The 57,671-nt window shown below is 27.6% G+C and carries 49 protein-coding genes, 2 tRNA genes, 1 rRNA gene and 1 other RNA gene (2 of these 53 running past the window's edge); 27 read left to right on the forward strand and 26 right to left on the reverse strand.

What is annotated here, in order from left to right; genetic code table 4:
- From NPA07_RS04485 to ssrA, 3 genes are all read right to left on the reverse strand, one after another.
- Nucleotides 1–5,332, reverse strand: partial view of a rhoptry family protein gene (locus tag NPA07_RS04485; protein WP_256553158.1) — the 5' portion only. Its footprint begins 1,127 nt before the window's first position; 5,332 of the gene's 6,459 nt are visible here — the first part of the coding sequence; its start codon is at nt 5,330–5,332; the stop codon falls past the left edge of the window.
- Nucleotides 5,295–8,825: a PDxFFG protein gene (locus NPA07_RS04490; protein WP_256553159.1), complete on the reverse strand. Its 3,531-nt coding sequence runs from the start codon at nt 8,823–8,825 to the stop codon at nt 5,295–5,297. The genes NPA07_RS04485 and NPA07_RS04490 overlap by 38 nt, the downstream gene beginning before the upstream one ends.
- A gap of 617 nt (nt 8,826–9,442) precedes the next feature.
- Nucleotides 9,443–9,818: a transfer-messenger RNA gene (gene ssrA / locus NPA07_RS04495) on the reverse strand.
- Nucleotides 9,819–9,968: 150 nt separating this feature from the next.
- Here ssrA and NPA07_RS04500 point away from each other — a divergent pair.
- The 6 genes from NPA07_RS04500 (at nt 9,969) to NPA07_RS04525 (ending at nt 14,564) form a co-directional block, all read left to right on the forward strand.
- Nucleotides 9,969–10,367 carry a hypothetical protein gene (locus tag NPA07_RS04500; protein WP_256553160.1) on the forward strand — a complete coding sequence of 133 codons (399 nt, stop codon included), beginning with the start codon at nt 9,969–9,971 and terminating at the stop codon, nt 10,365–10,367.
- Nucleotides 10,368–10,426: 59 nt separating this feature from the next.
- Nucleotides 10,427–10,549 carry a hypothetical protein gene (locus NPA07_RS04505; RefSeq protein WP_256553161.1) on the forward strand — a complete coding sequence of 41 codons (123 nt, stop codon included), beginning with the start codon at nt 10,427–10,429 and terminating at the stop codon, nt 10,547–10,549.
- A gap of 123 nt (nt 10,550–10,672) precedes the next feature.
- Nucleotides 10,673–11,125, forward strand: coding sequence for a hypothetical protein (locus NPA07_RS04510; RefSeq protein ID WP_256553162.1), 453 nt, complete (start codon nt 10,673–10,675; stop codon nt 11,123–11,125).
- Nucleotides 11,113–11,373, forward strand: a complete 261-nt coding sequence (locus NPA07_RS04515) for a hypothetical protein (protein ID WP_256553163.1) — start codon at nt 11,113–11,115, stop codon at nt 11,371–11,373. Before NPA07_RS04510 ends, NPA07_RS04515 begins: the two co-directional genes overlap by 13 nt.
- Nucleotides 11,374–11,390: 17 nt before the next feature.
- Entirely contained in the window at nt 11,391–11,582 is a 192-nt protein-coding gene (locus NPA07_RS04520; RefSeq protein WP_256553164.1) for a hypothetical protein, read from the forward strand.
- 504 nt (nt 11,583–12,086) lie between these two features.
- Nucleotides 12,087–14,564, forward strand: a complete 2,478-nt coding sequence (locus tag NPA07_RS04525) for an MAG1360 family OppF-related protein (protein WP_126118354.1) — start codon at nt 12,087–12,089, stop codon at nt 14,562–14,564.
- A 127-nt stretch (nt 14,565–14,691) separates the two neighbouring features.
- Here the strand turns inward: NPA07_RS04525 and NPA07_RS04530 are convergent, their stop codons facing one another.
- Nucleotides 14,692–15,654, reverse strand: a complete 963-nt coding sequence (locus NPA07_RS04530) for a hypothetical protein (protein ID WP_126118353.1) — start codon at nt 15,652–15,654, stop codon at nt 14,692–14,694.
- A gap of 247 nt (nt 15,655–15,901) precedes the next feature.
- Between NPA07_RS04530 and NPA07_RS04535 the strand changes: the two genes are divergently transcribed.
- From NPA07_RS04535 to pyk, 12 genes are all read left to right on the forward strand, one after another.
- Nucleotides 15,902–16,177 carry a hypothetical protein gene (locus tag NPA07_RS04535; RefSeq protein ID WP_235659548.1) on the forward strand — a complete coding sequence of 92 codons (276 nt, stop codon included), beginning with the start codon at nt 15,902–15,904 and terminating at the stop codon, nt 16,175–16,177.
- 44 nt (nt 16,178–16,221) lie between these two features.
- Entirely contained in the window at nt 16,222–16,803 is a 582-nt protein-coding gene (locus tag NPA07_RS04540) for a hypothetical protein (protein WP_235659547.1), read from the forward strand.
- A 183-nt stretch (nt 16,804–16,986) separates the two neighbouring features.
- Nucleotides 16,987–17,895 carry a hypothetical protein gene (locus NPA07_RS04545; RefSeq protein WP_126118352.1) on the forward strand — a complete coding sequence of 303 codons (909 nt, stop codon included), beginning with the start codon at nt 16,987–16,989 and terminating at the stop codon, nt 17,893–17,895.
- 662 nt (nt 17,896–18,557) lie between these two features.
- On the forward strand, nt 18,558–22,400 hold the full coding sequence (locus NPA07_RS04550; RefSeq protein ID WP_126118351.1) for a hypothetical protein: 3,843 nt from the start codon (nt 18,558–18,560) through the stop codon (nt 22,398–22,400).
- Between the two features lie 189 nt (nt 22,401–22,589).
- The gene (locus NPA07_RS04555) at nt 22,590–25,088 is read left to right on the forward strand and encodes a valine--tRNA ligase (RefSeq protein WP_126118350.1); all 2,499 of its coding nucleotides are present in this window, start codon (nt 22,590–22,592) and stop codon (nt 25,086–25,088) included.
- A complete protein-coding gene (locus NPA07_RS04560; RefSeq protein ID WP_126118349.1) occupies nt 25,076–25,930 on the forward strand; it encodes a bifunctional 5,10-methylenetetrahydrofolate dehydrogenase/5,10-methenyltetrahydrofolate cyclohydrolase in 855 nt (284 codons plus the stop codon). The genes NPA07_RS04555 and NPA07_RS04560 overlap by 13 nt, the downstream gene beginning before the upstream one ends.
- A gap of 120 nt (nt 25,931–26,050) precedes the next feature.
- On the forward strand, nt 26,051–27,004 hold the full coding sequence (locus NPA07_RS04565; protein WP_126118348.1) for a phosphotransacetylase: 954 nt from the start codon (nt 26,051–26,053) through the stop codon (nt 27,002–27,004).
- A 9-nt stretch (nt 27,005–27,013) separates the two neighbouring features.
- Nucleotides 27,014–28,207 carry an acetate/propionate family kinase gene (locus NPA07_RS04570; protein ID WP_126118347.1) on the forward strand — a complete coding sequence of 398 codons (1,194 nt, stop codon included), beginning with the start codon at nt 27,014–27,016 and terminating at the stop codon, nt 28,205–28,207.
- 2 nt (nt 28,208–28,209) lie between these two features.
- Complete coding sequence (gene coaD, locus NPA07_RS04575; protein WP_126118346.1) at nt 28,210–28,638, forward strand: pantetheine-phosphate adenylyltransferase; 429 nt, start codon at nt 28,210–28,212, stop codon at nt 28,636–28,638.
- Entirely contained in the window at nt 28,638–29,219 is a 582-nt protein-coding gene (yihA, locus tag NPA07_RS04580; RefSeq protein ID WP_126118345.1) for a ribosome biogenesis GTP-binding protein YihA/YsxC, read from the forward strand. The genes coaD and yihA overlap by 1 nt, the downstream gene beginning before the upstream one ends.
- A gap of 53 nt (nt 29,220–29,272) precedes the next feature.
- Entirely contained in the window at nt 29,273–30,757 is a 1,485-nt protein-coding gene (locus NPA07_RS04585; protein ID WP_126118344.1) for an MAG1430 family protein, read from the forward strand.
- Nucleotides 30,758–30,904: 147 nt separating this feature from the next.
- Nucleotides 30,905–32,338 carry a pyruvate kinase gene (gene pyk, locus NPA07_RS04590; RefSeq protein ID WP_126118343.1) on the forward strand — a complete coding sequence of 478 codons (1,434 nt, stop codon included), beginning with the start codon at nt 30,905–30,907 and terminating at the stop codon, nt 32,336–32,338.
- Nucleotides 32,339–32,370: 32 nt separating this feature from the next.
- Here the strand turns inward: pyk and NPA07_RS04595 are convergent, their stop codons facing one another.
- The 6 genes from NPA07_RS04595 to NPA07_RS04620 form a co-directional block, all read right to left on the reverse strand.
- Entirely contained in the window at nt 32,371–32,952 is a 582-nt protein-coding gene (locus NPA07_RS04595) for a thermonuclease family protein (RefSeq protein ID WP_126118342.1), read from the reverse strand.
- Between the two features lie 82 nt (nt 32,953–33,034).
- Nucleotides 33,035–33,898: a class II fructose-1,6-bisphosphate aldolase gene (fba, locus tag NPA07_RS04600; protein ID WP_126118341.1), complete on the reverse strand. Its 864-nt coding sequence runs from the start codon at nt 33,896–33,898 to the stop codon at nt 33,035–33,037.
- A 16-nt stretch (nt 33,899–33,914) separates the two neighbouring features.
- Nucleotides 33,915–34,184: a DNA-directed RNA polymerase subunit delta gene (gene rpoE / locus NPA07_RS04605; protein WP_126118340.1), complete on the reverse strand. Its 270-nt coding sequence runs from the start codon at nt 34,182–34,184 to the stop codon at nt 33,915–33,917.
- Nucleotides 34,185–34,368: 184 nt separating this feature from the next.
- On the reverse strand, nt 34,369–35,391 hold the full coding sequence (locus tag NPA07_RS04610; protein ID WP_126118339.1) for an ECF transporter S component: 1,023 nt from the start codon (nt 35,389–35,391) through the stop codon (nt 34,369–34,371).
- Between the two features lie 17 nt (nt 35,392–35,408).
- On the reverse strand, nt 35,409–36,179 hold the full coding sequence (locus NPA07_RS04615) for a hypothetical protein (RefSeq protein WP_126118338.1): 771 nt from the start codon (nt 36,177–36,179) through the stop codon (nt 35,409–35,411).
- Between the two features lie 66 nt (nt 36,180–36,245).
- A complete protein-coding gene (locus NPA07_RS04620; RefSeq protein ID WP_126118337.1) occupies nt 36,246–37,043 on the reverse strand; it encodes a hypothetical protein in 798 nt (265 codons plus the stop codon).
- Between the two features lie 286 nt (nt 37,044–37,329).
- Between NPA07_RS04620 and NPA07_RS04625 the strand changes: the two genes are divergently transcribed.
- The gene (locus NPA07_RS04625) at nt 37,330–38,271 is read left to right on the forward strand and encodes a hypothetical protein (RefSeq protein ID WP_256553165.1); all 942 of its coding nucleotides are present in this window, start codon (nt 37,330–37,332) and stop codon (nt 38,269–38,271) included.
- 27 nt (nt 38,272–38,298) lie between these two features.
- Here NPA07_RS04625 and NPA07_RS04630 read toward each other — a convergent pair whose 3' ends face one another.
- From NPA07_RS04630 to NPA07_RS04640, 3 genes are all read right to left on the reverse strand, one after another.
- On the reverse strand, nt 38,299–38,940 hold the full coding sequence (locus tag NPA07_RS04630) for a hypothetical protein (protein ID WP_126118335.1): 642 nt from the start codon (nt 38,938–38,940) through the stop codon (nt 38,299–38,301).
- Between the two features lie 48 nt (nt 38,941–38,988).
- The gene (locus NPA07_RS04635; protein ID WP_126118334.1) at nt 38,989–40,257 is read right to left on the reverse strand and encodes an ATP-binding protein; all 1,269 of its coding nucleotides are present in this window, start codon (nt 40,255–40,257) and stop codon (nt 38,989–38,991) included.
- A 418-nt stretch (nt 40,258–40,675) separates the two neighbouring features.
- On the reverse strand, nt 40,676–41,476 hold the full coding sequence (locus NPA07_RS04640) for a tyrosine-type recombinase/integrase (RefSeq protein WP_126118333.1): 801 nt from the start codon (nt 41,474–41,476) through the stop codon (nt 40,676–40,678).
- A gap of 109 nt (nt 41,477–41,585) precedes the next feature.
- Here NPA07_RS04640 and NPA07_RS04645 point away from each other — a divergent pair, with 109 nt between their 5' ends.
- From NPA07_RS04645 to NPA07_RS04660, 4 genes are all read left to right on the forward strand, one after another.
- On the forward strand, nt 41,586–42,563 hold the full coding sequence (locus NPA07_RS04645) for a hypothetical protein (protein WP_126118332.1): 978 nt from the start codon (nt 41,586–41,588) through the stop codon (nt 42,561–42,563).
- A gap of 41 nt (nt 42,564–42,604) precedes the next feature.
- Nucleotides 42,605–43,549 carry a hypothetical protein gene (locus NPA07_RS04650; RefSeq protein ID WP_126118331.1) on the forward strand — a complete coding sequence of 315 codons (945 nt, stop codon included), beginning with the start codon at nt 42,605–42,607 and terminating at the stop codon, nt 43,547–43,549.
- A gap of 41 nt (nt 43,550–43,590) precedes the next feature.
- Entirely contained in the window at nt 43,591–43,833 is a 243-nt protein-coding gene (locus tag NPA07_RS04655; protein ID WP_126118330.1) for a hypothetical protein, read from the forward strand.
- A gap of 274 nt (nt 43,834–44,107) precedes the next feature.
- The gene (locus NPA07_RS04660) at nt 44,108–44,770 is read left to right on the forward strand and encodes a restriction endonuclease subunit S (protein ID WP_126118329.1); all 663 of its coding nucleotides are present in this window, start codon (nt 44,108–44,110) and stop codon (nt 44,768–44,770) included.
- 179 nt (nt 44,771–44,949) lie between these two features.
- On the opposite strand, the gene NPA07_RS04665 is transcribed toward NPA07_RS04660, so the two are convergent.
- The gene (locus NPA07_RS04665) at nt 44,950–46,002 is read right to left on the reverse strand and encodes a restriction endonuclease subunit S (protein WP_164535719.1); all 1,053 of its coding nucleotides are present in this window, start codon (nt 46,000–46,002) and stop codon (nt 44,950–44,952) included.
- A 63-nt stretch (nt 46,003–46,065) separates the two neighbouring features.
- On the opposite strand from NPA07_RS04665, the gene NPA07_RS04670 reads away from it, so the two are divergent.
- Nucleotides 46,066–46,605, forward strand: a complete 540-nt coding sequence (locus NPA07_RS04670) for a restriction endonuclease subunit S (RefSeq protein WP_126118327.1) — start codon at nt 46,066–46,068, stop codon at nt 46,603–46,605.
- Between the two features lie 8 nt (nt 46,606–46,613).
- Here the strand turns inward: NPA07_RS04670 and NPA07_RS04675 are convergent, their stop codons facing one another.
- Nucleotides 46,614–48,092, reverse strand: coding sequence for a type I restriction-modification system subunit M (locus NPA07_RS04675; RefSeq protein WP_126118326.1), 1,479 nt, complete (start codon nt 48,090–48,092; stop codon nt 46,614–46,616).
- Nucleotides 48,093–48,182: 90 nt separating this feature from the next.
- Here NPA07_RS04675 and NPA07_RS04680 point away from each other — a divergent pair, with 90 nt between their 5' ends.
- Nucleotides 48,183–51,338 (forward strand): type I restriction endonuclease subunit R, encoded by a 3,156-nt coding sequence (locus NPA07_RS04680; RefSeq protein ID WP_126118325.1) that lies wholly within the window; start codon nt 48,183–48,185, stop codon nt 51,336–51,338.
- 77 nt (nt 51,339–51,415) lie between these two features.
- Here NPA07_RS04680 and NPA07_RS04685 read toward each other — a convergent pair whose 3' ends face one another.
- The 3 genes from NPA07_RS04685 to dcm all read right to left on the reverse strand — a co-directional run bounded on the left by NPA07_RS04685 (nt 51,416) and on the right by dcm (nt 54,302).
- Nucleotides 51,416–51,901, reverse strand: a complete 486-nt coding sequence (locus NPA07_RS04685; protein ID WP_126118324.1) for a hypothetical protein — start codon at nt 51,899–51,901, stop codon at nt 51,416–51,418.
- Nucleotides 51,902–52,175: 274 nt separating this feature from the next.
- A complete protein-coding gene (locus tag NPA07_RS04690) occupies nt 52,176–52,862 on the reverse strand; it encodes an NgoBV family restriction endonuclease (RefSeq protein ID WP_235659546.1) in 687 nt (228 codons plus the stop codon).
- A 117-nt stretch (nt 52,863–52,979) separates the two neighbouring features.
- Nucleotides 52,980–54,302, reverse strand: a complete 1,323-nt coding sequence (gene dcm / locus NPA07_RS04695) for a DNA (cytosine-5-)-methyltransferase (protein ID WP_126118323.1) — start codon at nt 54,300–54,302, stop codon at nt 52,980–52,982.
- Between the two features lie 271 nt (nt 54,303–54,573).
- On the opposite strand from dcm, the gene rrf reads away from it, so the two are divergent.
- Nucleotides 54,574–54,680 (forward strand): 5S ribosomal RNA (gene rrf / locus NPA07_RS04700).
- 513 nt (nt 54,681–55,193) lie between these two features.
- Here rrf and NPA07_RS04705 read toward each other — a convergent pair.
- The 6 genes from NPA07_RS04705 to NPA07_RS04730 form a co-directional block, all read right to left on the reverse strand.
- Nucleotides 55,194–55,463: a hypothetical protein gene (locus NPA07_RS04705; RefSeq protein ID WP_256553166.1), complete on the reverse strand. Its 270-nt coding sequence runs from the start codon at nt 55,461–55,463 to the stop codon at nt 55,194–55,196.
- The gene (locus tag NPA07_RS04710; RefSeq protein ID WP_256553071.1) at nt 55,403–55,540 is read right to left on the reverse strand and encodes a hypothetical protein; all 138 of its coding nucleotides are present in this window, start codon (nt 55,538–55,540) and stop codon (nt 55,403–55,405) included. The genes NPA07_RS04705 and NPA07_RS04710 overlap by 61 nt, the downstream gene beginning before the upstream one ends.
- Before the next feature lie 107 nt (nt 55,541–55,647).
- Entirely contained in the window at nt 55,648–55,776 is a 129-nt protein-coding gene (locus NPA07_RS04715; RefSeq protein ID WP_256553167.1) for a hypothetical protein, read from the reverse strand.
- Nucleotides 55,755–55,925, reverse strand: coding sequence for a hypothetical protein (locus tag NPA07_RS04720; protein WP_256553168.1), 171 nt, complete (start codon nt 55,923–55,925; stop codon nt 55,755–55,757). The genes NPA07_RS04715 and NPA07_RS04720 overlap by 22 nt, the downstream gene beginning before the upstream one ends.
- 75 nt (nt 55,926–56,000) lie before the next feature.
- Entirely contained in the window at nt 56,001–56,363 is a 363-nt protein-coding gene (locus NPA07_RS04725) for a hypothetical protein (protein ID WP_256553111.1), read from the reverse strand.
- Nucleotides 56,318–56,656, reverse strand: coding sequence for a hypothetical protein (locus NPA07_RS04730; protein WP_256553169.1), 339 nt, complete (start codon nt 56,654–56,656; stop codon nt 56,318–56,320). The genes NPA07_RS04725 and NPA07_RS04730 overlap by 46 nt, the downstream gene beginning before the upstream one ends.
- A gap of 293 nt (nt 56,657–56,949) precedes the next feature.
- Between NPA07_RS04730 and NPA07_RS04735 the strand changes: the two genes are divergently transcribed.
- Nucleotides 56,950–57,033, forward strand: a tRNA-Leu gene (locus tag NPA07_RS04735).
- 162 nt (nt 57,034–57,195) lie between these two features.
- On the opposite strand, the gene NPA07_RS04740 is transcribed toward NPA07_RS04735, so the two are convergent.
- Nucleotides 57,196–57,272 (reverse strand) — tRNA-Ile (locus NPA07_RS04740).
- Nucleotides 57,273–57,332: 60 nt separating this feature from the next.
- Nucleotides 57,333–57,671, reverse strand: the 3' portion of a protein-coding gene (rpsI, locus tag NPA07_RS04745) for a 30S ribosomal protein S9 (RefSeq protein ID WP_126118322.1). The gene runs 84 nt beyond the window's last position; only the last 339 of its 423 coding nucleotides appear in the window; its start codon lies beyond the right edge, outside the window; the stop codon is at nt 57,333–57,335.

The following is a 57,671-nucleotide window of genomic DNA, read 5'->3' on the forward strand; positions in this document are numbered from 1 at the left end:
TTTTTGAACCATAGTAATCTAAAACATCTTGAGATGGTTTAATTTTCTTAATCATACCTTTTCCAAGTGTAATTAAAATACTATAAACTAAATTGTCATTTTCAAGCATTTTACCAACTGTTTGTGAAGTATATGTTGAAGTTTTACCATCAAAAATTAAAGCATCAAATAAGTTAAATTGATTTAATTGTGCATTTCATTCATTAGCCTTGTCTTCATAGGCTTTAATATATTCTGTCAGCGAAATTTCAAGTTTTTTGGCTTCAGGATTTATTGTGTTAAGTGTTGCACTTCTTAAATCACCATAACCATGAGCTTGGTCAAATACTCAACCATATTCAGGATTCTTTTTAACATCATCAATTGTAATATTTGACATTAACATTGCTAAGTTTGAATTTGAAAATCTAAACATAATTTCATTAGCAATTTCTTGCTCATTATTGTTGTCTACAAGTTTTTGGTAGAAATCTTTGTCCTTTTGTTCTAATAACTTATCCTTAGCAATTGCATCATTAAGACCAGTAATAAATTTGGCAAAATCAACCTTGCCTTTTACATAGTTAACATCTCAATTTACAGTCTTGGTATTTTTGTCTAATTTGGCTTTTTTAAGGTCTACTGAGACAAATTCAAGGAATTTTTTATAGTCTTTGAATTCTACTTGATCTCCAAAACTTTTTTGACTATTTTCCTCAGAATAGAATGAGTTATATAGACTCAAGTTTGGATGTTTTTCAACAACTCTTCCATTAATCTTCATTAATTTAACATTTGGATTACGTTTTCCGTTTGGAAGAATTTGCAATGGAGAATTACTATCATCAATAGCAAATCATAAATGTTTATTTACATCATTACCAATGAAATCACTCGTGTATTGTGAATATCACTTCAACATCTTCTTAAGTTGTAAGAATTCCTCAAGATGTTTCACTTGATCATAGAAGAAAATATTTTGGAAAGCGTTTGCTAATTTAATATTTGGTAAATATTGATGATCTTTGTCAACATGAAGTATGTAACCCTCGCCACTGTTAACAAGGTTATTGAATGAGTTTCCTGCAGTATTCATAGCAAACATTAAACTAGTTAAATTTTCTTGTTGACCAATTACACTAGCATACTTTTTAATATTTACATACATCGAACTTTGTGGTAGTCTTACTCCTGGAGCAACCTTTAAATTACCTTTTTCATCATAGTAAGGTAAAGGTGCATTAGCATCTTTTAAACCACCATTTTCATGATCTCTATTTGTAACAAATGCTTTATAAACTAAATCATTGACCTTGTCAATTCAGAAATCACCACGACCAAACAATGTGTTTAAGTAACTATTTGAAATAATAACTTTCGGTTCTAAACTTAGGTCTGTATCTAAATTATCTCAACCTCTTATGCTGAATTTTTCAACAATTAAACTTTTAACTGTTTCGATGATTGACTTAATTTTGCTGTTTACATATTTTAGAGCATTAGCATCATAATAAGGAGAAGTTTTATCATTGAAGTCAAGATTTAGCGGGACATTAATAACTGGTGTGCCATCAGCATTGAACATCAAGACTTTGTTAATTTTGATGTAATTTCCATTTGCGTCTTTTTCACCTTCAACAACCTTAGGTATTAGTTCGCCATTAACTTCTTCAAATTCAACTTTGTTGCCTTTACCATCTTTTAGAATGCCTTTAAGTATTTCAAGACTACCTGGTTTAAAGACATATCTTTTCTTGGTGCTGTCTCAAACCATATACTTAGCAGTACCACCAGTAAGTGATGGGTTAATTGTACCTGAATGGTGGTCAAGTGAGTTCATTAGCCACAAGTTAAAGACAGTTAGAAGCTTTTGATCATTTGGATCACTTAAGCCATTTGCATCTCTACGAGCTTTAGTGGCTTCCATTAGTCCTTGGAAGTTTTGTAAGAAACGACGTTTGTTGTTTTTTAGTGTAGCAATAACATCATCTTGACTAAGTTTTGTACCTCAAATATCTTCTTCTTTTTCATTTTCGTATTTTAAAACCTTTTTGCCATCTTTATCAATCTCAATCTTAGGAATTCCAAAAGTTATATATTCACCATAATCAATAACAACATTATTACCTTTTAGTAATCTTGTTGTATTTAATTGTAAGTGAGTTCTAGCTTTTAGATAAAGATTAAGAGCATCTTTTGAATAGTAGTTGTCAATACGTGGTGTTGCACCCGGAGTAAGGGCTGAAACATAGATTGGTTTTTCGCCCTTATTACCTAAATCATGTGCACCATTTAATGTAATATGGTGTCCATATTCATGGGCTCCAACAAATTTTAAAAAGTCAGTTGAAATACCTTTGAAGTTTGGATCACTCATCTTAAGAATAGCTCATAAACCAACACGTGTATCTTTGGTAAAACCTAAATATTTGCCATTTTGAACACTAAATTCCATCACACCATCTTCATTAATTTTACTTACAAGGTGTTCACCCTCAAGTCACTCCCCTGCATAAGGTACTTCACGAAGTAGTGTGCTTGTCATATCTTCATAAGCATCAACAAAAACACTGTAACCTTTAACACTCTTGCCAAATCTGTCGCGAATGTTACCTTCTTCTCTTATTAGTGTAGGTGTAATTTGTTTTTTGAAGTTTGAAATATTGAATATTGCATTAACAACTTTAAGTCTCTGGTCTTCAACACTGGCATCAAGATTGAATTTAATATACTTTTCAGTATAAATTTTACTGTAGGCTAAATCTGGATTCTTGGCAATGTTTCTTAATGTAACAACAAGTTTTGATTTATCTTTTTCAACATTACTTAATTTAACATAATAAATATCTTTATTAGCTTCCTTAATTTTGTCTGCTTCAATTAGTTTCTTGCTTGCTAAAATATCAAGCAATTCACTTTTGCTTTTAGCAACAACTAAATCATCAGCATTAACAAGTTCATCGCTGTTGTTAGCATATAATTCTTTTTCACGACCTTCAAGTTGAATTTCTCTAATTCTTGCATCAATTAATTTGCTAATTGAGTCCTTAAGTGCGTTTGTTTTGTGTTCGCTTGCTTTTGAGTATGTATCAATGCTTGGGTTTAGAAGTTTTAAATATTTATCATTAAATGAGACTAAGTAGTCTTTAGCAGGTTTTAGAATAGAATCAACTTTTTCTATTTGCTTAATGTATTTTTTAATATTTTGGTTAAATACATCTTGAAGTCTTTGAGCCACAGCACCTGAAGCACTACTTATATCAAAAAGTAATTCTTTTGTGATATTAACTTCATTTATTCCAAAAGCAACTTTTGCTTTGTTTAATTTTTCAGCCAATGTTGATTCAGAACGACTTGTAAGATATTTAACAGCTAGTTTTAGAGAAGCAAGTTCCTTATGTTTATCATCTCTTTGAGCTAAATAAGGTTTTAGTTCTTGACTAATCTTAATTTTTTCTTCTCTTGAAGAGGCTGTGGCAATCTGATCTGTGTAAGTTTTAATAGTTTGATCAAGTGCTTTGATTTCATTTTCAACTGTTGTAACTTTTGTATTAGTTTCACTTAATTCAGCTTGAATTTTAGTTAAATCTTGGCTTTGGGCTCTTGCTTGTTCAATATTAACTAGTTTCATGAAAGCAATTTTTGCTCACTCTAAACCTTTGTTATTCTTAAATTCGCTATTAGTTAAAATAGCAGAAAAATAAGTTCTTAGTGCAGCAAGTGATTGTTCATTTTCTTTGGTATAAAGCAAGGCATCAATAGTTTTTTTGAAACCTTCACTAATCATTTGCTTGTATTTTTCAAGACTTTCATCCTTACCTGTTGCACTAAATTGGTTCTTAATTGCTTCAAGTTTCTTGGCATTAACTTCTTCCAACAATTTTGAAATTATTGGATCATTAATGTAGTTGCTTGAAAATAGACTTCTGGCTTTTGATACAAATTCAGAAAACATATTTTCAATCATATCTAGATATGGCTTAACATCTTGGTGATCTAAAATATTTTTAGCTTTCTCAACTAAGTCAGTAGTCATTTTTTCAATTTTTCTAATTTGTTCTACTGCTTCAATTAAAGTTTTATCTTGATCTAGTGCAAGTTGGTTTTCGATACCTTCTATGTTGTTGATTATGAATGTAACACCATCTTTTGTGTCTGCTAATGATGTTATTTTTGCAACTAACTCTTCATATTCACTAACTACATTTGTAGCACGCTCAGCTGAAATATAACTCATTACACCTTTAGCATAAATTCTATTTATGTAAGTTTGACTAAATTTATCAACAACTTTTAAATATTCTGCTTTTGCACTATTAAGTGCATCTAATTCGCTTTGTAAACCGCTGCTTACAAGTGCTTGTTTAGATTTTTCTTTCGCTTTGTTGAGTTCGCTGTTGTTGTCTTCAATATCATTTTTAGCCTTATTTAATTTCTTGATTAATTCATCATTAAAATATGAAGACTTAACTTTTTCTTCAAGTTCAATTATCAAATTACCAATGTTTTCATTTTGAGTCTTATCAACTTTATTGATTAATGTATAAGGTGGCATTAACTTTTCAAAGTAAAGATTACTTGAAGATAGTTCTGCAAATTTTGAATTTTTTGCATCTAATAATTTTTGAATTTTTTCAATTGCTTCTTTATGTGGAGATGTTTGAATATTTTGAAGTATATTGTACAATGACTCTTCATTTTTGTATTCAGCATTAAGTTTAGCATAAAGGGCTTTATCTTTTGCAATTTGAGCTCTTAGGTCAGTTAATTTTTCACCTTTTTTCGTGATGCTTAATTGTTGTTCAAATTCGAGATTGAACTCGCTAACATACGAACGTCAAATACTCTTGAATTGGATTAAATATCTTCTTGTTGTATTATCAAGTTTGTAAACGTTGTCTTTTTCAACTGATTGTAATCTCTTTAAGAATGCATCATCAAAGTCAAAAACATCTCTGTACGAGTGGGTATTGCTTTTAATACCTTTTGTAATTTCGTTGTGTCTTGCAACAAGACTTTCAAACTCTAATTGTAATTGAATTAAGTGTCTAATGGTGTTTCTTAATCCATCTGCACTCTGAGTTAGCCTTGAAATAAGAACATGAATTTCAACTTTTCGCTCGTTTGTTGTAGTTGTTTTTTCATATTCTTCTTTAAGATTTTGAGTTGTCTTATTTAATTCTTCAAGTGTTTTGTTATGTTTTTCAATTGTTTCTTTTGCACTTTTTGAAACTAATTCAAGGAATTTTACTTTTTCTTCATAAATATCTTTTAGTCTTTCCTTTGCTTTCTTGGTTACTTGTATACCACTACCACTAGCCCCCCCCCGAGTTATAAGTCATTTCAGCTTCAAAAGCTGCATTATATTCAGTAATTAAGGGAATAATTTCATTTTCAGCAGTTTCATACTTTGTTTTTGTTTCTTCTGCTAATTTCTTAGTATTTTCATATTTCTTTTTGAAATCATTCAATATTTCTGCTCAATCACTAAGTTGCTTCATTTCAGCATCTTTGTAATATTTAGCATTTTTGTAAACGTGATCATAAAATGCGTTAATTTGCTCATATGAGCCGTTTTCTTTAAGAATTGCAAGGTATCATTGACCATGAAGATCTGAGAGTTCAACTTCTGCTTCAACAACTTTTTGCAATTGTTGTGGCATTTTATCCTTTTTGTTTGTTTCATATTCTGCAACAATTTTCTTGTATTGTTCAATGACTTCGGCATTATCAAAATTTGCTACTTGTGTAAAGTAGTGAATCTTGAATTTTAAGAACTCAATTTCTCGCTCAACCATATATGACTTATGTCTATTTTTCTTATATTCTTCAAGTAGAGTTGCTTGTTTTTCTGCTTGTGCTTTTGCAAACTCTAAATTCTTTTTAAATCTGTAAAGAAGAATAATTTGGTTTGGATCAATGTATCAAGTTTTATTAGTATCTTTGTCATATTCTTTTACTCATTTAACTTTAAGTTCATCATACTTGTTGGCAACAATAATAAACTCAGCTTGTAATGGTGCTAAATCACTTTTTTGGATTTTTAACTTATCAAGAATTTCAAATCTTTTAACAACTAATTCTTTCATTTCTTTGTAAAGTTTATCAGCTTCATTGCTGCCAGTTGTAATTTTGCTTTCGATTCTTTGATAGTATTTTATGAAGCCCTCTTTTTGGTGTTCACCTTGAGCATTTGGTAATCCATTGAGCACTAAGTTAATGTATTCAACAAGATGCTTGCCATCTAAACTTTTATGTTTAGATGTTATAGCATCAATAAACTCACCACTAGTAAATGGATTTGAACCATGGTTACCTAAAAGCTTGTAACCTTCTGGTAAATGAGTATTAATATCAGTAAAGCCTTTTAGTAAGTTTTTAATACTGTCTTCATTTTCTTTGCCTGAAACAATGTCATGATAATCATTAATAACCTTGTCAAATTGCCTTTTCTCATCAATTTGCTTATTCAATTCATTAACTGTCTTATCATATTCAACCTTAAGGTTTGAATTTTTAGCATTAAAATCATCTTCAAGAGACTTAATCTTCTTAGTATAAACGTAGAAACCATCATTTTTAACTTCATCAACTGTTGTAGATCTAATAAAACCATCAAGATTGTAGAAGTTTCTTCAGTTGAGTTGTGCACTACGTGAAATATCAAGCAATGAATCTAGTGCAATTAATTGGTTAGGTAAGTATGCAATATCTGTTGTATAGTAAATAAAAGGAGTGAATGTTGTTTTTTTGTATGGTTTATTTTCAAAGAAAGGTGTAGTGATTTCTTTGAGTTTTTCGCTATAGTTAAAACGAATTAGGTCAAAACTTGTTGCTAATTCATTTTTGTATACATAAATTGATTTATTTATTTGTGGTTCTAAATCATCAATATTTTTTTCTAATTTTTTGTGTGTTTGTATGTCTTTTTCTTCACTAAATAACTTGTATAAGTGGATAATGTCTCTTAGTGTCTTTAAGACATTTTGACTTAATCCATTCTCAAGTTTTGAGTGCTTTGTTAGAATTTCATTTCATTGTTGTTCTTTTTCAGCAATTTCTTTTTCAAGTTTTTCAATTTCAGATGCTTTTTTAACTTTTGTATCATCGTCTCAAACTTTAGCCTTAGCCTTTGTTAAGTTATCTTCATTAACTTTTAAGGCAGCAGAAATCCTCTTGTGATCACGTTCTGCTCGTTTTTTATCAACTTCAAGATCATCTAATTCTTGTTTTGCTTTTGCTAATTTAGTTTTGATTGTTTGATCATTTGGATTAGATTTTTCTTGCTCTTCAAGTTGTTTAACTTCTTGCTGTTTTGCAGTAAATTTAGCTGTTGCTTCATCTAATTTAGCTTTATCAGTAACTAATTTAGCCTTTTGTTCATTAACCTTAGTTTCGTATTTGTCTACCTCTTTTTTAAATTCTTCCTGTAAACTTAATAATTCAATTAGTTTCTCTAATTGTTTTTTCATAACTTGAATTTCTTGAGCTAGAACACCTGATTCGTTAATTGCATTAATATAAGTGTCAACATCTTTTTCACTAATATTATTCTTTCCAGTAACTTTTCTAATCGATTCAACAAATTCATCCTTAAGTAAACTAACTCTCTCAATCGAGTCATTAAAACCTTTTGAAATGTTAACCACATTAGGATTCTTAACAAACTTATCTTTGTCCTTATAGGTAATATTTTCAAAACTATTAAAAATGTCCATATTTGTGCCATCATTGAATGTAATGTTTAAATGTGAATCTTTTGTTTCATTTTCACTTAAAAGAGGATTTAGAATTTTACGAACATCAACAATTGTTTTTTGAACAAGTGGTGTTGTTTTAACAATATCGCTTAAAACATTAAATTCATCACTGCCCTTGTATTTTTCAAGTGCTGCCTGTAAATTAGCTCTTGCTGTTGCTTCATCTTTACCATAAATTAAAGTTAAATGAGAATCATTTCATTCAAGTCTGCTTAATTCAACATTATTAAAAGCTTGCTTCTTTATTTTGTTTTTTCATTCTCCACTAATTGTTCAAACCTTTTGATTAATTAATGAACGATAGTCAAGAATATTTCTAAAACCATATGTGCTGATTGTTTTAGCTGAATAATTAGCAACCGCATTATAACTTGAAATGTTGGCTAAAAATTCTTTTAACTCAGTTGATGTTAAAAGTTTGCTGTTAACTTTGTAAACAAGAGAATCTTGTGCATTACCTGATCCACGTAATTCTGAATAAATAGGTAATGTACCAAAGAATGCATCTGGGTAGAATTTAATTGTTGTTAGTTCTTTGTTTTTTGTTGAGTGAGAACCAAGAGTAATATTATTACCATGCATTTCAACACCCTTAACAATCGAGAATGACTTAAGTGTAATGATTTCTGGACCTCAAGAAACATTTGTCATAAATCAATTTGAGAATCTTTGAAATTCTAATGGACTAACTGCTTCAATGTATTCATTATAGAAGTTGAATGAGCCATATTTAATGTTCAAAAATGGCAATGCTTTATGTTCTTTGTAATAGTCGTCCAAAAATTTATCAACCGCAACAGTTGAACCATCTTTATTGATAACTTGATTGTTTTTAAAATCAAATTTTGCAATTTCTCTGCTTTTGTCATTTGAAACAAAACGACTTTCAGCCTTATCAACATCAACAAAAAAGTTTCTAAAATCTTTTTCAGAACCAGGATGAGATTTTCCTTGTTTCTCATCAGAATTTTTCGAACATCCATATAGTGAGCCAAAAGTTATTGCCGTTGCAGCAGCTAACACCCCTGCTGAAATAACATATTTAGGTCACACATGAGTACGAAAATTAAATTTTGGTTTTTTCATGTTTTCCTTTCAAGGATATTGCATTGTTATAGGGCATGCAAAAAAATATTTGTTGCAAATTAATTTAAAGTTTTCGATTATTGTGAATTGAAGTTAAATATTCAAAGTAATTGGAAATTTTAGATAATTTGTGACTTTTATTCTAGTTAAACAAAATTGTTTTTTTACCCTTTATTGTATAACAATAATATTAGTATACTAAATTTTTAATAATATGGACGAAAAATATAAAGCGTACGCTTTAACTAAACTTATAATTTTTACCAAAAAGGCTGTTTTATAGTGAGATTTGTCAATTTTTTGAAGTTTATTTTTTGATTTTTCAGCCTTGAAGATTTTATAGTAAAAAATTTGGCTTTTTTTGACTGAAAACTATTATTTTTGAAGATATTATCTTTTGGTCTTTTCATTTCTTATTTTAGACTACTCACATAATTTTTAAATAAGTTTCAATTATCTGAAAAAGCCTATAAAACAGGTTTATAGTTAAATTATTTTATAATTTTGCTTCTTGAGTAAACAATAACAAATTTAGCAAAAACACCATAAATAATTTAATTTATCATCACTGTGAATTCAACAAAATTGACAATAAAAAAGCTGGATAACCCAGCATTTGGTGGAGATGTCGGGAGTTGAACCCGAGTCCACACACCAAGTCAATACCAATACTTTTTACAGTTTATCATTTCTAAATAATCTATATTGCCGAAATGCAAACAACATAGATTTTTGAAACTCTTGCAAGTTTCCGTCTCCCAAAAAACCGATTTTAAAGCCTAGGGAAATATCAGTTTTAAAACCACTTGATCACTATTAACTAAGCGAAAGCAAGGTTTGATTGTGATTGCATGTTTTGTGCAATCATAAGTGAAGAAATATTAACTTCTTCTGCTTTTTCATCTTTTGCGATTATAAAGCCTAGATGCATTATAGTCTGCCAAACTACTGATATTAGTATCACCCAATGCATGTCGAAGCCATTACACCCCCATGCGAAAATATTATATAATATTTTGTTCATAAAAGTTGTTTTTTTTAATATACTAATGGTTTTATTTTATTTTGTCCACCCTGTTTTTATCTTTTATTTTGTCCATTTTTAGGTTTCAATTATTATTTTAAAAAAGGAGAATTTAAATTATGGAAAATCTTGTAATTAAAACCAGATTTCAAGCAGTTGATACAGGTAAAACAACTGATTATGAAGATAAAAAAAATTTTAGATTTAAAAAAATTCAACAATATTGAAATAGACCAAATGCCGAAATATCAAAAATATTAGGAAAATTGGGTTGTAGAACATCAACAAAAACAATTAAAAGATATAGAAATCAAATATTGATTGCATCTACAAATAACCAAGATGCAATCAGTATATCACATGGTAATAAAAATAAACTTAGGGGTGTGAAAGTAAGTGATTCAGTTATTATTGATTTAACTAATAGATATTATGAATTAGTGGAACATATTGAGAAAATATCAAAGGGTGATCTTAGTGTAGCATTGTTGCATTTTTACAATAATGAGACTTACTAATGATGAAAAAAATTGTTGCCTTTCACTACCTTTTATAAAAGAATGCTTAGACTTGGTTATTGCAGTTCATATGCAACGAGAAAAGTAAAAAATGAGTTAAGAGAAGAAGAATGTTTTTAGAAAACGGTCAAGATATTTCTAAAATCGAGGCACAGTTTATTAAAATTTATGAAAAATTCTAAATAAAAATCCATTAAAAGGTGTTTACCAAAATAAAAGTTCTGACTATGATTTTGGGCAAATTATTGAAATTGATGCAACACCACTTCATCTTTTTGGAGAAAGTAAGAAGTACCATATTTATAATGCTTGTTGATGCGGCAACAAAAAGTTTGTTAGCAATCTGAATTGACATTGAGGAAACAACAATTGGGTATCAAAATCTTCTAACACAATTATTTAGAAGGTATGGCATTCCACAAGTAATAATAACGGATAGAAGAAGAACTTTTTGAGGTTCAGATAGTACAAGAACAAGTATGGAAGAAGCGCTAAATGCAAGAGGAATTGAACTTATAACAAGCGGCAATCCAAAGGCAAAACCAAATGTTGAAAGATCATTTTGAACATTGCAAAGATGAATAGGAACATTCTTTCATACAAACGGAATCAACTGTTTTGAAGACTTTTTGGGAAAAATTGAACTTTTAATTGATGAATACAACAAGCAATTTAAAAAGGACAAGGCAGTAAGTAAAAACCAAATGTTTTTAGAAAGCCAAATACTGAAATTTTTGAAGAAGAAATGAATCTTGTAATTAAAAGAAAAATAGTTAATCATACTGTGAGATATGACAACAAATATCTTGCTCCATTTGATAATAATGGTGCTAGGGTTTCTATGTTTGAAAGTGGAGAGGCAAAACTTATGGTAACTCCTGAAAATAAATTATTCTTTGTTGAGGGAAAAGAAAATATGAAGCCAAAGTACCAAAAGGAAATGAACTGAGCGCAATCGATGTATATGCAATATCAAAAAATCTTGATCCACAACATCAAGGTGTAAGAGTTACAATTAAAACCATGCTTCATAATAGAACATGAACATACAGTACATTTGAAAAACTTGAAAATATATTTAAGAATTCTGCAAAGCCAAACAATAAAGACATTGAATTTATTAAAAAACTATTAAGTGAAAATCTTGAAAAGTTAAAAGATATTACAAAAGAAATGAAGGAATTTATTGACGCTAATTACAAATCATTTAAGTAAGTTTTTCTTGTTTCTTCTTTTTTAAAAAGAAGAAAGCCTATCTTAGCAAGACAAAAGAAGTTTTACTTCTTGAGACCGACATGTCTTAATAAGAGCCAACGGCTCAATACTTATTAAATATGTTATTTTTATTTCAATCAACAATTTGTTTGTTGATTGAAGAATATTTAAAAGAAATTAACAAATGATATCAATCCCCAAAAGTTATGCAAAAAACTTTAGGATTGAAGACAAAATGAATTAATTAAAAGCAACTTCTTAATGATGTTGTATGTTTTAATATGCAAAATTTTAAAAAATGTAATTTAACATTTAAAAAAACGCAGTGAACCTTAATGTTGTACACACAAAAACAAAAAAATAACACATTTTTTGCTGTTTTAGTTAAAAAATAGCCAAACTTTTATGTGTTTTGGCTATAATTTTTACAACCTTAAAAATTGGACAAAATAGAAGAAAATTATCATCATAAAAGTTGTTTTTTTTAATATACTTTTTAATACTATGAAGAAAAATAAGATATTTGGAATCGAGAATTGTTTTAAGCACCTTGAATACAAGGATGATTATATTGATTTGCAAAAAATTGAAATCTATGACAAACACAAAACTGCAATCTTAATTACTGATAAAAATAATGATTTAACTGGTTCAAATTTCTATGACAATGTTCTAAACAACAATTTAAATGTCCTATCTTATTTTTCAAAAAATCTTAAAAAGGACCCTAATTCAACTTACTGAGATATTGAGTTCAATAATAAAGTTAATAAATTTGATGATGTTGCTTTTTTTAATATGGCTGAGCGTGTTGAACAATTCTCACAATATCCGCTTGTTTTTAAGGCTGACGAGTTAGAAGAAAACTACACAAAAAGTAAAGAACGCATTGATGAATTAAACAAAACAATGAGCAAATATCTTTTTCCAATTCGTCATTTAATATTAAATTTGCTAGCAGAAGAAGCTGACTCACTATTAGTAATTTATCAGGACTATGAACGTAATTTTAATAGTATTTTAAATAAAGTAAAAAATAATGCAAGCCAAAAAGTTTTTAGTAAATTACAAGAAGATTTAGAAGAATTAGAATACTATCAAGATTTATTTTTAGAAGAACAATTAAGCATAACATTAAAACTTTGAGACGAAATTTTTAATAAATTTCTTTTTTTCTATAATGCATCAAAGTCAAATATTGATTATTTAGGTGATGAACAAATAATTAATCTCAAAAGAAGGTTAGATTACTTAATTAAGATGAGAAAAACATCAAAGAAAAGTGTTGAAGATACTTTGATAATTAGGGATATAAAAAATGATATTTTAGCTCTTGATGAGATGGTAAAGGAACTAAGTTACAACTCTGAACAAAAGATTAAGTATTTTGCCTTTAGATACAAAATAAGTGCAGAAATTGACTTATCTAAAGCTAATTATTTTACTCGTGAAAGTTCTCAAGTACAAATATTAAACAAAAGATATTATGTAAAAATGTTTGCTTATAAATTATTGAAAAGATATAAAAAATGCTTTAAATATTTAAAAGCAGAGGAAATAGATGAGCTACAAAAAACATTAGATACAACTATTAAATTATTTATAAGCAATAGTCTAGGAAATATAACTTACGGTGCTAAAAACTTTTCAATAAAAAAAATAAAGAAGATTCTAAAAAATGAATTTTATTTTAATGTTGATAGTTACAAGATGAGATCGAAAAATAACTTTAATACAATAAAAGAACTTAAGGATGAGTATCAAAAATATATTGCAATTATAAAAAACAGAATTCATGGACATTACTTCAACACAGTTCCAGAGCGTTCTATAAAAAATACTAAGGAAAAATTAATTAATGCACAAAGTGAGCACAATTGAAAACTAAACAAGATTCAAAATGAATATTATGCAGCACTTAAATCAAATGAAAAATTATTAAATTCATATGATTCAATGTCCCTAATTAGTCAAAATGTCATGAAAAAAAATAAGAAGATTAAAAACAATTTAAAGTTTAAACGTGTTTTTGATAGATCTATTAGTGACAATGACATTAGTAGAATCAAAAATTTTGAATTAGGTTTAAAAAAGTTAATGGATAAATTTAATTTATTTGATTTTGTTTTTAAAAATTTAATTGAACTTAAAAAAATTATCGGTTCAAACAAGAAAATATCATCAAAATTGCTTAATCAATTTGACCGACTAAATAGATTAATTGAAATTTTTGAAAAATCATCAATTAGCGCAAAAAGTTTAATTAAACCTTATGAACATATTTCAAAAATTAATAAATTGAAGATGAATTTTATTTCCTCTATTATTAAAAAACCGACCCTTATTTTTATAGCTGATGATCCAAATATTAAAGATCAAAAGTTAAAATTTGAATTCCTAAGGTCAGCATTTGAACTATGCAAAGAAAGTGAAATTAATGTTGTTTTTGTTACACAAGATAAAAACATAGTCGAAAATAGCGAATTTGATTATGTTTATTTAGTAGCAAATAATAAGGAAGTTGAATTCGGAAATCTTAGTGAAGTGTTAGGTAATACAATTAACCCTGAGGCTAAAAGCAGAATCAATGACCAAGAAATATCTCAGGAAATAATAAGAAACCAAAGAGAATTTGTCTTTAGTGATATTTATGATGTTGATGAAGAGCATTATATAATTACACCACCTAAATACTTTAAGCTATGAATGCAAGGCCATAAAAATGAAAATAAATCACTTTTGGTTAGTGATGAACAAAGCCAGGAAAAAACAATTGAAACACAAATTAATGATTTAAAGAATCCACTTCTTGAAAAGACTGTTTTAATTGCATCGCTTGATCCAAAAGAAGTTAAAAAAAGTAAACATCTTGATCAAACTTTTACTCAAGAATTAAAAATAATTCAAGCAACTTTTGGTGATAATGAATCAACTAATTCAAGATCTTCAATAGATATCGATTCACTTGATGATTTATTTTAGAATTCATATAAATCTATTTTATAGCACTTTTAGTCAAAAGTAAAAAATAAACTTTTGGTTCAAGTGGCAACAAGAGAGTACAAAACTATAAACAAAAATGCCTTGCTTAATTAAGGCATTTTTAAAACTAAATTAATTTAAAGGCAACTAAAACTAAAATTGTAATAGCAGCTGCCATCAATGTCCCCATAACCACTAATGCTGCAATTAGTTCTTTTGAAAATTTCTTTTTAACAACTGGTTTTTCTTCTTTTTTAGCATCTACAATTTCAACCTTTTCAACTGGTTCGCTAACTTTTTCTTCAACAGGTTGCTCTTGAATTAATTCCTCATCATGGCTTTTACTTGTTTCTTCAACAACACTTTCTTGCTCAATAATTGGCTGACTTATTACTTCCTCAACAACTTCATTTGATTTGAAGCCCGAAAGTGTTTTAACATAGTAAGCAGACTGCTCTGATGATCTTTCCAAGACATATTCAATGTCTAATTGATCATCATGAGCCATAATATTAGTAATATTAACTAAATAATCTTGTTCAGGTGTTGAGAAAACTATATCATCTTTTGTAATATCATTTGCATAAATTAATTGTGCATTTGGCACAAAGAATTCAACTTTTGTCGCTTCTTCATTAAGATCACTTTTTGTTACTTCATCAACTATTTCAACTTTTTTAGACTCTGGTTTGTCAACTAGATTTTCTTGTTCAAGATATTCAATAACTTGTTCATTTTCAACTTTGTTTTCACTTAATCTTTCTAAAATAATTTTAGCTTTAGCTCAATCTACTGAACCACGGTAAGCACCATTTCTATGGAATCAAACTCTTGTTTCATTTTTAGATGCTTCACTAACTTTTATAAATTCATTAAGTGCATCAACAAAATCACTGTAGGTTTTGAAATTCTTTTCTTTTGCTTTCTTAAAGTTAAATTCAATGTTGTTAGTTTTCTTAATAAGTTTTTCAGAAATGTAGTATTTTTCTAATGTTGATTTTCTAGTTGTTTTTTTAACTGTTGATTTTGTACTTTTAGCTTTTGTAACTTTTGACTTCTTGGCTGTTGACTTTTTCTTTGTTTCTGCCATTTTTATCTCCTAAAATATTTTGCAATTTATTAAATTAATTATAATACATAATATTATTAAAAGTTACTAAGTGTTGCAAGCTACCTAAAAAACAATTAAGTAAAGAAGCATTTTGTCTTCATTTAAATATCTTTTAAGCTTTTTTAATTGTTACTTTCAGTACAATTTAATCTTATGTACCTTTATCAAATTCAAGATAGCACATTTATTTAACAAACTTTTATTAATTACTAATATAATTAATTAGATGAATTTATTAGCAAAATTTCGCTTATTATTAGAGACAGAATTTGCTAATGGGATGCCACAGCCTTTTGGTGCATTTCATTTGACATTTATGTTTACTTTTCTGATTTTAGGAACTTTTCTTTGTGCTACTCTTTGAAACAAAAAAGAATGAGTTGTTAAATTAACAATTGGATTAATTTTTCTTGTTATGGTGTTTATTGAAATATTGAAACATTTCTATTGATTTGGAACAGTTAAGGAAACAAGTGCTAGTGTTTATAAATATATGTATTAAGGTTTCAAAGTCCTTATTTTCCTGTTGTAATCTGCTCACTGCCATTGTATTTTGTACCACTTTATTTATTAATAAAAAAGAGTGGCAAAATTAAGGATTTAGTAAGTGACTTTACTGCACTTATATCAATTTATGGTGGTACATTCATTACAATATTTTCACCTGATGATGTTTTTGTGGCAAATATTTTTAGGTCAATACACTCAATGATTTATCATGGATGTATGTTACTTATAGGTATGATTTTGATTGTTAACAATTTTACTAGATTCAAAAATGGTGCTTTTATTGCTAATAGTTATTTAATGTACGTGATAGTTTGGTCGGTTGCAATTATTGGTAATGAAATTATGTATCAAGTATTTAAAAACAACAAAGAATTGTGGCTGTCATATTTACCTAATTTCTTATCAATGAGCCACAGACAATTTGTATCAATTACTTATAGGTTTGAACATATTCTTAAAATCAATAGTAGACAAATATATTGAATTGTTCCATTTATTTGTTTGATAGTTAACTTTATTGGTGCTTATTTGATCTATGGGACATGATGGTTTATTGGTTGAATCATTCGCAAAATTGAGAGCAAATATAGAGCACGAAAACAAACTAAGTTGGCATAAATTCGTATAATTCATACAGATTGACTGATGTGTAGTCAATTTGTTTTTTGTTCTTACAATTAGATTATTGTGTACAAAGTTGCTGTACGCTTCTTGTATGAACCTAAAAATTTAAATTCAATATAGTACAGTGTTCCATTTTAATTACATTCTTTTAAAACACTTTTAACTATAATTTATTACATGGATTTTTTATCAAGATATCACTTTGCAATGAATACACAATTTGCAAACGGAACACCAAAGTCATTTGGTCCATTTCATTTAACATTTATGTTTACTTTCTTAATTCTTGGAATTATGCTTTGTGTGGCTTTGTGAAACAAAAAGGAATGAGCAGTTAAGACAACAATAGGCTTTTTATTCTTTGTTATGGTACTTATTGAAATATTAAAACAAATGCTTTGATTTGGTGTACCGAAAGAAATAAATCCTGGAGTATATAAATTTACAATTAGTTATCGAAATTATGTATATCCTGTTGTAATATGTTCGCTGCCTTTATATTTTTTGCCATTTTACTTATTTATAGGAAAACCGAGCAGAATTAAGGATTTAGTTACTGACTTTTGTGCATTTATAACAATTTATGGCGGAAGTTTTATTATGCTTATTCATCCAGAAGATGCCTACGTTCCCACAATGTTTATATCAATTCATACTATGATTTATCATGGTTGTATGCTGGTTATAGGGATGATTTTAATAGTTAATAATTTTGCTAGATTCAAAAATGGTGCTTTTATTGCTAATAGTTATTTTATGTATACAATAATTTGATCAATTGCTATTATTGCTAATGAAATAGTTTATCAAGTATCAAAAAATACCAATTGATGAGCGGCATATGTTCCTAATTTTCTTTTAATGAGTCACAGGCAACATGTTTCTTTTGTTCAAAGATTTGATTATATTTTCAAAATAAATAGTAGAGAAATATACTGAACAGTTCCATTTATTTGTTTAATTCTTAACTTTATATTTGGCTACATAACATACGGATTTTGATGGTCAATCGAGTGAATTAGTCGCTTTGTTGAGAAAAAATATAAAGAAAAAAAGCATTGAAAATCGCAAAATGATTTAGCATAAAAGAATAAAATTTGAAACAAACTGATCTATCAGTTTGTTTTTGTGTAAATATTTTCATAAAACATTTTAATTTTAGACACGGGCTATAAATTACTAATCTGGCTGTTTTATAGTTGTTTTAGTAAAATGTTTCTTTACACCAATAATATAAAGTTACTTTCCAGTGCTTTTTATATATAATAAAATAAAAAAATAGAAAGAATTTTTCTCAATTTGCCTATAAAACAGGCTTTTTAGAAAAAATGGATAAAAAGGATAACTATGAATAAAAAGAACAAGAAAATTGTGACTCTTTCTTTAGGCATCGCAGGGGGGGGATTGCAACTTTATCTTTAGGAGCAATTATAGGGTCTTCAATTGATAAGTCAAATCATTCAAAGCAAATTAATAGTATTAAAAACATAAGAAACGATTTTAAAAATAGTTTTGATTCTCTCCAAATTAAACATGACAGTATAATTGAAATTCTTAGTGGACAAACACTTGAAGAAGATGTTAAAAATGAATTAAATACTCTCTTAGGAAAATATAAGGATCAAATTACAATCAACAAAAAAATTTATAATGAACTAGAAGAAAAATTAAAGAAATATACAAAATATAAAATAGGTCATCATCCAGGAAATATTACATATTTAAGAAATAAATCAAATTACACTGAAATGATCTTCTTTAATAAAACTGTTAAAAACGCTGAAAGAACAACTAATGAACTTCTTTCATCAAATGAATGATTAATTAAGTATTTTGAAGAAGTTGCAAAATTGTCAAGTGAATTAATTTCACTAAAAGATAACAATGATTTACTAATTAATTCAGTTGTTGATAAAGATACAAAATTTAGCGCATTAGAAACTACGCTAAATGAATATAAATCTCAAAAGGCAAATTTAGTTGTAAGAGATGGCAAAAGTGAAATTAACAAACAATATGTTTTAAGCGGACTCAAATTACTTAGTGAAGATAAGAAACTTTTTAATGATGAAGTTTTAGGTAAGTTAACTAAAAAAGATCAAGATTCTTCAGTAGTTGAGTGAATTCTTAAAAGTGAAGAGTTAAAAAATATTGAGAATATATCAACAATATCAAGCACAAATATGCAAGATATTAGAAACATAATTGAAAAATATTTCACTAATGAAGGTATAGTTAAAAGAAATGCGTCTATAACAAGAGCTGAAATTCTAAATCAATTAAATATTGCTAATAATAATATCGGTCTTTTAAGTGCCGAAATCCAAACCACAGTATCCAATTTAATTAATCCACTTAAAGCAAAAATAGACTCGACTAAAATCCTAGAAATTTCAAGCTTTTTAAATGTAAATAATAAAAAAGTTGAATACGAAAATATGTTTGCATTAAATGATGAATGTGAAAATATAATTAAGAATACTGCATTAATAAATTTTGAAAAATTTGGATCTCTAATTTCAAAAGCAACACAAATTTTTGCAAATGATAAAAGTCTTAATATTGAACTTCAAAATTTTGAAAATGTTCAAATCAAAGAAAAAATTAAAACTTTTAATAATACTGATTTAACTATGTTAAATAAGTTTTTTGGTCTTAATAATGATTGGACAAAAATAAATGAATTTGCTTCAAGCGACAAAGTGAATCTCTCTTCACTAAAAATCGGTGATGAATACTTAAATAAAAGACAATTATTTATTAACAAATTCTTTGAAGGTTGAGAAAATGTTTCAACTTTTGCCAAAAAAATTAAAAATGAAGTTGCACCTTTTATAGCAAATTCAATTGAACAATTAAAAAATAAATTTGAAACCAATAATTTTTTAAGTTCTTCAAGTTTACTCGACTTAAGTGCTAAAAGTGAATCTTACAATTCATTATTTAATTCTGCAAATGAATTTAAATCAAAATTGCCTTTAATAACATTTTCAAATATGGATTCACTTTTTGAACTACTTACTCAACTTATTAACCTAAATAATAGTGAAAAATCACTTAATTCACTTTTTGCTTCATTTATTACAAATGAATTAAAATCTAAAATTAAAAGTTTAGATAAAAATGTTAGTGAAACAATGAAGAGTATTAAACTTGAAACACTATGACAAGAAATTGACACTTTTGCAAATACTAATGATTTAAACTTTGACGAATATACAAAAGATGAATATATAAGCCAAAGAAATTCATTAATAGATCAATTTGCCACTGCAAAAAATAACCTTCTTCAATTAAAAACTAAAATTGAAGAAAAATTTGGTTATGGTTTAGAAAGAATTAAAACATATAATGAAATGCTTGGAGTTAGAAAAGCAACATTAACTAACTTTAAATTATTTGGTTTTTCATATTCAAAACTAGAAGACCAAGAAGCACTAAATAAAAACTTAATTGCTAAGGATGACTTGAGCAAACTTAAAGCATCTAAAAATGTGGATGAGTTCTTTACCAATATTTCTTATCTAAATGAGTTGATAACTAGTGATGCAAATAATATCAACATAATTAAAGAAACAATTAATACAAATGTCAATCCTTCACAATTAGCACCAAAATTGGAACTTGACAGTGCAAAACTAGAGAACTTTAGACCTTTTAGTCAATTAAGCGACACAGTTGCAATTAAAGATAATTTAGAAACTATCAATAATAAAATTCAAGCTACTAATTCAATAGAGTGAAATGCTGATATCAACGATGTTAAAAATTCATATATAACTTTATTTAATACAGTTGATGAACTTAATAATAAAGTAACTGAATTATCTACATTACAAATTGAATACAAAAATTATTTAAATAATGCATCTGATCATGTTGAACAATTAAGGGAACTTGGAAGTAAGGAACACCAAAACCAAAGTAAAAATACAGAAGTTCTCAATAAAATACTTAATTATGCAAAAGAAGATTACATTGATGTAAATAGTAAGGCAAACTTTTTGGCAAAAAGCAGTAATGACGCTAAATTATTAAAAGAAACATTCCTAAAGGAGTGAGTTAAAGTATTTAAGTCATATGATGAATATTTAAAGCACAAATCCTCAATTGATGAAGAATTTAAGAAATTTAGACACCCTGATGCTAGACATACATATGATAAAGTAAATGAAATTATTCAGTGGCAACAAAAATTCATTGATGATGAAATGGAATTAATCTACAAAAAAATTGAAGATAAAACTATTTTATGATCTCAGGAATCTTTTGCGAGTGAATATAGTAAATTCGCAAGAGATGAAAAAACATTATTAGTTTCCTTTGTTAAAAACCTTTACAACATTCTTGTAAATCAATTTGGATACAACAAGATGTACAACTTTGAAGCTCCAAAATATAATTGAGATCGTTATAATCAAAAATTTACTTATGATACAGTGAATATTTTATCTCGTGGAGATGTTGAATATGCAAATAAATCTAAAGCAATGGAAGATGCTAAACACGTATTACAAGGTAGTTTAAGACCAGATTTTAAACCAGATTTATATAGACGATACGGATTTGACAATATTTTTTATGGGTTACAAAACAAAAATAAAGACCTTAATTCTTTATTATTAAATGCTGGAGGTAAAAGCACTGATGAAAATTGAGGTCATATAAATACACAAAGCAATTGACTTTTTTCTGATGATGTAAACCTTAATCGTGATGAAATAGGATATAGTGTTGAAAGTTCAATTTTAAAAATGGAAGAAAACAGTAGCTTATTTATCTTAAATGCATTTTTTACACTATTAAGTAAAGAGTATAAATGAACTAGCGAGTGGTTAAATTCACTTAAAGAAATTGACAAATTAATAAATGAAACTGAATACAATAAACGATTTGAATTATTTGTTGATATGTTAGCAAAAATAACATATGCTAATATGCTTATGATATTAAATTCGATGCAAGCCCAAGAATTACAATCAATCAATGTTGATATTCCAACAAGCGGAGATTCAAATCAAGTTTTCTTAAGAAAAATATTCATTAAAAGAGCCGGCGTTGCTAAATATCTGAATGTTGAATATAGCCATGATTTAAGCAATCATATGGAGAAACGTACAAGGAATTTAAGTTTTGAAGATAGAGCAACTCAAATGTGTCGAAGTGTTAATTTTTCAGTTCAGGTCAACACTTCAGGTGATAGAATAATTAGTAATGTAGTTCATGATGAATTAAACCTACCAGTTAAATATAATAGTGGGCACATAATTTCAACATCTGGTCCATTTAATTATGCACTTTTTAGTCAACATAATTTTAGTAATAATTCGAATAATATATATACAGCTTTGTTCAATAAAATAGAAATTACTAATGTTTTAAACTCACAAAAATTAGAAATTAAGTATTATGACTGATATATATTTCTTCAAGCTTTTGAATTCAAGAGACAATATGGAACAATTTGAAGAGAACCAATGGGTGGATACACTCTAATGAACAGTAGTGATATAGAATTCCACAAATGAAACGATTTCTATACACAAGAAAAGATTAATAAGATTAAAACCTATACCCCTGTTACTGAATAATAACAAATCAAAAAGCAATATTAAGCATCATTTTTGCTTAAAATATTGCTTTTTTTGTCTCCAAATTGACTAACTAGCCCAAAATATAGTGCTTTTGTAATATAATTAATATATAAATTGTGCGTATTTAGTACAAAAATCGCATTTTTTTAGTTTGCTCTTAGAGGAAACTAAAAGGATTGGAGTAATATGGAGCTTGAAAAAATTTATGACCACTCACTAATTGAGAGTGATATTGCAAAGAAGTGAAAAGAAAAAAAGATATTTAGCAAGCATGATTTGAGTAAAAAACCATTTACTATACTCTTACCACCACCAAATGTTACAGGTAAACTACACATTGGTCATGCTCTAGACACATATATTCAGGATACAATAATAAGATATAAGAAACTTAGTGGTTTTGATACTTTTTATATTGCAGGAATGGACCATGCAGGTATAGCAACACAAAGTAAAGTTGAAAATATGCTTTATCAGAATGAAGGTATTAATAGACATGATTTAGGTCGCGAAAAATTTTTAAAAAAAGTTTGAGAATGAAAAGAAGAATATGCACAATTGTTTAGAAAACAATGGCAATCACTTGGGCTTGCTCTAGATTATGAAAAAGAACGCTTCACCTTGGATGAACAAAGCAATCAAGCTGTTTTAAAGACATTTATTACACTTTATAAAAAAGGATTAATTTATAAAGGCACTAAAGCAATTAACTGAGATCCTGTTTTAAAGACCGCTTTAAGTAATATTGAAGTTATTAACAAGCTGACTGAGCAAGTTATGTATTATATTAAGTATCCAATTTTAAATTCAGATGAACACTTTGTTGTTGCAACAGTTAGAACTGAGACAATGCTTAGTGATGTTGCTGTTATTTATAATCCAAAAGATAAGAGATATAAGAATTATAAAGATATTAAAATAGTACATCCATTAACAAAACAAATTATTCCATTTATTGCTGATGAATATGCAGATATGAAATTTGGCAGTGGATTGATGAAACTTTCAGCACATGCTGAGGTTGATATAGATATTATCAAAAAACATAATTTAGAAATTATAGAAACAATCGATAAAGATGGTCTAATAAATTGCCCAAAAAGCCAATTTCACAGGCTAAATAGACAAGAAGCACGTGAAAAGATAGCACAATATTTACAAGAGAATAATCTGCTAGTTAAAAGCGAAAAAGTAACTTCAAATGTTGGTTATTCAGAGCGTTCTGGCGCACCTGTAGAAATTCTTGTTATGCCACAATGATTTGTTAAAATGAACAAGTTAGCCCATGATATTCTAAACCACCTTAAATCTAAGGATGCTGTTAATTTCTACCCAAAAAGATTTATTAATGTTATTAAAAAATGAATGGAAAACATTCATGATTGAACAATAAGCCGACAACTTTGATGAGGACACAGAATACCGGCTTGGTATAAAGATGACAAAATAAAAGTTCAAATTGAATCACCTGGAGAGAGTTGAGTTCAGGATGAAGATGTACTTGATACATGGTTTAGCAGTGGTATAGCACCTTTTTCATTTTTAGGTTGGCCAAAACAAAGTGCACTATTAAAAAGATATTATCCAACATCTCTGCTAGTTACCGGTTATGATATTATCTTTTTCTGAGTTGCTAGAATGTACTTTTTTGGACTAGAACTTATGGATATAAAACCTTTTGAAAGAGTACTAATTCATGGTTTAGTTCGAGATGAATTTGGCAAAAAAATGTCTAAGTCTTCAAACAATGGTGTTGACCCAATTCAAGTAATTAGTGAAAATGGTTCAGATGCTCTAAGATGATTTATGATTACTAATACTAGTCCAGGTTTGGACATTCGTTATTCAAGTGAGAAAATTAATTCAGCATGAGCTTTATGTAACAAGTTATGAAATATTGCAAGATATATTCAACTACTGCCAAATGATAAAGAAAATAAGAGAACAAGTGCTGATATTTGAATTCATAATAAATTGGTTGCTCTTAAAAAGAAAGTTGATAAAGCAATGCAAAATTATGAATTTACTATAATCGGCAGTGAACTATCTAAATTTATATACAACGATTTTTCTTCATGGTATGTTGAACTATTAAAAATAATGCCAAGTAAAAATGCAGCTTTGGAAAATCTCAAAAATCTTCTTCTAATTGCTCACCCATTCTTGCCATTTATTACGGACCACTTATATAAAGTTTTATTTAATAAGGAATTATTGGAGCAAGAATATAACAACTTAAAAATTCAGAAAGCAAAAAACCTAGAACAAATCGACCAAATAATTTCAGTAGTTAATATATTGAGAAAATATCGTGAAGAAAACAATATAAGCAAGAAAGAAATTCTTTACTATGATTGCAATATTGAGAAAAATGAATTTATTATAAATTCACTAAAAGCACTATCAAACAGTGAAATTAGTCAAAACAAAGATACTTTATTTGTTGATGGAAACATTAATGTTTATATTAAGGAATCTGCTGAACAAAAAAAATTATATATTGCTAAATTAAATGAGAAAATTGCTCATCTCGAAAATGAAATAAAACGTTCAAATGCTATTTTAAATAACCAAAACTTTATAGCAAAAGCTCCTGCAAATAAAGTGGAAGAAGAAAAGCAAAAATTAGCTAAATATCAAGAAGAATACAACAAATACAAGGAGGAATTAGAATGAAAATCTTAGATGGTAAAAGTCTTGCAAAAAAAAGAACAGAAGAACTTATTGTACAATTCAAAGACATAAGAGAAAAATTGGGGCGTAAACCAATTTTATCTATCATTCAAGTTGGAGATAATCCTGCCTCAACTCAATATATTAAAAACAAAATGAAAAAGGCGGAAGAATTAGGTGTTGAAGCAATTCATCATCATTTTCCAGCAGATATTAGACAAAAAGATCTTCTTAAAAAATTAGATGTTATTAATGAAAAGGCTGATGGTATTATTATTCAACTTCCTTTACCAAAAGAATCTGCTACTCAAGTTATCTTAGACAGTGTCAGAATTGAAAAGGACATTGATGGATTATGTACTAGAAATGCATTTAATTTCTATAATCAAACAGATGATTTTACATTGGTTCCAGCAACTGCTCTTGGGATATTAGACCTTTTACATAGTTACAAGGTTGAACTTTATGAAAAACGTGTTGCAGTTATCGGGCGTTCAATTTTAGTTGGTAAACCAACTGCTTTCTTACTTAAACAAGAAGGTTGCAATGTTTCAACCTACAATAGAAACACAGGTATTAAAGGTGTTGAAAGTGCCGACATTGTTGTTGTTGCCGCAGGTGAAGCTAAACTACTCAAAAAGGCTAATGTTAAAGAGGGGGCAGTAGTAATTGATGTTGGTGCTAACTGAGTTGAGGAAGATGGTCAAAAAGTGCTTTACGGTGATGTTGACATTGAAACAATGCCAAATCATCTCAGTGCATTTGCACCTGTTCCTGGTGGAGTTGGACCAATGACAATTGTGTCGCTATTTAGCAACTTGGCTAAATCAATTATTCATGTTCATAGACTTTAATTCTTAAATTGAACCTAATGGTTCTTTTTTATTTTTAAGGTAAAATTTGCATTTTAAATTATTTAATATTAAATCTAGTAATATTTATTAAATATAAATTAGAGTTTTTGGAGGCAGATTATGAAATTCACATCATTAATTGAAAAGAGAGTTAAAGCAATAAAAACTACAAAAAGGATAATTTTTGTTGATGGTGATGATACTCGTGCACTTGAAGCTGTTAAACAACTTGAAAAATTTAAGAACATTGAAATCACACTTTTAACAGAGAATGATGTTAATCTTCAAACAAGTGCAAAAGTTATAGACATTAACAAAGATAAACAACTTCAAGATCAACTTGCACAAAAATATTTTGAACTGCGAAAAGGTAAGGAGTCTATTGAACAAGCTCAAAAAAGTTTACAAAGTCGACCTTTTTATGCAATGATGCTCTTAGCGACAGGACAAGCAGATGGTGTAGTTGGTGGCCTTAATTATTCAACAGCAGATATATTAAGAGCAGCTTTTAAGGCAATTGGTTCAAAAGAAGGTATAAAAACCATTTCATCAGTTATGGTTCTTCACAATAATAAAAATACTTATTTCTTTAGTGATATATCTGTAAATGTTAAACCTGACCAAAGTTCACTAGTTGAAATTGGTCTTAATGCAGCAGAATTTGCTCAAAGTATGGGTTATGATCCTAAATTGGCATTTTTGAGTTTTTCAACAAACTATTCAGCAAAAACACCAGAAAGCGAATTGGTTCACAAAGCAACAGAAGAATTTAATTCAATTTATAATGGTACAAAAGCTATTGGTGAAATTCAACTTGACGCCGCTCTTGACTTAGAAGTTAGAAAAGCTAAATACAAATTAGAAAATTATAATGAGCCGGCTAATACACTAATTTTCCCTGACTTAGGTGCTGGTAACATAGGATATAAATTAGTTCAAAGGTTAGGTGGTTATGGGGCTATTGGACCAATAGTTGTTGGGACCAAAATGCCAGTTAATGACCTTTCAAGAGGTTCAAGTGTTAGTGATGTAGTCAACACAATATTAATTACAATATTACAATCAGTTAAATAAGGAGTTATTATGAGTAAACAAAAAGTTTTAGTTATTAATGCAGGAAGTAGTTCAATTAAGTTATCACTTTTTGATAAGCGAACACTACAAATTATTGCTAATGGTATTGCTGAAAGAATTACACTTGGTGAAGGTAAAGTAACAATTAAATACAATTCACAAGCATTCAATCGTGATGTGACAATGCCAAATCATACTGTTGCAGTTGAGAACATTTTAGACTTAATGTCGCAAATTGGACTAATTGATAATCCTGAAGAAATTGAGCTTATTGGTTTTAGAGTGGTACATGGTGGCCCTTATTTTACAACAAGTGTTAAATTAAATGCTAATGAAATAGACTTAATTGAAAAAGCAAAAATTTATGCTCCTTTGCACAACCCTGGTGCAGTTCAAGCGATGAAAGCATTTAAAAAGGTTATGCCACATGCAAAAATGAGTGTTGACTTTGATACTGCATTCCATACAAGTATTCCAGATGTCAATGCCATCTATCCAATTCCATATCAATGAAGCGAAGAATTAAAAATTCGTCGTTTTGGTGCTCATGGAATTAGTCATGAATTTATTACACTTAAATTACAAGAAATACTTAAAAAACAAAAAGTTAATTTAGTTAACTTACATATTGGCAATGGTGCTTCTCTTTGTGCAATTAAGGATAACAAATCAATTGATACATCAATGGGCCTTACACCGCTTGCTGGAATTATGATGGGCTCTCGTTCAGGTGATATTGATCCATCAATTCATGAATTCATTAGTGAACAACTTGGTTTAAATATTCATGAAATAACTGAACATTTAAACAAGAAAAGCGGGCTTTTAGGTGTTTCTGGAATCTCAAGTGATGTTCGTGATATAACAAAAGCTATTGAAGAAAAGAATAAAAGAGCTGAATTTGCTTTTGAGCTATATGCACAAAAAATTGCTGATTTTACAGCACTTTATGCAAACAAAATTGGTAGCAAACTTGATGCCATTGTCTTTACTGCTGGCGTAGGAGAAAATACTCCTTCAATGAGACAAAGAGTAATTGATAAGTTGCACTTTGCTAAAATCAAAATTGATGACAAATTAAATAATTCAAAAATTGGTGAATATGCCCTTATCTCAACAAAAGACAGCGATGTTAAGGTTTATGTAATTAGAACTAATGAAGAATTACTAATTGCAAAACATGCAATTGAGTTGTATAAATAATTATGCATAAGGTAGCTATTTATCCAGGTTCTTTTGATCCTTTACATAAAGGACATATTTCAGTAGTTGAGAAAGCACTAAAACTTTTTGACAATCTAATTGTCATTGTTTCAATTAACCCTGATAAAGACAATTTAGAAAATCTTGATATAAGATTTAATAATGTTAAAAATTCCTTAAAAGACTATAAAACAGTCATTGTGGTAAAAAATGAAAACAATTTGATAGCTCAAATTGCTAAGGATTATGGTGCTAATTTCATAGTTAGATCTGCTCGCAATAATTTAGATTACAACTATGAGTTAGTTCTTGCTGCTGCTAATAATTCACTTAATAAGGATCTTGAAACTATTTTAATATTGCCTGATTATGAAAACATAGATTACTCATCAACGCTACTAAGACACAAACAAAAGTTAGGTAAAAAATAATGTGAAAATTTGTAACTTCTGCAATTGATAAGAAACAATGACTTGACTGTAAGAATAGCATTCAAGTTTGTTTTTGAGGTCGATCAAATGTTGGCAAGAGTTCACTATTAAATTCAATTACAAATCAAAATATATCTTTTGTATCAAAACACCCAGGTCGAACTCAATTAATAAATTATTTTGTTGATAACAATAATAAATACATTGTAGACTTACCGGGATATGGCTATGCAGAAATGCCAAAAGATAAAATAGTTAAAATGAATTTAGCTGTTAGAGATTTTTTAAAAAACGATCCATCCCCAAAACACATATTCTTGCTTATTGATAGCCGAACTGGTTTTACAAAGAATGATTTTGAAACTTTAAATTTTATCAACTCACTTAAGTGAAATTACGATATAGTTTACACAAAAGTTGATAAACTAAATCAGAAAGAAAAGTCGGCACTCATTAAAAAACATAATGAATTGGATAATAACTCAATTAGAGAATCAACTAATATATTTTTAATATCAAGTATTAAAATTATAAATTTAAATGACTTAATAACTCACCTAGAGTCTTTGCTTTATGATTAGTCTTATTTCATTATTAATGTATAATTACATATATTAATTTAATAAGGAAGATAATGAAGAAAAAAATGGCTATTGCTTTGAGTTCAATCGCAATTGCTGGAACAATTGCTAATATTGGTGCAGTGATTTATGTATTGAACAAAGTAAATAAATATTCAAATGATATTAGAAAGCAATTAGATGCTTTCAAATTTTCATTAGCAAATCCTGAAGATCCTCAATACAAAATCAACATTGCTGAACATCTAGCAAGTGAATATACTTATGCAAATTATTATTACTATGAAACATATGAGAGTAGTAAGGAACCAACATTAAGAAATACAGATGAAAGTGAAAAAAATTATTGAAGAGCTCAGTTAGAATCAAAAGTTGAAAAAAACTGGTTAAAGAATGATGATTTGTCTCCGCAAGCATTTTTAAGAAATCAATTATTTTCACTTATTAATAATAAGATGCAAAGAATTGACAAATTTTATAATGATTACAATATTTTTTACCACTCTCATGCAAATGATTTTACCGGAACTCTTTATCTAACAGTTTCCCTTGAACACAAAAGCGATGAAAAAAATAAAGATGGAAAAACTAAAAATATTAGTGAGAGAATTAATAAGTGAATTTCAAAAACATATGTTTTAAATGGTTTCAAAAAAATTACTGAAAAAGAAGTATATGAGAGTAGTATAAACCCTGTTAATGTTCCTCATTCATGAAGAATGGAAGTTAATGAAAAATTAAGACAGACTTTTTACAAAAAAGAGAAAAAAACAGTTGATGAATTGTTTAACTCACTTCCAAGAGAAGACCTTTCAAGTGACTTTAATAGTAATAAAGCAAGAATTGCAGAAAATTATGCAGAAATTAAAAAGTTCTTCAATATACCTGAGGAGTTAAACAAAAAAACAAATAATCCGGAATATAAAATTGACACAAAGCGTGGATTGTGATTTACAAAAGGGACTGATACCTCATTAATTTTGAACTTTTATGCCTATAAAATAGTCCCTGAAGCCGAAGCACCAAAAAATGATAATGATAGAACATCACTAATTAAATCAAGAAAAATTGATCTTCAAAAGCCTTTTAAGCAGGAAATTAATATTAAATATTTTGAACTTGAAAAGATAATAAAAGACAATGTTGAAATTAAAGTTATTGGCAATGATCAAATTAACCATATAGATTTCAAAACACCTGCTACATCACTTGAGTGAGTAATTAATAGTTCAGAAAATTCTGGTGTTTATAAAAATGCAAGTAGAGGTTATTACAAGAGAATTCAATTAGACTTTAAGATTAGTTTCAAAGATAGTAGCCTTTATGAATTATTTTATTGTACAAAACAAATAGAAGATTATTCAAAAGAAAAAGATAAATATAAAGGTGAACCATTAGTAAAATTTGATGAATTAACTGGAGAAGCTACTTTCTATGTTGGAATAAAGGCTAAAAGCCCAGATAAAAGATATGAATCGTATAACACAAACCCTGAATTTATTGGCGAAGTAAAACTTACAGGGTTTAAGAAGACATAATCAAAAGAGCAAACGCTCTTTTTTCTTTAAAAAAATGGCTCATATTAGTCTAAAACCCATAATATGTTATTTAATTCGATATTTTAATATAAAATATTAATTAGTATTGTAAATATACATACAAGTTTATTTTAATTAAGGAGAAAAATGAACATTACTGATAAAAGAAGCAAATTGGTTATTACTGTAGGTCCATCAAGTGATAACTACAATATGCTTCGTTCATTAATTGAAGCAGGTGCTACCTGTGTTCGTGCTAACTTTAGTCACGGTGACCATGCAGAACAATTAAACAAATTTGTTCTTGCTCAAAAAATTTCAAAAGACTTACATCTTCCAATTTCTCTAATGTTAGATACAAAAGGTCCAGAAATTCGCTTAGGAAAAATGAAAGATGGTAAACAAGAGATTCCTATTGACAAGGAAATTAAAGTTTGAACAACAAAAGAAAAATATGAAACTGTTGAAGGCACAGAAGATGAATTAACAGTAGCATATGACATGGCACAAGACTTAACTGTTGGAAACCGTGTTTTATTTGATGATGGTAAACTTACAACAGTTGTTACAAAAGTTGACAAAAAGAATGGCTATGTTATTGTTAAAACACTTAATAGACACTTACTAAAAACTAATAAGCGTATTAACTTACCAGGTGTTGACTTCTCACTACCATTTTTAGCAGAAAAAGACATCGAAGATGTTAAATTTGGAATTAAAGTAGGTATTAACTATGTAGCAGCTTCATTTGTTAACTCAGCTAAAAACGTTCAAGAATTACGTAAATTATTAGATGAAAACGGTGGAAAACACGTTAAAATTATTTCAAAAATAGAAAGCCACTTAGGTATCAAGAATATTGATGAAATTATTGAAGCATCAAATGGTATTATGGTTGCTCGTGGTGACTTAGGTCTTGAAATTCCTTACTATGATGTTCCTTACTATGAAAAAATAATGATCAGAAAATGTCGTGAAGCAGGTAAGCCAGTTGTTATTGCTACTCAAATGCTTGACTCAATGGAAAACTCGCCTCATCCAACACGTGCTGAAGTAACCGACGTTTATTATGCAACAGAAATGGGTTCAGACTCAACAATGCTTTCAGGTGAAAGTGCATCAGGTAACTATCCATTAGAAGCTGTTACAGTTATGTCAAAAATTAATAGACGTGCTGAAAGAGAATTCTACAACAAAAATTACTACGACGTTCAATTAGAAGAAGTTAGAAAAAACTCTTCAAGTTCAAAACGTTCAAGAATTGCTTATGATGTTGCTAACAGAACACGTTATGGTGACTACAAATTTGCTGTTGTTCTTTCAAGAACAGGTGAATTATTAAGTGAAGTTGCTAAATTTAGACCAAACACATCAATTATTGGAATTATAAACGATGAAAAATTAATTGGTGGCTTTGGTGTTACATCTAGTGTTTGAGTTTCATTAGACTCAATTGAATTGTTCACAAAAATTAAGAAAGACAAATCAAAAGCTATTGCTGCTCTTAAACCTTATGGTGTTAAAAAAGGTGATCGTTTCTTGGTTGTTGAAAACGAAAGTATTACAGAATTTGTTGCTTAATTTCACTCTTAAATACGCAGAAATGCGTATTTTTAATTTTTGCTAAAAACAAGGTTTATATCCTTCTCATTTCAAAACCCCAGCTTGTTTCTTTGTGCCTCATTTTGAGCCTTATTTAGTTTTCAAAAATACTCCTTTTGTTGTTTATTGTTTACTCAGTAATATTTGTCACGGTGGTCAATTGAAATATAGGAAACACGAGCTAGGCCACGTTCAATTAATTTAAGTGCAAGGTCCTCACCTTTGTCATCATAAACCTTACAAACTCATCGATTATATTTATCTTTTGTGATGTATTGAATCTTAACATTCCTTTGATAAGTCGACTTATTAAGATAAGCTTTTGCTTTTTGACCATAATAATTCTCAAGTTTAGCTAACTTTTGTTTATTATTTTTATATGTTTCAGGAGTATCTACACCAAATAACCTAACCCCTTGTTTTATAGTATCATTGGTAAAATAGAAAGTGTCTCCATCACTAACCTCATAGTATCAATTTATGTTGAATGTTTGATTTAATTGTGGGTCAATAATTGCACTTTGACAACTTAGTAAACTCAAATTTGTTAATGGAATTAAGATAAAAGGAACTAGTTTTAAAATCTTCTTCATATATTAACCTAGCCGTTTTTTTAAAAAAAGTGATCAAAAAAGAAAAATAAAAGAGGTTTTTAAAACCTCTTAATACTAATTATTAAGCTTTATCATTTGAACCAAATTGTCTAATTTTTTCTCTTACTGTTTCACACATTGCTTTATAACCTGATGCATAAAGTTTACGTGGATCAAAGTTTTTTCCCTTAAGATCTTCACCTGATTCAATGTAGGCTCTTAAAGCTTTGTGATTTGCTTGTTGTAATTCAGTATTAACATTAATTTTGGTTACACCTAAACTAATAGCCTTAGAAATTTGGTCGGCTGGAATACCTGAACCACCGTGTAGAACAATCCCGATTTTTGCAGCATTGCTTATTTCAACTAACTTGTCAAAATTAAGTGATTCTCAACTTTCAGGGTAAGGTCCATGAATATTACCAATCCCGGCTGCTAAAACATCAATACCTGTTTGAGCCATTTCTTTTGCTTCTTCTGGATCAGCAAATTCTCCATTGCCAACAATACCATCTTCTTCGCCGCCAATTGTTCCAACTTCTGCTTCCATAGACATATTGGCTTTTTTAGCTAATTTAACTAATTCTTTTGTCTTTTCTAAGTTTTCTTCATATGGTAAGTGTGAACCATCGAACATAATTGATGTGTAACCAGCTTTAATAGCTTTTTTAGCACCTTCATATGTTCCGTGGTCTAAGTGAAGAGCAACAGGAACGCTTATGTTGTAGTCCTTCATCATACCATTAACCATTCCTACAACAATGTTCATACCACCCATATATTTAATTGCGCCTTCACTTGTTGCAATAATAACTGGTGATTTTTCCTCTTGTGCTGTTAATAGAACAGCTTTGGCTCACTCAAGATTATTAATGTTGATGTGAGGAATAGCATATTTGCCTTTTTTTGCTTTCTTAAGCATACTTGATGCATTTGTTAATTTCATTTTCTTCTCCTAAAAATTATTTGTCCATTTCAAAACCGCTTCTTGTTGTTCACTCATTATTACCTTTGTGAACAAAACGAGAATCAACAGTTAGCAAACGATATAATTCGCCCTTTTTTTCTACTTCTAGATCTTTGAAATCAATTTCTTTTGTTGCTGCTTCAACTGATCATTTTTCGCTCAAACTTGTTCTAACTTCTTTAAAAATGTCGTTGAATTTAACAAACTTTCCACCTTGACATTTTTCAGAAGTATATTCAAGCACAATGCTTAACATCGTCTTCATTTAACCTCCAAAGACTTATAAAACTTATTAAAGTAATTATAATTTAAAATAAAGAATTTTTTTATTAATTTATCTTATGCTCCTATATTAAAGTGAAAATGTTTTTAGAATAATTCAATTTGGCTAAATTAGGTATAAAAAAGCCAATAACAAAAAACAACCAACTATATGGTTGCTTAGACTACTAATAAGCTATATTGTTATTTTTGTTAATAAGAGGAGCAATAATGTTATATGTAAAGTAAATTATAAACATATTAAACCAAATTTTAACTGGGCTAAATAAAATATGGTTGAAGACAAATACAAAGATGTTGCTTTCACCTGGTTTTTGTAATGATTGCTGATCAGCAAATGATAATAATGGTACATTAATTAATTCAATTAAAGCTGAAAATATGATAATAGGGACAATAACTAAATAATTTGATGGTTTCATTTTAAACCTTGCAATAATAATAAAGAAAAACATTAATGTATAACCAGAAAGCATTGTTGCTAATAGACCTCACTTATTTGGAATAACGCCTTTTTTAATAATATTTTCTGGTATAACAAAGGCAACAAGTCAGAAGATAAATAATGAAAAAAGTGCTAATAGAACTAATGCTACAAAAAGGTTAATATTTAATAAAATATTTGCTGTCCCGTTGATACGAATACTTTTACGTTTTTCTTGTGCAAGAATAATTTTATTTTCCAATTTTATAATTTTCTTTTCATTGGATAGGTTTAATTTTAACTTATCAATTTGCTTACTAAGTTTTCAAATTTTGCTCTCATAAACATTATCTTGAAACTCACCGCCAAAATAATAACGAAATAATTTAACAAATAAGAAACCAATTAATCCTGCAATAATTCCATCAACCATGGTTGCTAATGTGTAAAGCGGATTATAAAATGATGGCACAAATAAAAATGACAACAAATCGCTTATTAAACCAACAATTCCACCAATTAATGGTCCAAAAATAAAACCACTAATTTTGATAGGAAGACCTATAAAACTTATTTTATATGTTGGTATTGATGCAACAGGAACAAGAGAAGTTGCAATAACCAAAAATACAACCGAGATTGCAATTAATATTCCAACAAAACAAATTTTTCTTATTGTTCATTTTGGAAAAATTGATCATTCTTCTCAAAATTTTTTAAATTTGTTTTCTTTCACTTGTTTATCATTTTTATTACTTTTTCGCATTTCTTCCTTTAATATAACTATATATTTAATTCTCTTTCTAATCTTTTGAATTCTGCTGTTAATCGACCATAAAATTCTAATATTGATCTAATATCATTTAGGTCACGGATTTGCTTATCACGATATAAATCAGTAAAATTATTGCAATAATTATTAATGAGTCTATGTTTTATGGCCAACCTTGTTTTTAATGCATTAAGTATCTTCTCAGCTCTTTGTTTAAATCTCCAATTGTCATTTTTATTTCTACTAGCAAATCATTCAACTATTTTTTTGACTGATACTTTTTTTACGATGTGTGCTTTATCAAGATTATTTAAATTTTTATATGAAGAAAAATCAACATTTTGAAAAACTTTTCATGTTTCACTATTGCCAACATCTAAAACTAAATCAGGATATTTTTTAAGCGAATCTACATAGTATTTAACTAAATCAATGTATTTATCGAAATATGATGAAATATTCTCGTGATTACAACTCTCTTCAACAACATTGTATAATTTTACTAAATATCTTTTACCTTTTTTAGGTGCATGATATGTATCATTAAATTCATTAATTAATTTTTCAATTTTTGCATATCAATCTGTGTAATTGTCATCTGCCATATAAGTTAAAACTTCTTTTAGTGAAGTTCATTTTTCTTCCAATTTTTTCATTTTATTAATTGTGGGTTCTAAATCAATTCTAGAATCAGTACAACTTGTTGCACAAAGAACACTTAAAAGTGAACCTGAAGCAATAGTTAAGTTTGAACCTAATAAAAATTTGCTAGTTTTTTTCATATATTCCTTAATGCCATTTTATTATTTGCCTCTAACATAAGTGTTTTAGATAAATTTTAATATTGGTTATGATTGTTTTCAATCATTGTACCTTTTAACAATTCTATCTATTTCGCTTTGTAAGTGACCAAAACAGATGATTGCATCTCTATATTCCCTGTGGGTTTTAATTTTAGTTTTATAAAATCTTTCATAAAAATTTCCATATAAAATCTTTATTATTTCGGCCGTGTGCGGTTGTCTTATTTTTCTTGCTTTATCAATAGCATCATCAACTTTTGCTTTTATTTTATTTGCTGATGACATACTTTTATTATTTATTCAATCAAAAAATTTTTCAACTGAAACTTCTTTTATTTTTTGTACCTTATCAAGGATTTCTAATTTCTTACATGAAACATAATCGAATTCTTCAAATGAACGATATTTTCTTCAATCGTAAACAATTGAATCAAATAAAAGCGGGTATTTTTTTATATCTTTATAGTATCTTTGAACCAAATCTATATAGTTATCAATAATAATGGAATGCTCATGAAAATTAATTGATTTAATAGTTACATCATAAAGTAGTGATAAATATCTCTTATCTGGATTAGGTTGTGAATAATCACTTTTAAATTCTGCTATATTTTTTTCTATTTTTTCATATCAATTATCATAAAAATCTCCGTAACTAAATGACAAAATATGCTTCATAGCAGGAAATTTTTCATCTAATTTATCAAATTTTTCTTTAACTTCTTCAAGATTGATATTTGAATATTCTTCTTTTGTACAACTTGTTGCACAAAGAACACTTAAAAGTGAACCTGAAGCAATTGTTAAGTTTGAACCTAATAAAAATCTGCTAGTTTTTTTCATGTTTTCCTTAATGCACATTTACTAATTTTTAATTAAAATAATTTTACCATTTTATGCCACTAATAGAGCATAAAATTAAAGCTTTTACATAAAATGATTTTATAAAATTTAGTACCTTAAAAATATAAAAATAAAATTTCTGTTTTACCAAAAGAACTATAAAACAGGCTTTTTAGTCTTTTGCTTACTTTTTCAACTAAAAAATAATAATTATTTTTAATAAACATTATGTATTTAGTAATTAATATATTAAAATTAAATTACTTATCTAAATTGAGGTATTAATATGAAAATGAAATTATATGAAATAGAAGCATTTGTTAGTGATAGCAAAAGAGAATGTAAAGATTCACCAAGAAGAAATTTTTTAATTAACGCTGATGTTAATATTATGGATTTTGCACTAATAGCAGCATCATCATTTAGGTTGAATTTTATTGGAGATAAACTTTTATTTTTAGTTAAAAGAACTTATGAAGATGCTTGAAGAGCTTTTGATAAGCCTTATAGAACTAAAAATGAAATCAAAGAATTTAAAAGAAGTTGAAAAAATAAAGAAAAATGATTAACTTATGAATATGAACCTCGTTATATTTGAGGTTGAAAAAGGGACAATAAACGTTCGCCAAAGAAAAGCCTTGAGCATGTTTTACCAAATATTAAAGACCATATTTTTCTAATTTATGATCAATATGAAGGTGATTATATTGAACTAAATCTAATAGTTAACAATATTTATGAAGATCAAGAAATTAGTAAGGACGATCTAATATTAGATAAATACTACTTTAAAGTTCTCGAGGCAAAATACTATGGATTTTTGGACACATATGAATACTGCTTTATACCAACAAGCAAAAATTGAGATGGTGAACTACCTATTTTTGAACCAATACTATATAAATGACCAAGTAATGAAGATTTAAAAGTATGAAACAATCTTGGTAAATTAAGTGACGATGAATTCTTTGAATTAACTAAGGAAATGGCACAATCAGCTAAGAATGTTTTTTGGACATCTAATAGTCTTAACATTCCTGAAAAATATTCTGAGCTTAATAAAGAACGTGAGAATAAGGAATTGTACACTGATATTAATGTTGAAAATTTTGACTATAAAGATGCAAATATAGATGAATTAAATGAAAAGACTGTTATTTGAGCAATCAAATCTAAGGAGTCATTTTTCCAAGACTACTTTATCGGTGATCAACTAAAAACAAACTAGTTCCAATTTGTTAAAACTAGTTTGTTTTTATTTAGCGTCTTTGTTATAAACAATATGAACAGTGTTGACACTTTCAGCAAATTGTGAATATGACGAAATCTTTCTTGTTTCATTGTTTTTAGTAACTAAGTATGTCTGTCTTATATGCATTTCCAAATTATTATCTGCACACCATCTATATTGATCCTCAACACTTAAAAGATGGATAGGTCAGAACTCTCAAAAATAATTGGCATTTTTACTATTGTAATCAATATATTGTTCAATCTTATCCTTATGGACAAACTTAATTCTGAAATTAATTTTGTGTATCATTTCTCTATGGTCTTCATCATTAATTTCCATTCTAAAGAACCTTTTTTCGTTTTTGCAACGTGAAAATTTTAATTGAGATCCATACTTATTGAATAATTCCATTAATGTTACTTTTGTTTCTTTTGGATCATATTTGTTTCCGTTTTTAAAATCTAATATCAAATCAATATCAAATTCATAACCTAGGTTGTTTTCATAATCACATAAAATCATATTATGTGCTAGTGGCCCTTCAAATCGATGACTAAAGTCTAGTTTTCCTTTAAGTTCCTTTTGAACTAGTTTTATAACTCTTAGTAAATTGTTAATTAGAGATCTAACTTGATTTTTAGGTACAAATTCATAATTTTTCATATCAACTCTTTTTTTTCTTTGTTTTTAAATAATCGTCTTATCTTGATTCTAAAGCCAATAATTAAAGCAGTTATCATCAAGAAGAAAATCAAAAATGCTAATTATTAGAATACCATCTTCACTTGTGTGTTTTGGATAATTCTTGCCAACTATTAAAACTTTTAAAAATTCATCCTTAACACTTTTTAGAGATTCAATTTCTTGCATATATTTATCACTCTGATCAATTTCTGCTGCTACTTGAATATAGATTTTTCTGTTTGGCTTTGTACAAACAAAATCAATTTCATAGTTTTTTCTAATTGTTTTATTATCTTTGTTTTTAGAAAACTTTTCAATAGACCCAATTGAAATTTCATAGCCTCTATTTTTAAGTTCATTATAAACTAAATTCTCAAGTAAGTGACCATAATCAAAAATATTAAAACCAATAATTGAATTTCTAATGCCTAAATCTTCGAAGTAATATTTAAATAGTGAATTTATATGTTTTTTACCTTTAACATCAAAACGGCCGACTTTATCTAGTATAAACGAATTAGCAATGTATTCTATGTAATTATCCAATGTGTGTTCTGCAATTTTACTTGTTGTATATTTACTATTAAATGTATTAGTTAGCCTTGATGTATTTGTTAGTGAAGCAATGTTGCTAGATAGCAATAGAAATAAATTATCAATTTTATTGCTATCTCTAATTTTATTTCTTTCAATAATTTCAGGGATATAAGTTTCATTGATTATGTTTTTTAAGAAATCCATTTTTTCGCCATCACTTAGCGGCATAGCATTTAAATAAGGTAAACCGCCATATGTCATGTAATTATTTAGTAATTCTACTTTGTCGCAATTAGGATTTGCTTGATATATTTCACTAAAACTTAATGGTTGCAATTTAATTTGATCACTTCTGCCTCTAAATTCAGTAATAATATCATGCGATAAAAATTTAGCATTTGAACCTGTTACATAAACATCAAGATTTTTTTCACTATTTAGTGCATTTAATAATATTTGGAAGTCTTTAATTTTTTGAATTTCATCAATTAATACATAATGCATTTTATCATCAATAATTTTTGAATTAATGTACTCATCCAGTTGTTCAATAGTTCGATATTTAATAAATAATCTGCTGTCTAGATCTATTGTGATGATATGTTGTTCATCAACCCCTAATTCCAATAGGTGTTTTTTAAATAAGTTATTAAACAAATATGATTTACCACAACGCTTCAGGCCTGTTATGATTTTTATTAACTTATTGTGCATTTTAGAAATTAATTTATTCAAATATTTTGTTCTCTTAAATTTCATAATAGTCCTTTATTAACAAAATTATAATATAAGAAATGTGTATATACACAATTTACCATACATAAATTGTATTTTATTTTCTTTTTTTGTGTATATACACAAATTTTGGTTTTTTGCATACTATTATTATTTTGTTTTTCAATTGTCTTATGTAAATTTGAATAAGCAAAAATATTCCAAATTACAAAATTTGGAATAAATATTTTTAAAAACAAACATTTTTTAACACTTAACTTTCATTTCAAATTCAACTTTGTCCTAACATTGCAAAAAGAATAAGTTGTATATTAAAAACTTCAATATATAAAGTTCCCTGATTTTTAATTTTATTGACACTTTAATTTTGTTATTTTTCTAAAAAGCCTATAAAATAGGTCTTTTAGAAAATGTGAACACTAAAATTCATAGTAAAACATTCTTATCAATCAATGATTGAGTCAACTATTTCTCTTTGCTCTGCTGCACTTTTTCTCAAATATATTCTTGTGGTTTCAATAGATTCATGACCCATTAAATCAGCTAAAAAAGCAATATCATTACATTTTGCTAAAAAATTTTTAGCAAAACGATGTCTAAATGAGTGTGGATAAACAGCATTAATATCAAGGTTATATTTAATAGCAAAAGTTCGTAGCTGAGCTGCTATTCCCCTTGTTGTTATTGGTTTATTTGATTTATTTGTAAATAAAAATCCTGATTCTAAATTTATTTGCTTAGCTCACTCTAATGTATCTTCTTGCAGACATTTAGGTATATAAATTCTTCTTAATTTTGAACCTTTAGACAATAAATCTAAGTATCCAATTTTAATGTGTTCAATTTTTAATTGAGTTAACTCACTAACTCTACAACCGGTAGCAGCCATAAAACGAATCACAAAATATCACTTTTTGTTATCTTTTAATAATCTATTTTTTAAATATTCATAGTCTGCTTCACTAATAATATTTTCTAAAAAAGGTTTTTGTTGAACCTTAACAACTGAAAGCTTAAGGTCTTTCATTCCGCTTGCTTCAAGATAATAATTAATTGATCTTATTCTTAGGTTTACTGTTTGGGATTTGTAATTCTCAATAAGTCAAAGTTTATATAATTGAAGATTTTTAACACTTACTGATCCATACATTCTTTTGAATTGCTTAATGCCATATGTATATGACAAGATTGTATTTTTTGAAAGTTTTGTGTCTTTTGATAATGCTAATAATACTTGTTTCATAACATAATAAATTATTTTATAAAATGCTTTTTTGATCTAAAATTAAAAATTTTTAATTTTAAATATTTAATAAGTAATTTAAAATTAAATAATAGTAATGAGGTGAAAAATGAAAAAAACAATATATGAAATCGAAGCCAGAATTGGCGAAAATAAGTTTAATGATATCTATAGAAAATTCTTAATTAACTCTGATATAAGTATTATGGAATTAGGCTTAATTACTGCTTCGAGTTTTAGAGCAAATTTTACAAGCTTTCCGGATATTTATTTTTTAAATAAAAAAATTGAGAAAAAAATTCAAAATTTTAGTAAAAGAGAAGGTGTTACAGTAGATGACGTATTAGAATATGGTAAAGATTTTATAGGTGATTTTTGATATGAGTCATATGAATATGAATTTGAAGATTGAGCTAACAAAGATTTTAAAAAAATGTATGGTTTTGACAGACCAAAACAACCTAATCCTCAATCACCAAAGACAAAAGTTAAAAAAATTCTAACTACTGTTGGTGACTCAATCAATCTTTATTATAATCAAATTGAAATTGTATTAACAGTTAAGAATATTGTCGTAGATCAAAAAATAGAAAAAAATGAATTACAACTTAATAAATATTACTTTAAAGTTCTCGAAGCCAAATACTATGGCTTCATTGATGATTTTGGAGATACATGAGTTGTAAATGACAATGCTAAAGTAAAAAAACTATTAACAAAATGAAAAGAAGAAAAATTTATGTGGCCAAGTAATCAATTACTAATGGAATTTAATAAACTTGAATATATGAGTGATGAAGAATTTATAAAGTTATTGAAGAATATAGCAAATAAACATAATGACATCAAGGCACTTTGAATACCTAATTTCATTTCAGGAAATGTCTTTAGTAAACGAACTAAGAAAAGCAAAGATAAAGTGTTGCACAAGGTCTTAAATGCTGAAACATTTGATTGTAATGATTCTAAGATTGATGAACTTAATGAATATGCACTTGTATGGGCTGTTGCAAATATGTCTACTATCTTTTTAACAGGTTTTGATGTTTGTGAAATTTCAGAAATTAAAGACTCTTTAACACGTTAATTTTTATTAATGTGTATATTATTAAAATTAAAGAAACAAAAATGAAAAAAACAATATACGAAATTGAAGCATGAGTATGTAACAATAAATTAACAACTAATATTTATAGAAAATTTTTGATTAACTCAGATTTAAACATAATGGAATTAGGAGTAATTACTCTTTCAAGTTTTAGAATAAATTTTTTGTCATTTCCTGATATTTATTTTATAAATAAAACTGTCAAAAAGAAACTTGAAGAATTTGCCAAAAAAGACGATATAACAATGAATGATTTAATGAAATATACAGATAGTTTTATTGGTTCTCATTGAGATGAATCATATCAATATGAATTCGGAGCTGCAGAATATTATAAAGAAAAAAATGGTTTTGAATTACCTAAAAGATTTAATCCAAAACCACCAACAACAAAAATTAAAAAGGTTCTTCCAAATGTCGATGATTGAATTTTACTTTATTACAAAGAAGTAGAGATTTACTTATCTGTTAAAGACATTAAGAAAAATCAAGAGATAAATGATGATGAATTTCAATTAGAAAAATATTATTTCAAGGTTTTAGATGCTAAATATTATGGTTTTGTTGAAACTGAGAATTATAGATTGATTGCAGACAATAACGATGACTTTAAGAAAATATTCGATAGGTTTACTTGTGATAAATTACAATGACCAAGCAACAGGTTATTAAAAAAGGTAAGTGGTTTAACATATATGAGTGATGACGAACATATAGCATTTTTAATGAAAATAGCAAAAGAATATAACGGTGTTCTAAAATACGATGTTGGTGCAAAAAATTGGCCTAAGGGTTATAATAAACCAACAAAAGAAAATAAGAGTAAAAAATTACATAACATCATTGATATTGAAACTTTTGATTGTGAAGATGCCAAGATTGATGAACTTAATCAATATGCACTTGTATGAGCAATCGCGAATATATTAACTATTAATCGTTTTGGTTTTGAAATTCCAGAATAATAAGTGAAATTATTTATTTGTTAAGAAATAAAATTAAAATATTGGCAAAGAAACAAAAAACAATATATGAAATTGAAACAACAATTAAAAGCATGAATCCTAAACTAGAACCATATAGAAAATTTTTTATTAATTCAGATATAAACATTATGGAATTGAAACTAATTACTGCTTTTCTTTTTAGAACTTGTTTCTTATTGCATTCTGACTTTTATTTTGAAGGAAGGTGCACTTTTTATAGAACAGCAATGTTTGCTGATTATTCAACTGAGAAGCATAAATAAGGAATTTATGAGTCATATGAATATGAGTATAGAGAGTATGAAACATATAGAAAAAATATGGCTTTTAAATGCGAAAACTTCCTAATGCAAAATCACCAGATAAAAAATTCAAGATGTTCTTCCAAAAGTCGAGAGTCAAATCAATCTACATTACAAAGACACAGCCATTGACATAAGAGTAAAAAAACGGATATCATAAGATCATGTGGCTATTTTGCCTCAGAAAAAAATAATGAAGATTTTATAAGTCTTCATTATTTTTTGAATTTACGTGTTGGTAATAGACATTATAGGAAGTATTGATGATTTGATTGAGAAATATGAAGAATTATTTATCGCCTTTAGGGATTATTTGTCTCTTTTTTACAAATGAATTAGTGAGAAGTCATCCTTAAAAGTTGAACTATCGGAAATGGTATATAAAACAGGAAAAAATGTAAAAAAATATGAATGATTCAATAATAATGTGATAGATTTATCAACTATGAAAAGTAATAATATTTGTATTAATGAATTTTCTAATGGCAATAAATTTAAAACAAATATAAAAACATATAATGGTGACTTATTATATGGCTCTATAAGACCTTATTTTAAGAAAGCCGGATTTTCAACGAATGCAAAGTTTGTTTGTGGAACAGTTTATTCATTTAACTCTTATAAGCCAGAATATTTTGTTTACCTTCTCTCAGTGATTTCAAGCGATGATTTTCATAAATTTACGTCACAGAATTCTAAAGGAACAAAAATGCCAGTAATTTCATGAAAAGACCTTATTAGATATAAATTTCTTTGTCCTAATGATAAAGATTTACTAGAATTTAATAATAAATTAATAGATCTTTTTAACCTAATTAAATCAAAAATGATTAGAATTAAATTTCTAAAAAAAATAAAAGAATTATTTTTGAATCATTTTTTTAAAAAGAATGATTAAAAGAAAAAAGCCTAAAAATAAAGTGAACCCCTAAAGTTGTACAAAAGAACTTTGGGGGTTCACTTCACGGACTCCGCTTGATAAAAATAATCGAATATTTTATAATTTTTTTGTACAAGATTTGGGTTTCACATCAAAATTAACCTAATTTATTTGATAATTTCTATTTTTTTACTTATTTACATCATGAATTTCTTGGCAAAGAATCGATGCAAAAAATATTTTTTTGCTTTGCAAAGGGCGTTGATTTTTCGTTTTATTGATATCATTTTCTCATAAAATATAGAATTTTCGCCTTCAAATTCTTCTAATTGTTTATGAATGTAGTTTATTCTTATATGTTTTAAATCATTTAGTGCCAAATTTTGCTGTACACTTCCTTTTCCTAAATTACTAATAAGTTTTTCATTCATAATAAACCAGCAATAAACAAAAGTTTTATATTCTGTTTTTAAATTCAAGACTCTTTGATTTAATATGCAATTATTTTCATCTACAACCCCAACTCTTCCAATGTTTCCAGTCATTGTTAAGAGAATATCTCCAACATTTAGCACTGATGAATAATTATTAGAAGATGGTGTACAGAAAAACGTGTTTTCTGTTGAAAAACCGTTTTCAGTTACATTCTTTATAGTAATTATTTTGTGGCTACCTGAATTAGAAATCTCACTATTTTTAAATGAATAACCATTTTTAAATGAAACAATTGAATTTAACAGGATTGTTTCATTTTTTTCTTCCATCAATAAGAAATTTTTTAGTAAAAAACTATTGGTTTTTTCTATTATTTCTCTATATTTCTCAATCAAATCATCAATACTTCCTATAATGTCTATTATGTATTGTTGTGTTGATAGGTCAGGCACATCAATTTCGATGCTTTGGATTAGTGGTAGTCTTAAAGAAGGTACGGTTGAACCAACAGCAACTCTTTTAAAATAACCATTATTTTTAATAAGAAAATAATATAAATACTTTGGAATAACAATATTTTTATTGAAATTCATTAATGAATAACAACGTTGATGTAAGTCAAATTTTCCATTATAGTATCTTGGAATGAATTCTTTTCCTTCGCCAGGTATTATTATTGATTCTTCATCAAAAATAAATTTTGGGGATCTTTTGACATTTTCGGACCTATCAAATAATGGGTATAAGCCATCTTCAACTGCATCAACAGAATTTGATTTTCCAGTTTTTATGCTGCAAACATCTTTAAGTTTCATTTTTTTGTCTCCCGCAACTATAAAAATAGCTAATGAATTAATTGTATTGTGAAAGGAAATTATATGAGAAAAGTTAGTCTTGAACAAATATCTTATAATAATAAAGGAAGTTATGGGATTCCTGCACCCGCTATTGATAAGGAATCTGTAAATGATATATCATATCTGAGAATTACTGATATTTCAGATGATGGAATAATTCCATCAAAATTGCCAAAAACAATAGATGTTCATAAAAATAAAAATTACGAAAATTATTTTGTTAATAAAAATGATTTACTAATTGCCAGAACCGGGTATTTAGGCAGAAACTATTTTTGCAATATTAATAACCCTAAAATGGTTTATGGTGGCTATTTAATTAAGTTCTCAATTATCAAAACTGAAGAATTAATTCCTTTGTATGTAAAATATTTTTTTCAATCTGAAATATGCAAAAAACAAATATTATCACTCAGTGGTAGAGGATCAGCAATAGATGGAATTAATGAAAAATTAATGAGACAGATTAAGATTCCATTACCTGACCTATCAACACAACAATACATAATAGACATTATAGGAATGTTGAGCAAAATCCTACTATCTTTACTACCTAAATAAACTTTAAACTATAAATTTTTCTTAAGAATTTCAACAACTTTCTTTTCCAATTCTGCACTTTCTTCAAATAACTTTAACAACTCTTGTGAAGATTCTTTAATTTTTGCTTTTAATTCTTCCTGCGTCATTTTTGGCTCCGAATCAAAACCAACATATCTTCCTGGAACTAACGAATAATCATTTTCTTTAATTTCGTCAAATGTTGCTACCTTGCAAAAACCTTGAACATCTTTATACTCTGAACTGTTGTTTTTTCAATTTAAATATGTTGAACTAATTTTTTCAATATCTTGTTGTGTTAATTCTCTACTTTTTTTATCTATCAATGTACCCAGTTCTCTGGCATCAATAAATAGAACATTTTTATCACCTTTATTTTTTCTTAAAAATCAAAGACAAGCAGGAACTCCGGTTGTATAGAACAGTTTAGTTGGTAGTGAAACAATAGCATCTACAACACCAGCTTCAAGCATATTTTTTCTAATTTCTACTTCCTTATCATCACTAGTACTTAATGAACCATTAGCCATAACAAATCCAGCTATTCCTTTATGATTCAACTTTGAATACATATGTTGAATTCAAGCATAATTCGCATTTCCCGGATCAACTGGTCCAAATTCTCATCTTGGATCAGCTTCAAGATCTGCTGAATAGTAATCCTTGATATTAAATGGCGGATTAGCAATAATATAATCAAATTTAATGTTTTTATGCATATCATTCTTAAATGTATCTGCGGCCGATGTGCCTAAGTTAGGCATTAATCCTCTAATAATTAAATTCAATTTAGCAATTCTTCAAGTTTCGGCATTTAATTCTTGCCCATAAATTGACAATTTAGATGAATCTTGATTGTTTTGCTTTAAAAATGCACTTGTTTGAACAAACATACCACCTGAACCACAACAAGGGTCATAAATTCTGCCAACTTTTGGATCAAGCATTCTAATTAATAAGTCAACAATACACTTTGGAGTAAAAAATTCTCCGCCTTTTTCTCCAAGTTTTCTAGCAAATCGACCCATAAAATATTCATATGTTTTTCCAATAAAGTCTCCGTCTTCAAGATCGAGTTTTAAATGGTTAGAAAACTCTTCAAATAGATCACCTAACTTTGATTTATCAACTGATGAAGTTGCATATATTTTAGGCAGAATTCCATTAAGTTCCGGATTCTTCTTTTCAATTAAAATAAAAGCATTATCAATTTTTTCGCCTATTTCCTCTGTTTTAGAAAATTTAGCTATTTCTCTTCAATTTGCTTCATTAGGAATAATTAAAACATTGTTTGCAATATATGCGTCATCATCATCTTCGAGACCAAAGCCTTCAGCAATTAATTCTTCTCGTTGTTTGTCATATTTTTCTGAAACATATTTTAGAAAAATTAAACCTAAACATATGTTCATATATTGAGATGGTGCAATACTTCCTCTCAATTTAACAGCTGCATCTCAAAGCACATTTTCATCAAAAAAAGCCATATGAACCCCTTTATTTTGTTTATAAATTATTATGTTAATTTTACTAAAATAAAAAGACAATGTTAAATTAATTTATAATTTAAAACTAATATGAGTAATTTAAAAAATAGTAGTAGTGAAAGAAAAGTTAGAGAGAATCTAATTGAGGAAAATTTTGTTTCATTATTAGTTAAACAAGATTATGAAAATATAAGCTTTGATTCACAATGAGTACTTGATAGAAACTTAGATCAATATATTAATTTTGAACTCCTTGAAGAGCGTCTTAAAAAGATTAACTCAAATATTGACCAATATTTTATTAACCAAGTTTTCTCTAAATTAAAAAAAATAAATAATCCGTCGTTATTTGAAACAAATAAGGCATTTCATAATTTTTTAATCAATGGAATAACTATTGATGATGATAAAAATAAAATTAGTAAGTTGATAAAACTTATTGATTTTGATAATCCACATAATAATACATTTCAGGTTGTTAGACAACTTAAATGTCGTGAAAGTAACAATTTAAGAATACCTGATGTAATTATTTATGTTAATGGGTTGCCACTAGTCATTGTTGAACTTAAGAATTTTGGAGATGAACAAAATAAAGTTTCTTTAAATGAGGCCTACAAACAACTAGGCAGCAACAGTGAAAAAGATGGTTATCGCTTTGATATTCCTGGACTTTTTCACACAAATGCGTTTTTGGTAATAGGTGATGGAGCAACTTTTAAGGTTGGAACACTAACTTCAAAGATAGAACGTTATTCAATTTGAAAAAGTGTTGCAGGTGAAAAACCTTATGATGTTGATACAAATCAAATCCAAACATTAATTAATGGTTTATTTAATAAACAAAGGCTGCTAGATGTCATTAAGAATAATTTGTTTTTTATAAAAACAAATAAAGAAAAACCAGTTAAAATTCTTGCTCAGTATCACCAATATTTCGGTGTTATTAAAGCACTAGAAAAAATTAATTCTCATATTAAGCCAAATGGTGATGGTAAGGCTGGTGTTATTTGACATACACAAGGTAGCGGAAAATCATTTTCAATGTTAATGCTGGCTCATAGATTAATGACTTCGGTTCATTATTCTAATCCAACAATTGTGGTTTTAACTGACAGAAATGAACTAGATGACCAATTATTTACTACTTTTTCAAGTGCAAGTGAGTTTTTAAGAACTACACCAATTCAAGTTAACTCTAAAAAAGAGTTATCAGAACTTGTTAACTCTACTAAATATGGCAAAATAATATTTACAACTGTTCAAATGTTTATTAATAATGAAATGATAGACAAAAATGAACGTAATAACATTATTGTAATTGCCGACGAGGCTCATAGATCTCATTTTGGAATTAATGAAGAAATTAAATATAAAAAATCAAGAGTCAATGATGATGAGTTAGATAGAATCTCTCATTTTGGTATTGAACACCAAATTAGACAAGCATTTCCTAATGCAACATTTTTAGGTTTTACTGGAACTCCAGTTGTTTCAAGACACAAATCAATTTATGACATTTATGGTGGCTTAATTGATGTCTATGATATGTGACAGTCTGTTGAAGATGGTTCTACTGTTACAATATATTATGAAAAAAGATATACACAATTTAGTGCTAAAGCAGATGTACTAAAAGAAATTGACAAATGTTATGAACAAGCTTCAAGCGAACTAGATGAAGAACAAATTAGCCATTCAAAAGCTAAAATGACTAAGTTATACAATATACTTGAAGACCCTGACATTATTAATGAACTTACAAAGAATATTTTAAGCCACTATGAAAAAAGAAAAGTTTTACTAAATGGTAAGGCAATGATAGTTGCCTTTAGTCGAAAAAGTGCTTTTATGATTTACCAAGAAATCTTAAAATTGAAGCCCGAATTACGGGATCAAATTGCTTGCATTTGTACAAATAGTAATAAAGATACTGAAGAGATGCACAAAGTTTTTGGTAATGAAGATTATAGAGATAACATTAAAAATGAATTTAAAAAAGATGATAGCAAAATAAAAATTATCATTGTTTGCGATATGTTATTAACTGGTTATGATGTGCCAGACTTAGATACAATGTACATCTTTAAAAAGATGTCAGATCACAATTTAATGCAAGCTGTGGCTCGTGTTAATAGAACATATCCAAATAAGATTGCGGGTTTAATTGTCGACTATATTGGAATTAAAAAAGAATTAGATAAAGCAATTGACGACTTTACTGAAAGAGATCGAAAAATTAATTTCAAGAACATTAAAGCAGATGCATATCAAATTCTTTGCGAATATTTAGAAAAAATTGAGGAAATTTTTTCTAAAAACAATTATGAAGATAAATTTGATAAAATTAACGAAAACCGCTATGAAAAAGTTCGAAATGCCGCAAACCTTATAATTGAATTAAAACTTGAAAAAGATTATTTAATGTATTCTAAATCATTAAAAAAAGCCTATACAATTTGTAGCACAATAATAGAAGATGACTATGAAAATTCAAAGATTATATTCTTTTTAGAAATCAGAAGCTTCCTGCTAAAAATTAATGAGGGTTATGCAGCAATTTCAATTGATGAATTAAATGAAAATGTAAAACAATTAATGAATGAAGCAGTTCAATGTGATGAATATAAAACACTGCAAAAATACGTTGATAAGAATAACTCACAAAGCATTCAAGTTTTACTTGACCCTAATAAGTTGGCACAACTTAGAAAAACTCATAAGAAGCACATTTATGAAGTAATGCTTCAAAACTTATTAAAGACTTCTATTGCTAAATTTAGAAAAGTTAACTACATTAAAGCAGAACAATTTAGCGAAAAACTAATAGATCTAATAAATCAATATAACAAAAAACAAAAAGATTCAATAGATTCTCAATTTATAGAAGATAGTTTTGTTAGGTTAGCAAAAGATATACTTGAGAATTCTAACGAAGCAGAAATTAAAGGGCTAGACTATCGTGAAAAGGCTTTCTATACTGCTTTAATAAATAATGAATCAGCACGAGAAGAACTTGATGAACCAACACTTAAATTGATGGCACATGAACTTAGAGAAATAATTGAAAAAGTAATCGAAATCCCTGATTGGCAAATAAGAGATAACATAAAATCTGGCCTTAAAACAAAAATAAAAAAATTATTGAAAATATATAAATATCCACCTAAATTTGAAAACAAAGCAATTTTAGACGTTATTAAACAAGCCAATTATTTAATAGACGGAGATGATGAATATTATTAGAAAAATTCAGCAATGTTTGTTTGCTGAATTTTAAATTTACTTAATATGCTGTTTTATAGCCACTTTGCAATAATTAATTACTCAACATTTCTATATGATTTTTCTAGGTTTGAATAAAACTTGTCTTGTTCTTCTTTACTTAATTTAAGTAGACTTTTATCGAGTTTAAAGTCACGGATTCATTTTCTTACAGCTTGTGGTGTTGGTTTTGCTTCAATTCCTTCAACTTGTTTAATAGATGCATATTTTAAATAATTTAATGTGTACACTTTGATTATTTCTATATCATATCTAATTCTTCCCTTAACCAAATCATCGTGGAAGTATGTTATTCTTTCTCTTATTCTTTTATCATTGATAAATTCATATGTTGTTACATTTAAATCAAATGTACCAGCAGGAGTAAATCATTCCTTAATATAGCGTTTTGAAATTCTTCATTTTGGTTGCCATTTAAATCTTAATTTTGTTCTAAATTCTTCTTCTTTTTTATTAGCGTTAATTGTTCTATTATTGTAATACTCATACAAAGGGTGTTCTTTATTTACTAGTTTATCATTCATATTTGATCTCCTTATTGCTAAAATCAATGGTCAAATTATATATTAAATTTGACTGTGTGCAAATGATTTATTTACCTATAAAACAGACTTATATATAAAATATATAAAAGCAATTAGATTTATGAAAATTGTGTTTCATAATGGAGTTACTAAATATAAGATATGTTTAAAATCTTCGCTAACAAAAATCAATAAAATTATTTTTGATAATTACAAAAGTTAGTTGTATTCGCTAAATTCTTTTTAGTTAATATTGTTTTAACAAAAATCGTGATTAAAACTTAATTTCAGTACCGCAATAATTTTTGTAACTTATTTTAAATCTTTCCTTTCATCTATTAGCAATTTCAACTCCTTTATACATTTTCTCAGTTTCATATATCGCATTTAGAAATTGTTCCTTGTTTGCAAAAGGAACTTGAGCATTGTTTTTGAACCTACTATTAGGCCTTATATTATAGATTGTATTTCTTTTAACTTGGACCTTTAATGGGTATCTATTTCCTGAACCTGCTATTTCTCAAATTTTCATCAGTCAAGCATTATTAATAGTTATTGTTCCCCTTTTATCCATTTGATAAGAAAAAATAATATAATCAGCATTTAATCTATAAGGCTCAGAAACAATTGAATTTATAAAGGATTCATAATTTGCAATATCAAATGATGGAGCAATAGTACAGTTAAATGTTTTGATTTCTAACATATTATTTTGTTTATCATTCATGCTCAAATAGAAGTCTGGAAATTCCTGCGTGGTTTTTGGCATATCAAAATAAATATTCTTATTCATTAGTCAAACCTTTAATCAATTTTGTATACTTATGCCAACAATATCCAGCGAATCAATTATTGCTTTTATTCCTGATAATTCAAATACTATTTTCCCTTTTTTATGCAATATGTCTGCTTTTAACATATTAAATATGTCTATTACACTTCTTTCCATTTTATTATTCATATTTCACTCTCCAGAATAAACCTTTTCAAAATTATTCTGTAATAAGAAAAACTGGAAAAAATATAGGATAATAAATAAAAAAACAATGTGTTACATAAATCACACATTTTGCTTAAATTATTCCAAACACTTTAATAATCTTTTAGATAGTTCATAAATAACAGGAACCACAACCGTGTTTCCTAGTAAATCAAAAGATTTTTTTAGCCCACTTATATTATCCTCAAACATATCCAATTTATATCATTCTGGGTAACCAAATAATTTTAAACACTCATCTATTGTTAGATGTCTAATTCCATCATTATCAACTACACCAAGTTTAATAACATCTGTTGCAACTAGAGTTGGTGCTACTGAATTAGAATCCAATATCTTTGTAAATTCATAACTCAGTTTTCCACTAACTATGTTATATCCTTTTGGCTTACTTTCATCATATATTCATTGTGCAACATTAGAATTGTTAATTTGAACATAAATCTTCTTTTTAGGATGTTCATGAACTAAATAATTTTTATTGACCATATCATCTAACATATGTTTAAGTTTATTTGAATCATGAAAAGTTGAAATTTGTTCTATATTTAATGGCATTCCATCCATTCAGTCAATATTTAATTCTTTGGCTCAGTGTTTTTTTCTCCTTTGTCTAAATAACTTTTCTATTAAAATAACTTGTTCATCGCTTAAATTACCTTTTAGACCAATCGTCCAACTGTGAATATTATTTTTACCACCACGCTTGTCTTTTATTGCTTTGCCATTCAATTCACTAGCTTTAAAATTTGATAAAAGACAGCGAGTAAAATGACTATCCACACACTTTAAACCCTTGGTTAGAATATCCTTAAGTTTTTTGCTTTTAATTTCAAAATTATCCATATCAACATACTTGTTTAAGGTGCCTAAAATATAAATTCTTTTTCTGCTTTGAGCAACCCCAAAATCCTGAGAATCCAAAACTTTTCAATTAACAAAATAACCTAAACTTTTAAGTTTTTGCAAAATTACACTAAATGTTCTGCCTATTTTGTCATTCTTATTTACTTTGTCATGAACTACTAAATTTTCAACATTTTCCAACAAAAATCCATAAGGTTTTTTGCTTTTTAGAATTTTTTCAATTTCAAAAAATAATGTTCCTCTTGTATCTAAAAATCCAAGGCCTTTGCCAGCTGAACTGAATGATTGACAAGGAAAACCAGCTAACAAAAAGTCAAAGTCTTCCATATGGTTGGCATTTACTTTTGTAATATTGCCTACTAAATTATTATGGCTAAAATTTCTCTTCAAAACTTTTAAAGCACTATCCTTAATTTCAGAGGTTAATATACATTGAGTTCTGAAACCTAATTCTTTTGCTGCTTGTTCAAAACCTAATCTAATTCCACCCATACCTGAAAAAAGATCAATAAATTTAATAACTTTATTTGACATTACATTTCTCCCATAAATAGATTCTAGTAACTTGCAATTGGAAAATAATTTATAAAAACTTCTTTATTAATTATAACAATTCACTTTAAAATACAATAGACAGGTAAGAAAAAACATTTTTTGCTTTTGACGGTTTGTTAAAAAAGTTTGATATTTCTTCATAATTAAAATTATTTTTACAATTATTATTTTTGCTAATAAACTTCACAAAAAATTTTTTTAAAAAAATAAAAATTTTTCTTGTCTTTTTAAAAATCCATGATAAAATAATATCAGTGGTTATAGCGAAGGGGACCCACCTGATTCCATTCCGAACTCAGTAGTTAAGCCCTTTAGTGCCGACGATACCAGAGATGGGAAAATAGGGAGCTGCTATTTTTTTTACCTTTTTTTGGCCAAAAATTAAAAAAATGCTTTTCAAAAATTGATAATTTTCTTCTATTTTGTCCAATTTTTAAGGTTGTAAAAATTATAGCCAAAACACATAAAAGTTTGGCTATTTTTTTAACCAAAACAGCAAAAAAATGTGTTATTTTTTTGTTTTTGTGTGTACAACATTAAGGTTTACCGCATTTTTTAAATGTTAAATTACATTTTTTTAAAATTTTGCATATTAAAACATACAACATCATTAAGAAGTTGCTTTTAATTAATTCATTTTGTCTTCAATCCTAAAGTTTTTTCATAACTTTTGGGGATTGACATCATTTGTTAATTTCTTTTAAATATTCTTCAATCAACAAATAAATTGTTGATTGAAATAAAAAATAACTTATTTAATAAGTATTGAGCCGTTGGCTCTTATTAAGACCTGTCGGTCTTAAGAAGCAAAACTTTTTTTGTCTTGTCAGACAGGCTTTCTTCTTTTAAAAAAGAAGAAACAAGAAAAACTTACTTAAATGATTTGTAATTAGCGTCAATAAATTCCTTCATTTCTTTTGTAATATCATTTAACTTTTCAAGATTTTCACTTAATAGTTTTTTAATAAATTCAATGTCTTTATTGTTTGGGTTTGCAGAATTCTTAAATATATTTTCAAGTTTTTCAAATGTACTGGATGTTCATGTTCTATTATGAAGCATGGTTTTAATTGTAGCTCTTACACCTTGATGTTGTGGATCAAGATTTTTTGATATTGCATATACATCGATTGCACTCAATTCGTTTCCTTTCGGTACTCTGGCTTCATATTTTCTTTTCCCTCAACAAAGAATAATTTATTTTCAGGAGTTACCATGCTTTGCCTCTCCACTTTCAAACATAGAAACCCTAGCGCCATTATTATCAAATGGAGCAAGATATTTGTTGTCATATCTCACAGTATGATTAACTATTTTTCTTTAATTACAAGATTCATCTCTTCTTCAAAAATTTCAGTATTTGGCTTTCTAAAAACATTTGATTTTTACTTACTGCTTCGGCCTTTTTAAATTGTTTGTTGTATTCATCAATTAAAAGTTCAATTTTTCCCAAAAGTCTTCAAAACAGTTGATTCCGTTTGTATGAAAGAATGTTCCTATTCATCTTTGCAATGTTCAAAATGATCTTTCAACATTTGGTTTTACTTTTGGATTGCCGCTTGTTATAAGTTCAATTCCTCTTGCATTTAGCGCTTCTTCCATACTTGTTCTTGTACTATCTGAACCTCAAAAGTTCTTCTTCTATCCGTTATTATTACTTGTGGAATGCCATACCTTTTAAATAATTGTGTTAGAAGATTTTGATATCCAATTGTTGTTTCCTCAATGTCAATTCAGATTGCTAACAAACTTTTTGTTGCCGCATCAACAACGATTATAAATATGGTACTTCTTACTTTCTCCAAAAAGATGAAGTGGTGTTGCATCAATTTCAATAATTTGCCCAAAATCATAGTCAGAACTTTTATTTTGGTAAACACCTTTTAATGGATTTTTATTTAGAATTTTTTCATAAATTTTAATAAACTGTGCCTCGATTTTAGAAATATCTTGACCGTTTTCTAAAAACATTCTTCTTCTCTTAATCTCATTTTTTACTTTTCTCGTTGCATATGAACTGCAATAACCAAGTCTAAGCATTCTTTTATAAAAGGTAGTGAAAGGCAACAATTTTTTTCATCATTAGTAGTTTCATTATTGTAAAAATGCAACAAGGCTACACTAAGATCACCTTTTGATATTTTCTCAATATGTTCCACTAATTCATAATATCTATTAGTTAAATCAATAATAACTGAATCACTTACTTTCACACCCCTAAGTTTATTTTTATTACCATGTGATATACTGATTGCATCTTGGTTATTTGTAGATGCAATCAATATTTGATTTCTATATCTTTTAATTGTTTTTGTTGATGTTCTACAACCCAATTTTCCTAATATTTTTGATATTTCGGCATTTGGTCTATTTCAATATTGTTGAATTTTTTAAATCTAAAATTTTTTTATCTTCATAATCAGTTGTTTTACCTGTATCAACTGCTTGAAATCTGGTTTTAATTACAAGATTTTCCATAATTTAAATTCTCCTTTTTAAAATAATAATTGAAACCTAAAAATGGACAAAATAAAAGATAAAAACAGGGTGGACAAAATAAAATAAAACCATTAAAAATTAAAAAAATGCTTTTCAAAAATAAAACTTCATTTATAATAATTTTAATGCCCAAGTGGTGGAATGGTAGACGCTGTGGACTCAAAATCCACTGGAGAGATCCGTGCAGGTTCAAGTCCTGTCTTGGGCACCAAATCAAAATTGACCTCAAAAGCCTTTTTGGCTTTTTTGTTTTTTATTAGGTCATATGACTTAAAAGTTTAAATGCTTGAATATTATCTAAGAAACAATGTTTTTTTGTATCTGCTTTATCAAAAAAACCCTGTAAAACAGGGTTTTTGATCAAAATGTGATATGGTGCGAACGAATGGACTTGAACCATCGACCTCACGATTATCAGTCGTGTGCTCTAACCAACTGAGCTACGCTCGCATTTAAGTTTTGCTCAAAAATTATATAAGCAAAACTGAAAATTATTATAAAAAAGTGAAATTAACGTTTTGAGAATTGTCTTGCACGACGTGCTTTGTTTAAACCTGGTTTCTTACGTTCAACAACACGAGCATCACGAGTTAGCATACCAGCAGGTTTTAATTTTGCTCTGTATGTGTCTGAAGCTACTAATAGAGCACGAGCAATACCTAAACGGATTGCACCAGCTTGTCCACTTAAACCACCACCTGAAACATTAACAATAATATCAAATTGGCCTTTTGTTTCAGTTAATACTAATGGTTGTTCTGCATCTTGGATAAATAAATTTGATGTTAAGTAAGCAAGGGCTTCACGTTTGTTAATTGTGAATTTACCTTTTCCTGGTCTTAAAATAAC

It is taken from the genome of Mycoplasmopsis caviae (genome assembly GCF_024498215.1).
Classification (GTDB): domain Bacteria; phylum Bacillota_I; class Bacilli_A; order Mycoplasmatales; family Metamycoplasmataceae; genus Mycoplasmopsis; species Mycoplasmopsis caviae.